A 57671-nucleotide genomic window follows, 5' to 3' on the forward strand; every position below is an offset into this window, starting at 1 on the left:
CGCGTCAGAAATTATAGAAGGAAATAAATTAACGAGCTATGTATTTACCGCTTCTCTTTTATTCCCTTCCATTTCAGGTGTACTATTTTCACTTTACGACGAAATCTCTGATAATAAATTACAACTGATGGAGCTTCCATCGTCCTGCACCGGACAAACTTTTGCCAATTGTAGCTATACTCTTTTAAAGCAAAACATTCTCTTACTAGGTATAAAGCGCGACGAACAATATATGATTAATCCAGTTCATTCCTTTGTTCTCATTGAAAGCGACATACTCATTGTTATTCACCATTAGTAAAATGACGCTCTAATTCTTGCATGAGCACTTTCCCAATATTGATATATTTTCTTTTCACATCTCCATCTGGATCTTTCGGCTCAGCAAATTGATCCATTCCACTTGTTCCAGCTGTTAAAGTATTCACATTATCATCTAGTTCGTCTTGATATACGTGCGAAAGAATATACGGCGTTCCAAGACGAACTATTACGCCTGGTACATCTAGTTCTCCATCAATGGCTGTAAATGGCACTCGTAAAAATTGATACCCATCTTCTTCATCGATTTTGTAATCGAAGCATCCTTTATCATAATCCCAATTACCACCAATGCTATATCCAAGTGGTTTCATAATCTCTTCTAATTTATATAACGCATATGTACGTCCTTCTAAATTTGATTGAATCGGAATCAAGCCCATCCCTCCTAGACTTTTCCTTTAGCATACCCACTTTAGTTTGAATATACTGATGGACTTTTCGATAAAATAATAAAAAGCGACCGGAATCCGGTCGCTTTTTATTATTTTAAACGCTCTTCTAATTCTGCTTTTAATTCTTCAAATCCTGGTTTACCAAGTAAAGCAAACATGTTTTTCTTATATGCTTCTACTCCAGGTTGGTCAAATGGATTCACGCCTAATAAGTAGCCGCTCATCGCACATGCTTTTTCGAAGAAGTATACAAGGTAACCGAATGTGTACTCATTTAATTCAGGAATATTGACGATTAAGTTTGGTACTCCCCCGTCGCTATGTGCAAGTAATGTACCTTCGTATGCTTTTGTGTTTACGAAGTCTACAGTTTCACCAGCAAGGTAGTTTAATCCGTCTAAATCGTTTTCTTCTGATTCGATTGTTAGTTCATGTGTAGATTTACCTACTTTAAGGACTGTTTCAAATAAGTCACGACGACCTTCTTGAACGTATTGACCTAATGAGTGTAAATCAGTTGAGAAGTTTGCTGAAGATGGGAAAATACCTTTTTGATCTTTTCCTTCACTTTCACCAAATAACTGTTTCCACCACTCAGCGAAGTATTGAAGTGCTGGTTCATAGTTAACAAGCATTTCAATTGTTTTTCCTTTATTGTATAAAGCGTTACGAACTACTGCATATTGGTAAGCTGGATTTTCTTCTAGTTCTGATGTTCCGAAGTCATCACGACCAGCAGCTGCACCTTTCATCATCTCTTCAATATTTAAGCCACTTACTGCGATTGGTAATAAACCAACTGGCGTTAATACAGAGAAACGACCTCCAACATCATCTGGAATAACAAATGTTTCGTAACCTTCGTTATCAGCTAATGTTTTTAATGCACCACGCGCTTTATCTGTAGTTGCATAAATACGTTTGCGAGCTTCTTCTTTTCCATACTTTTCTTCTAATAACTTACGGAAGATACGGAATGCTAGTGCTGGCTCTGTTGTTGTACCTGATTTGGAAATAACGTTAATAGAGAAGTCTTTACCTTCTAATACGTCCATTAAATCTTTCATGTAAGTGGAGCTAATGTTTTGTCCAACAAATAGCACTTGTGGAGTTTTACGTTGTTCTTTAGAAAGCGTGTTGTAGAAAGAATGGTTTAACATTTCGATTGCTGCACGTGCTCCTAAGTAAGAACCACCGATACCTACAACAAGTAAAATGTCAGAGTCATTTTTAATTTTTTCTGCGCATTTTTGAATGCGAGCAAATTCTTCTTTGTCATATTGAAGCGGAAGGTCTACCCACCCAAGGAAATCGTTCCCAGCTCCAGTTTTTTCGTGGATTGCGTGATGTGTTACTTTCACTGCATCACGTAAATAAGTGATTTCATGTTCACCGATGAAGGATAACGCTTTAGAATAGTCGAACGTTACATGTGTACTCATCTTTTTCCCTCCAATTATGGATATGTATTTCTGTATTCACTTTAGCGAAACTGAAGTTGTAAATCAAGCGATTCAAACATTGTAAACGTAACCAATATATATTTTTTAGAAAAAGTTCATTTTTTGCATAAAAATTCGCATTTTTCGGTATAGATGTATATACATCTTCTTTCAAACATTTTTTATGTATAAAAACAACATAACTACCCCATTCTATAAAAGAGTTAATTAACTCATCGCTTGCTCATGCTTCACAATTAAGGGGGGCTTTTTCATGAGTACTTTACAACGTATCGCATTAGTCTTTACTGTAATTGGCGCTGTGAACTGGGGACTAATCGGGTTTTTCCAGTTTGACTTAGTAGCAGCCATTTTCGGTGGACAAAATTCAGCTCTTGCACGTATTATTTACGGCATCGTTGGTATATCTGGGCTTATCAACCTTGGTTTACTGTTTAAACCATCTGAAAATCTTGGTACGCACCCAGAAACAAACGAAATTCGATAATCAGTATGTCCTTTCACCTCCGACATACGAATATGATTGCATGCAATCATATTTGCAAATATATATCATAAGATAAAGTAAAAGAGGAACGCTCATATGCGTTCCTCTTTTACTTTGTTAACTCGGACTCTTCAATCCATTCTGCCAACTTTTCTCGCAGCGTATTAAATCCGTTTTCAGATGGGTTCGGTATAAGAATCCTTCCTTGTTTTCTTTTCGCCGCTTTTAACGATAAACTCATTTTTCTGTGCTCTTCATCAATTGAAAGTACCTTTACTTCTACTGTATCGCCGACCTTTAAAAAGTCATGAATATCCTTTACATATCCATTTGTAATTTCAGATATATGCACAAGCCCTTGTGTTTCTGCATCTAACGCTACAAACGCACCGTAATCTTGAATTCCAGTCACTTTCCCTGTTACAACCACTCCTGTTGTATATTGTTCTGACATATGAAACACTCCCATACGTTTACCATTCTCTCTACAATTATAGAGAGCAAAGCAGATATATTTATTTTAAATATCCGATTGGTTAGTACGCATTCTAGATAACGTTATCTAGAATGCGTATACCTTATATTAGTAAATTATACCACTATGACAGAACTCATTCAAAATTCATGAAAAATTTCCCTTAAAGAAGTATAATTATCCAATATTGGGATAGAATACTAACACATGGCTTTCTAGTATTCCCCCCCTTTTATGGACAAAACGTATTACGTTTTGTCCTTTTTTTATTCTCTACAAACCGTTCCATTCTCTTCATTGCTTCCATAAGTTGTTCAAGCGATGTTGCATAAGAACAACGAATAAAACCTTCACCACTTTCGCCAAATACGCTACCAGGGACAACAGCCACTTTTTCTTCCAGCAATAACTGTTCTGCAAATTCCGCTGAAGATAATCCTGTTGAAGATATAGAAGGGAAAACATAAAATGCTCCGCCTGGCACATGACACGTTAAACCCATTTCATTGAAAGATTTCGTCATGAAGTTACGACGCTTCTTATAACTATCTCTCATTCGAATCACTTCATCGTTCCCTGCCCGTAACGCCTCAAGTGCTGCAAACTGAGACATCGTCGGTGCACACATCATTGAATACTGATGGATTTTGAGCATTAATTCTGAAAATTGAACAGGAGCTGCAATCATACCGAGACGCCATCCTGTCATCGCAAACCCTTTTGAAAATCCCGAAATTAAAATCGTATGCTCACGCATATTTTTAATACTCGCGAAACTTGTATATACTTCGTCGTATACAAGCTCTGCATAAATTTCATCAGATAATACAATTAGATTGTACTTCTCAACAATCACTGCTATTTCTTCAAGCTCGGATTTATTTAGCATTGCACCTGTCGGGTTATTTGGTGAACAAAGCAAAATCGCCTTTGTTTTCGCTGTAATAGCTGCTTCAATTTGTTCTGGTAGTACTTTAAACTCATTTTCTAAAGTAGTCGCCACAGGAACTGGAACTCCTCCAGCTAATGTCACAAGTGGTGCATAAGAAACGAAGCTTGGTTCAATAATGAGCACTTCATCATCAGGATTTATAATGGCGCGCATCGCTACATCTAACGCCTGGCTCGCTCCAACTGTAACAATGATTTCATCACTTGGGTCATAAGATACTGCAAATTGTTTTTTTAGATACTTTGCTATTTCTTGACGGAGCTCTAATAATCCTGCATTTGCTGTATATGACGTATACCCTTGTTCCAAAGAACGAATACATGCTTGCCTTACATTCCAAGGGGTAACAAAATCTGGCTCTCCTACCCCGAGGGAAATAACACCTTTCATATTTGCTGCTAAATCAAAAAATTTTCGAATACCAGATGGTTTTAAAGATTCTGCTGATCTAGATAGTTCAAATTGCTTCATGGTGTCACCACAATTCGCTTATCATCATCGTCTTTTTCATAAATAACACCCTCATGTTTATACTTCTTCAAAATGAAATGAGTAGTTGTAGAAACGACAGATTCAATTGTTGCTAATTTCTCAGAAACAAACATCGCTACTTCCCCCATCGTTTTCCCTTCTAATGTAATAGAAAGATCATATGTCCCTGACATTAAATAAACGGATTTCACTTCTGAATAACGATAAATTTGCTCAGCAACCGCATCAAATCCAACGCCGTGCTTTGGCGTAACTTTCACATCGATCATTGCCGTTAAACCTGTATGTTCTTTCACTTTCGTCCAATCGATATGTGTTACATAATCCACAATAATCTTTTCATTTTCTAATCTCGCAACCATCTTCTTTACTTCTTCTACTTCTATATTTAACAGCTTCGCTAATGTATCTACAGATAATCGACTACTCTTTTCAAGACAAGCTAATAATTCTAATTCTTTTTCTGTCACCATATAAATCATCCTTCCTTTTCGTTTGTGTCTAAATTATACAAATACCCTTTCAAGTTTGAAAAGAAGATTTTTCTATTGAATTATGTCAAAATAAAGTGAAACTTTAATCAGCGGAAAAATGCGGGATAAAGCGAAAGGGGATGGAACCGTGAAACCAAAAGTTTATATTGCTGAACCAGTTCCAACATTTGTAGAAAACTATTTATCAGAACACTGTGATTATGAAAAATGGGATCAAAATGAGAAAGTACCTCGTGATATTCTATTAGAGAAAATACAAGATAAAGATGGGTTATTAAATTTCGGATTTGCTATTAATGAAGAATTACTGACAGTAGCTCCTAACTTAAAAGTAGTGAGCAACATTTCTGTCGGTTACGATAATTTTGATTTACAAGCGATGAAAAACCGAAATGTTATCGGAACGAATACACCATACGTATTAGATGATACAGTAGCTGATCTCGTTTTCGCCCTTATGCTATCAGCTGGGCGCCGCGTTTGCGAACTCGATTCTTACGTGAAAAATGGTGAATGGAACGCTGAAATCGGAAAAGAACACTTCGGACTAGATGTACACCATAGCACAATTGGTATTATCGGTATGGGCCGAATTGGAGAAGCCGTTGCAAAACGAGCAAAATTCGGATTTGATATGAATGTTCTTTACTATAACCGCCGTCGTAAAGAAGAAGCTGAACAAAAATTCGATGCTACATATTGTGATTTACAGACGCTACTGAATCAGTCTGATTTTATTGTTCTTCTTACTCCATTAACAGATGAAACATATCACCTTATCGGAGAAAAGGAATTTTCATTAATGAAAGACACAGCAATCTTCATTAATGCTTCTCGCGGCAAAACAGTAGATGAAAAAGCGTTAATCCATGCTTTAACAGAAAAGAAAATCTTTGCAGCAGGTATCGATACATTTACACAAGAGCCGATTCAAAAAGATAATCCACTCTTATCATTACAAAATGTTGTGACTTTACCACATATCGGATCTGCAACATTAAAAACTCGTCAGCAAATGGCCATGACCGCCGCTGAAAATTTAGTTGCAGGGTTACAAGGAAAAACACCGCCTAATATTGTTCGCGGGTAATACTGAATAAACGAAAGGCAAGATGACATCGTCATCTTGCCTTTTTTTGTTAACATATTTTCTTCTTCCTTGGAGATGATATGAACAAAAATCAATGGAGTGACAAAAAATGAATCATAAATATACTTGTCCTTATTTCACTTTTTCCACTCGCGGCACTACTGTTCATTACGAATTGTATGAACATGATAATAAAACAGAACGTCCTACTTTCATACTCGTTCACGGCTTTTTATCTTCCTCATTCAGTTACCGCCGTCTCATTCCTTTACTATCGAAGGAAGGAACAGTCATTGCTCTTGATTTGCCACCGTTCGGAAAAAGTGATAAGTCTCATCTGTTTAAGTATTCTTATCACAATTTAGCAACGATTATTATTGATTTAATTGAACATTTATCTCTCTCAAACATTGTATTAGTTGGGCATTCTATGGGTGGGCAAATTTCTCTCTATGTAAACCGTATACGTCCTGAACTCATTTCAAAGACGATTTTACTATGTAGCTCGAGCTATTTAGCGCGCGCAACCTTACCTTTACTATACTCTTCTTATTTACCGTTCTTTCATTTATACGTAAAGAACTGGATTATAAGGCGCGGCATTGTTCATAACTTAATGAATGTCGTTCATGATCACTCATTAATTGACGATGAAATGAAAAAAGGTTACTCCGCTCCTTTTTATGACGACCGCATATTTCCCGCTTTAACTCGCATGATACGAGACCGTGAAGGTGACTTATCTTCAACTGAATTACAAAAAATCGAAACACCTATCCTACTCATTTGGGGTGAAAAAGACCGCGTCGTCCCTGTACATGTAGGTCATCGTCTACACAAAGATTTACCGAATTCAAAATTTATTTCTTACGAAAATACAGGACATTTACTACCTGAAGAAAAGCCTGAACATGTTTATGAAGAAATTATCGCTTTTTCCGCGCAATAAAATGAAACTTTAATCAGCCTCCACCTAACTTCTTTGCTTCCGCTAAATTTTGAGGTGAAGGTCTTACTACCCAGCAGATAGCGGGATAATATAAAAAAGGCTGTCGGAAATCCCGACAGCCTATAATGAACAGCTTCCGCCTTCTTTTATTACAAGTAATTCCACAGCTAATTTCTCACATTTTTCAAGCGCAGGTACTTCCTCAAAAGACATAAAGTATATATGTTGAATCTTCTTTGCGATGTATTTTGGATCGTCAAACACACTTATGACGCTCACAACATCGCTCGCTTCTGTTTCATAAAACTCCGGTCCCATTTGAAACGGATCCCAATTCTTCACAACCTCTATCATCTTTTCATATGTACCCATTCGCTTCCCGCCTTTTCACTTTTTAATACTTTTCTTTATCCTATCACATCAGCTATTCTATAAGAAGAGAGAGAACTTTCATAACTTATTGGTTTTACAGAAGAAGGGAGCAAACTTATGCAACTATTTCATAAAGCAATCAATCGACGTGGAACGCATAGCACAAAATGGGATACATATAAAAACGAAGAACTTATCCATGCTTGGATTGCTGATATGGATTTTGAAGTACCAAAACCAATTCAAACTGCCTTAAAACAACGAATCGAACATCCGATTTTTGGCTATACACTTCCTCCCGAAAATATTGGAGATATTATTTGTAACTGGACAAAACAACAATACGACTGGGATATTCAAAAAGAATGGATTGTCTTTAGTGCCGGAATCGTTCCAGCTCTTAGTACGAGCATACAGGCTTTCACCAAAGAAAACGAATCTGTTCTCGTACAACCACCTATTTATCCTCCATTTTTCGAAATGGTCACAACAAACAACAGGCAGTTATGCGTGAGTCCATTACAGAAACAAAATGATACATATGTGATAGACTTCAAGCATTTAGAAAAGCAGTTTCAGCAAGGCATCAAACTCTTGCTTCTTTGTAGCCCTCATAACCCAATCGGACGCGTTTGGACGAAAGAGGAACTTGTGCAGCTCGGATCGTTATGTACTAAATATGACGTAATCGTTGTGGCGGATGAAATTCATTCCGATATCATTTATGCAGACCATACACATACACCGTTCGCTTCCTTATCTGAAGAATTAGCAGAGCGCACTATCACTTGCATGGCTCCAAGTAAAACATTTAATATCGCTGGATTACAAGCGTCGATCATTATCATTCCAAACGAAAAGCTCCGTCATGCCTTTACAGCCATCCAGTATAGACAAGGCTTCCACGGGTTAAATATCTTCGCTTATACAGCGATGCAAAGCGCCTATACAGAATGTAATGATTGGCTAAACGAAATTCGATTATATATAGAAGATAATGCTCAATTTGCTTGTGAATATATTAAAACTCACATACCTGCTCTTTCCGTAACGAAGCCAGAAGGTAGCTTTTTATTATGGATTGATTGTTCTCGTCTAAAGCTTTCTCAAAACGAGCGTACCGCACTACTTGAGGAAAAAGGAAAAATCATCGTTGAACCTGGTGAGAAATACGGGTTAGGTGGCGAAGAACATATTCGAATTAACATCGGCTGTCCACGATCTGTTTTAGAAGAAATTTTAAACAGACTGCGTCATACGTTTTCATAATAAGAAAGGAGTCTGTCCCGAATCATTCTTGGGGCAGACTCCTTTGTCATATTTTGTCGGTAAATCGATATATTTCAAGTTACGGTCGATATATTCCAATAATCGCCGATATAATTTGAGTTACAGTCGATATATTCCAATAATCGCTGATATATTTTCAATTACATTTCACAAAGAAAGCTACCATTCACGGTAGCTTTTACTTTTTCTTCATATCCGATGCTTTTTTTACAATTACGCCACAAGCAATTCGATCCCCTGATTTACCTGTCGGTTGTGTCATACCATCATCAGGGTTTTCTGTAATAATAATAGACGCTCCATCTTTTCTATGAATCGTCGTTTTCCCTTCTTCAAGTGTAATGTGAGGTGCATCGATTTCTGCTTTAATCTTTCCAGAACCATCTGCAACTACGTTCGGTAAATCACCGTTTTCTGCACCCTTCGGATTAAGGAGTCCATGCTTTTTATTATCAGGATTAAAATGATTCCCAGATGATTCAAATCGTGGTGCTTTACACTCACCAATTTCGTGCACATGTATGCCGTGCGGGCCTGGCGTGAAACCTTCCCCTTTAATCTTAATTTTCACTCCGCTTGTTTGCTGAGTTACTTTCGCAGTCCCCACTTCATCACCTGAAGCATTATGTAATTTCACGTCAATTTCTTTCGGCTTTCCTTGGTCACAACCTGCCATCAGAAATAGTAAACAACAACTGAAAAAAAGCCGTTTTTTCATTTTATTCCCTCCAAAATATATTCTGCCCTTAGATTGTCCGAGCATAGAAGGAAACATACAAAAATGAGTTACTGTTTCTTTTCAGCTAATAGTTTTTCTTCAACTTTCTGTAATCGGTCTGCTTCTCTTTTTGATATACGAATAAACATGCGCCACGTGGCAATAGCACCGATAATAAATAGAACGCAAACAATCCCCGGAATAATATATTCTGTTTTATCTTCCGGAAAATATAAAGGCATCATATAGAACACTCCTTATTATAGGATTTATAAAACATCAGAATTTTCTGTTATATTATTTTAAATTATAGTGCAACCTACCCATATTCTCAAGGGGCGTTCTGAAAACGAAGGATTTCTTTGACTCCTTCCCTCACTTTCCTTACTATAAACTTGAGGTGAAAAATATGAGAGAAACATTTGAAATTGGTGAAATCGTTACTGGTATTTATAAAACAGGAAAATACATTGGTGAGGTTACAAATAGCCGCCCTGGCAGTTACGTCGTAAAAGTATTAGCTGTTTTAAAACATCCGGTGCAAGGTGACTTACATAACGTAAAACAAGCTGACGTACCATTTTTCCACGAAAGACGTGCTTTAGCTTTTCGTGAGCAAACGAACATTCCAGAACAAATGGTGAAGAAATATGAAGGAGAAATTCCGGATTATACAGATTCACTAAAATTAGCATTAGAAACTCAAATGAATTCATTTTCTGAAGATGATTCACCTTTTGCAGAGCGTAGTCTAGAAACATTAGAACAGTTAAAGAAAGACTACAAACTCTAAAAAACAAAACGACCAAATTACATAATGTGCAATTTGGTCGTTACTGTGTGCTCACTTTCTTTAACACTTTTGAAAAATCAACAAGTTCTCCTAATGTTGGAGGTGCTGGTTTTACTAAATACTCTTTATCTTTTTCTACTAGTTTAAAAATGTTGTACGTCGTCATTGCATCATCAAGCGCACAATGATGCTTCCCTGTCCCTACTTTTCCATACGCCTCAATTGCTTTCCATAATCCTGTTTGATTTCTTTCTCCAAAAAACTTCTTATACTCAAGCGATAAATCACGACACTGTCCGAAGAATGGAAAAGCTATCCCTGCCATTTCACAATTATGCTTCAGCACTTTCATATCCATATTTCCCCACGTTACAATTGTCGGTTTACATTTCGTTTCGTATTCTGAAAGCTTCTTAACGAGTTCAGGAAATGAAATCCCTTTATCCACGACTTCTTGTTTTATTCCTAAAAACTTCTTACATCGATCCGTTAAAGAGGGAAATGTTTTCGGCCTAACATGTGATGAATACGTATCTTCTACCTTACAGCCAGCAACTGAAACGAGTCCTACCTCAATAATCTCTGGAAAAAATCCTTTCGGTTTCTTTCTATGCTGGGGCATCGTAAACTCAAAGTCTAAAAATAAAAATCGTTGTTCATCCATACGATCCCTTCCTTATCATTTTTGTCATTCCTTTCTATTTGACACTCCTACACGAACAAGCTCGAATGCTAATTCCATTTTAAATATTCAGATTGGATGTATCTTATATATATGTCAAATGCCCACAAATATTTTAAAAAATAAGAAAAAATGACCTATGCAGAAAATATGACAAAATCTCTCCTTTCATTTACATCCGCCATTTTCCTACTTTATAATGACGTTATGTGTGTTTCTTCTAGAGCATTTTTGACACACTAAGAAAAAGTGAATGAAAGGAGATGAGATTTTTGCACGAAACAACGCAAGAACTCGCTAACTGGCAGTATTATTTTGCTATCGCAGTCTTTTTAATTACATATGCCATTATTATTTCTGAAAAAATTAATCGCGCTGTCATCGCACTTCTTGGTGCAGCACTCATGGTAATTGTGGGGGTCGTCGATTTACATAACGCCTTTACGAAACATATTGAATGGGGAACGATTACGCTACTCATCGGTATGATGATTTTGGTGAACATTACGAGTAAATCAGGTGTCTTCCAATACGTTGCCATTAAAGCAGCAAAAGGGGCACAAGGAAATCCAATTAAAATTTTAATTTCACTTTCCTTACTTACCGCGCTTGGCTCCGCATTTTTAGATAACGTTACAACTGTACTTCTTGTTGTTCCAGTTACTTTATCTATTACGCGCATACTGCAAGTAAATCCTGTTCCTTATTTACTTTCTGAAATTATTTTTTCAAACATTGGAGGAACAGCAACATTAATTGGTGATCCACCTAACATTATGATTGGTTCTGCAAATAAGCATTTAGACTTCAATGCTTTCCTATTGAATCTAGCACCAATTGTAATTATTATTATTGCAGTTACAGCGATAATACTTTACTTCATGTATCGCAAACAATTAATTGCCGATCCTGTACAAGTTAAAAAATTAATGAGCTTAGATGAAAAACAGTACATTAAAGACCCAGTATTAATGAAAAAATCTTTAACGGTACTTGGACTTACGATTGTAGGTTTCATGACTCATTCTATTTTCCATATCGATGCCGCTATTATCGCCTTAACTGGTGCTACTGTACTTATGTTAATTGGTGTGAAAGAACATGAAATTGAAGAAGTATTTGCAAGCGTAGAGTGGGTAACAATCTTCTTCTTCGCAGGGTTATTCGTACTTGTTGGAGGACTTATCGATATCGGTCTTATCAAAATGTTAGCTCAAAAAGTAATTGGTATAACAGGCGGAGATATTTCTTACGCATCCATCCTTATTTTATGGGTATCTGGTATCGCCTCTGCAACAATTGATAACATCCCATTCGTCGCAACAATGATTCCACTTATTAACGATATGGCAGTTGGGCTAGGCTTATCACCATCTGACGCACAAATCGATGTATTATGGTGGGCATTAGCACTAGGTGCTTGTCTGGGCGGAAACGGAACATTAATCGGAGCTTCTGCTAACGTAATCGTTGCAGGTATCGCGAGCCGCGAAGGACATAAATTTAGTTACATGGACTTCCTAAAAGTCGGTTTCCCAATTATGATCGTTTCATTAATCATTTCTCACATTTATATTTATTTACGCTACCTTATGTAGTAGAAAAAGCGCTCTGATAATCAGAGCGCTTTTTTACTTATATCTACTTATCAACAAAAATGAAAAATCTACTCTTTATATCTCACCGGTTCATTTCGAATAATAAATAAGTGAATCGGTAAGAACACCGAAAATGTGATTACATGAATAATCGTAAATAATATAGAGTTCGTTCCGTATCTGTCTAAAATAGCGTAGATAAGATAAATGGACAATACAATCGATACAGCTGTTGCTAGTAAACTTATAATTGGTACGAAATTAAAAATGAAACATGCAACATATATGCCGAATACTTTCCACCCTGCTTCTTCCTTCAAAAAATCTGGTAATTTATCTTTCGCTAAGTCCCCCCACGTCTTACTATTCAAAAACGGAATAAACGCAAGCACCCCGTCCGTTGCACCATCATTTTTCGCCATCGAATAAAGTGCAAAAGCCGTTAACAAATATGAAATAATTGCCCAAATCAATATAACAAGAATAAACGCAAAACTAAGAGCAAAGAAACCTGCTAGTACGCCTTGATCCTCCATCTTATCCTCTCCTCTCTACTTTCAACATATTTCATTACATTGCAAGTTATGTTTTAAAATTTATCCAAACTCTTTGTATAATAAGAGAAGAAAGAGAATAAGAGAGGAGAAACACGTATGCATCCATTTGTAAAAGCATTACAAGAGCATTTTACAGCTCATCAAAATCTTGAAAAAGCAGAACCTATGGCTCGTTATATGAAAAATCACTTCCCATTTCTAGGTATTCAAACACCGGAAAGACGCCAATTATTAAAAGACATCATTCAAATACATACTCTCCCAGATAAAAGAGACTTCCAAATTATCGTACTTGAACTTTGGGACTTACCAGAACGTGAATTCCAAGCGGCTGCACTTGATATTATGCAAAAATATAAAAAGCATATAAACGAAACACATATCCCCTTCTTAGAAGAATTGATTGTAACAAAATCTTGGTGGGACACTGTCGATAGCATCGTACCTACATTTTTAGGTAATATCTTTTTACAACATCCAGAATTGATTTCTGCCTATATCCCAAAATGGATTGCATCAGATAACATTTGGTTACAACGTGCCACTATTTTATTCCAACTCAAATATAAACAAAAGATGGATGAAGAACTTCTTTTCTGGATTATTGGACAACTACATTCTTCAAAAGAATTTTTCATTCAAAAAGCAATTGGCTGGGTCCTTCGTGAATATGCAAAAACAAATCAGGATGTAGTTTGGGAATACGTGCAAAGCAATGAGCTCGCTCCATTAAGTAAGCGTGAAGCAATTAAGCATATTAAGCAAAATTACGGAATAAATAATGAAAAAATAGGCGAGACTCTATCATAGATAGACGCGTTCCTCTATTGAGATTTAAAAAAGAACGTGTTAGAATATGTTCATTATTATTAATATAAGTAGCGATGACGGACTTATAAGTACTTGCATAAAAAGCGATTCAGGGATAGTGAAAGCCTGAAGACGCAAGGAAACGGCAGTCTCGAGCAATACATGATAAAGTGGATGCACCTTTTGTGTATCAACTAGGGTGGAACCGCGGGCAAACGCTCGTCCCTAGGCAAATAAGCCTTGGGATGAGCGTTTTTTTATGTTCTTTTTAACATATACTGCCCGTTTCCAAAGTATCAGAGTATGTCATCGCCAATACGTTAACTTTCAAAAGGAGGATTTTCTTATGTATTCAATGGAACAAGTTGTAAACTTAGCGAAACATCGCGGTTTTGTTTTCCCTGGTTCTGAAATTTACGGTGGTCTTGCAAACACTTGGGATTACGGTCCACTTGGAATCGAATTAAAAAATAATGTTAAAAAAGCTTGGTGGAAAAAATTCATTCAAGAATCTCCACACAACGTTGGTTTAGACGCAGCTATTTTAATGAACCCTAAAACTTGGATCGCTTCTGGTCACGTTGGTAACTTCAACGATCCAATGATCGACTGTAAAAAATGTAAAGCTCGTCACCGTGCTGACAAATTAATTGAGGATGCTTTAGATGCAAAAGGCATTGAAATGGTTGTTGACGGTCTTACTTTCGACCAAATGGCTGACTTAATGAAAGAACATGAAGTAAAATGTCCTGATTGCGGTAGTGAAGAATTTACTGAAATCCGTCAGTTCAACTTAATGTTCAAAACATTCCAAGGTGTTACAGAGTCTAGCACAAACGAAATCTTCCTTCGTCCTGAAACAGCACAAGGTATTTTCGTAAACTTCAAAAACGTTCAACGCTCTATGCGTAAAAAGCTTCCATTTGGTATCGGCCAAATCGGTAAGAGTTTCCGTAACGAAATCACACCTGGTAACTTCACATTCCGTACACGTGAATTTGAACAAATGGAACTTGAATTCTTCTGTAAGCCTGGTGAAGATTTAGAGTGGTTCGCATTCTGGCGTGAAACTTGTAAAAACTGGTTACTTTCACTTGGTATGTCTGAAGAGAGCATGCGTCTTCGTGACCACGGTGAAGAAGAGTTATCTCACTACAGTAATGCAACAACTGACATTGAATTCAAATTCCCATTCGGTTGGGGCGAACTTTGGGGCGTTGCATCTCGTACAGACTTCGACTTAAAACGTCACATGGAACACTCAAACGAAGACTTTAACTATATCGATCCACAAACGAATGAGCGTTACGTACCATACTGCATCGAGCCATCTTTAGGCGCAGACCGCGTAACATTAGCATTCTTATGTGATGCATATGAAGAAGAGCAATTAGAAAACGATTCTCGTACAGTTCTTCGTTTCCACCCTGCTTTAGCACCATACAAAGCAGCTATCTTACCATTATCTAAAAAGCTATCTGAAGGTGCTACTGAAGTATTCGCAGAATTAGCTAAAGACTTCATGGTAGACTTTGATGAAACTGGTTCTATCGGTAAACGTTACCGTCGTCAAGACGAAATCGGTACACCATTCTGTATCACATACGACTTCGACTCAGTTGAAGACAAAGCTGTTACAGTACGTGACCGTGACACAATGGAACAAGTTCGTATGCCAATTAGCGAACTAAAAGGTTTCTTAGAGAAGAAAATCCAGTTCTAATTATAAGAAAAAGAGGCTGCTCATAAGAGCGCCTCTTTTTTATTTTTCACGTTTTTCTTTAATTGCTACTGTACATCTTGATATACATAGTAAATCATCATTTTCATCAATAATGCGAACATCCCAAACCATTGTCGATTGTCCTCTATGTATTGGTGTTCCAATCGCTGTTACAATTCCATCTTTCTTTGAGCGAATGTGGTTCGCATTAATTTCTAATCCGAAACAAATACATTTTTCTTGATCAATTAAATTATATGAACCAACACTTGCCACTGTTTCTGCTAATGCAACCGATGCACCACCATGTAAAAATCCAAATGGCTGATGCGTACGCTCATCAACAGGCATCGTAGCAACCACCTTATCTTCTGTCATCTCTAACAACTCAATTCCAAGTGAATCCATTAAAGTTTTTGCCATATCGCTTCCCCCTTCTCTTACTTTAATTAAATGTATAATTTTACCTATTTATTTTCAAACTACTTATAACACTTATATAAGGAGGCTTCACCTAAATGAAACAGAAATTTTGTATATTACTGCTTATGTTCTCCTTGCTGACTATTGTACCAAATTGTGCAATAACAGCCAAAGCATCTAACCTGACAATCGATGTTAAGACTGTAACGCAAAAAGGTAAGAAACCTTATATAGAATATCAAATAAACAGGCCTTCTTTTCAAAAATTTTCTGACTCTAAATTTCAAAATAAACTCAATTTATACTACAAAAAATCCACTGACAAATTTAAAACCAAATTAGAAAAAGAAGCAAAAAAATATTATAAAGAGACAGAAGGATCTAGTACACCATTTCATCCGTACGTAGCAAATGTTGATTATAAAGTCTCTTTAAACAAACCACCTTTTCTTAGCCTATATGTGAATTACTATCAATATACTGGCGGAGCACACGGTCTTTATACGTGGAAGGCAAATACATTCGATTTAAACGAAAAAAAGGTACTGCACTTAGACGATTTATTTGAACAAAAGGATAAATATAAAGATGTAATCCGTGCGGAGATTGTACGACAAATTAAACAAAATGAAAGCATTTATTTTCCTGATGCAACTGAAAAAGTAATGAGTATGAAAAAATTCCACTTCTTTTTAGAGCCAGACAATCTCGTCATTTATTTCCCTTTATATGAGATTGCTCCCTATTCAAGTGGAATTCCGCAATTTCGTATTCCATATACGTTGCTAAGAGACTATTTAAAGCCTTCTTATCAAAATATTTTGATTGACAACAAGTAAATATTTTCGCTACGATAATGTTAACCTAAAAACAACAGGAGGTTAACATTATGAGAAGATTTCATGTTTTAGATTTAGCATTAGCTGCCATGTTCGTTGCTCTTATGGCAATCGGTGCAAATATTGTATCTTGGGCACCATTCCTTCAAGTAGCAGGCATCCCATTATCTATGCAACCATTTTTCGCAATTTTAGCAGGTCTTCTTCTTGGAAGTAGACTTGGTGCCTTATCCATGACTGTATATATGCTCGTTGGCGTAGCCGGCGCACCAATCTTCGCTAACTTCAAAGCTGGATTTGGAGCACTTTTAGATCCTACTGGTGGTTTTATTATCGCATTTATTATCGTTGCTTACGTATCCGGAAAACTAGTAGAACAAAAAGAAAGACCAACATTCATTACATTTGCAATTGCCTCTTTCACAGGAATTATTTTAACTTATATAATCGGTACTACTTACATGTACGGGGCAGTCAATCTCTTTATGGGCGGTAATATGAGCTATAAAGCTGCTTGGATGATTATGATGTGGTTTGCAGTAAAAGATATTGCATTTACAATTATCGGTGCTATTATCGCACCTCGCATATATTATGCTGTGCGTCGTTCTGCTTATCAGCATTCTCATTCGACGATTTCATAATAAAAAAATGAGTTATTTCAGTATACTGAAATAACTCATTTTTTATTATGACTCTTGATTCGCTTGTTCTTCTAAAATTTTCTTCATCATCGCAACCATGTCATCACGTAATTCTGGGTGTTGCAGAGCCATTTCGATTGTCGTTTGAACGAATCCTAGCTTTTCACCTACGTCGTAGCGCTTTCCTTCGAAATCGTAGGCAAATACACGTTGGATTTCATTTAAGCTTTGGATTGCATCTGTTAACTGAATTTCACCACCAGCACCGACATGTTGCTGTTCTAAGAACATAAAGATTTCAGGCGTTAAAATGTAGCGCCCCATAATCGCTAAGTTTGAAGGAGCTGTACCTTGTGCTGGTTTCTCAACGAAATTGCGAACTTGGTAACGACGACCTTCTTGTTCTAATGGATCGATAATTCCATAGCGATGTGTTTCCGACTCTGGAACAGTTTGTACACCAATAACAGAAGAAAGTGTTTTTTCATACTCATCCATTAATTGACGTAAACACGGTTTCTCAGCTTGGACAATATCATCACCTAGTAACACTGCAAATGGCTCATCACCAATGAATTTACGTGCACACCAAACAGCATGTCCTAGTCCCTTCGGCTCTTTTTGACGGATGTAATGAATATCTACCATTTTTGAAGAAGCTTGTACTTTTTCAAGCAACTCATATTTTTTCTTCTCTAATAAGTTTTGTTCTAGTTCAAATGCGTTATCAAAATGATCTTCGATAGAGCGCTTTGTTTTACCAGTAACAATAATAATATCTTCGATTCCAGATTTCACTGCTTCTTCTACAATGTATTGGATCGTTGGTTTATCTACTATCGGTAACATTTCTTTCGGCATTGCTTTCGTTGCTGGTAAAAAACGTGTTCCTAATCCAGCTGCTGGGATTATCGCTTTTCTTACTTTTTTCATCACAAAATACCCTCTCTCCTGTCGGAATCAATAGCAAGCATTTCCTACATAAAACAAAAGGGAGATTTCGCTCCCTTTTGTTCCTTACTACTTAAAATTACTTTGTATTATAAACGATTCATAATGTCTTCTTTAATAGTAAGTAACTTTTGTTCACTATTTTGTAAAGAACTATCTTTTACACCAAAGTAAAACTTAATCTTCGGCTCAGTTCCAGATGGGCGTAGGCAGAACCATGAACCATCCTCTAATTGATATTTTAACACATTTGATTTCGGTAAGTGAATCTCTTCTTTATGTCCATCTTGTAAAGATGTAACAACGCTCGCTTTATAGTCTTCAACTGCTACGACTGTTAAGCCCGCCACTTCTTTCGGAGGATTCTCACGGAACGTTGCCATCATCTCTTGGATTTTTTCCGCTCCATCTTTTCCTTTTAACGTTAACGATACAAGGTCTTCACGGAAGAAGCCGTACTTCTCAAATACTTCTAATAGACCGTCATATAACGTTTTCCCTTGTGATTTGTAGTATGCAGCTACTTCACATGCAAATAGAACAGATTGTACTGCATCTTTATCACGGCAGAATGGGCGGATTAAATAACCATAGCTTTCCTCATAACCGAATTGGAATTCATATTGTCCGCTTTCTTCATACTGTCTAATTTTCTCACCGATAAATTTAAATCCAGTTAGCGTATCAACTGTATCTAAACCGTATGCTTTTGCAATTGTACGACCAATTTCAGACGTTACGATTGTTTTTAATACGACACCGTTCTCTGGAAGCGTTCCGTTTTCTTTCTTTTGAGATAGTAAGTAATCAAGCATTAATGCACCTGTTTGGTTTCCTGTTAATACTTGGAACTCACCATTATGATTACGCACTGCTACACCAAGGCGGTCTGCGTCAGGATCAGTTGCGATTAATACATCTGCGCCTACCTTTTCACCGTCACGAATTGCATACTCAAACGCTGCGTGCTCTTCTGGGTTCGGTGATTTTACTGTAGAGAAGTTTGGATCTGGTAACTCTTGTTCTTTTACAACTGTTACATCTGTAAATCCAACTTCTTTTAAACCACGGCGTACAGAAATATTTGATGTTCCGTGTAATGGTGTAAAGACGATTTTTAAGTCTTTACCAACCTTTTCCACCATTTCTTTATTAATGATGACATTGTTCAATTCTGCAGCATATGCATCATCTACTTCTTGTCCAATAATATGTAATAAACCGTCAGCTTTTAATTGCTCTACATCAGCGACTTCAACTGTTAATTCATCTTCTACTGCATTTACGTAGCTAATTAACTCATCTGCCTCTTTTGGAGGTAACTGTCCACCATCTTCACCGTATACTTTGTATCCGTTATATTCAGGCGGATTATGGCTTGCCGTAAGAACGATTCCACTTACTGTATGTAAATGACGAACTGCGAAAGAAAGTACTGGCGTTGGACGTAAGCTTTCAAACACATATGTTGTGATACCACGTGCACCAAGTGTAGCAGCAACTTCCATTGCAAACTCAGGTGATTTATGACGAGAATCATAGGCTACAACAACACCGCGTTTTTTCGCTTCCTCACCTAACTTTTCGATAAAGCTTGCTAATCCTTTTGTTGCTTTACGAACTGTATATACATTTAAACGGTTCGTACCAGCACCAAGTTCACCACGCATACCACCTGTGCCAAACTCTAGATTTTTATAAAAACTATCCTCGATTTTCTTCTCATCTTGCTTCATATTTTCTAGCTGTTCTTTTAATTCTGCATCTAATTGTGCGTAAGAAAGCCAGCGACTAAATTCTTGTTTCCAATTCATTCTTCTCTCTCCTCTCGCTCGTCATACCTTTATTATATGAAAAAAACATGCTGTATCTCAATATTTTATAAAATCTAACAGGATTTTACTAGGAATATTTGTATACACTATTGTTAAATACTCCACTAAAGGGAATGAGGATTATGCACGAATGGGGCTTGTCAGAAGAGCTCAAAATACAAACAAAGCAAATGATTGAAATTGCTGAAAAAGAACTATCGATTATGAGGAACGCAATCGATAAAGAAGACGAATGTATTTTATGCAAAATGGAAGATATTCATCATATGTTAGCAAATGTACAAACATTGGCAGCTACATACTATATTCAGGCATATTTATCACCTTATACGGAAAGTTCATCTTTTATTACGACAGCTATCCAACATTTAAGCGCCAGAAAACATGGTGCTCTTATCGTCGTGGAACGAAACGAGACGCTTGAAGCTCTCATTCAAACTGGAACGACATTAAACGCTCATTTAACTGCGCCATTACTCGAATCAATATTTTATCCAGGTAACCCTCTTCATGACGGTGCCGTTCTCGTAAAAAATAATCATATTGTCTCAGCTGCTAATATTCTTCCTTTAACGAAAAGTACAGAAGTTGATCCTGAGCTAGGAACACGTCACAGAGCTGCAATTGGCTTATCAGAAAAGAGTGATGCACTTATATTAGTTGTCTCTGAAGAAACGGGCCGTACTTCTTTTGCTTTAAATGGGGTTTTGTATACGATTTCTTTATAAAGTGAAACTTTAATCAGCCCTCACCAATCGAGCGTTTACCGGCAATCCGACCTAACTGCTTTCCTTTCGCTGAATTTTGAATTATGGGTCTTACTACCCGGCAAATAGTGGGATAAACAAACCTATAAAAAAGAAGACTGTTCCAAAATATCGGAACAGTCTTCACTTATACTCTTATTCTTCTCCAAAACGCTCTACAAGTGTTGCAAGTGTACGTACCATTGCACCAGTTGCTCCAGCTGGACCTAAGTCGTGCGCGCCTTTTGTTTCTGATGTTCCAGCGATATCTAAGTGTACCCATGGTGTATCTTCAGCGAATTCGCCTAGGAATGTACCTGCCATAACCGCATGTCCTTCACGGCCTGGTGAGTTATTTAAATCAGCAAACTTACTGTTTCTCACACGTTCTTTATCACGATCAAAAATCGGTAGTTGCCAAATTGGCTCATCTGTTTCCATAGAAGCCTCTAGCACTTGCTCAAATAACTCTTCATTATTTGTCATTGCGCCTGTCGTATAGTTTCCAAGTGCAACAATTACACCGCCTGTTAATGTGGCAACATCAACAAGGTAGTTTGCACCAAGTTTTTTCGCATACGTAATACCGTCAGCTAAAGCTAGACGACCTTCTGCATCCGTATTTAATACTTCAATTGTTTTTCCGCTCATAGATGTGATTACATCGTCTGGCTTAAATGCCGTACCACTTACAACGTTATCAGTTGAAGGAATAACAGCGATCACATTTTGTTCTGGGCGAAGTTCACCGATAATTTCCATCGCACCTAATACAGCAGCTGCACCGCCCATATCACCTTTCATACCAACCATGCCTTCACGTGGCTTTAAAGAATAACCACCTGTATCGTATGTAATACCTTTTCCAACGAATCCAATGACATCTGTCCACTCTTCTTTTCCTTTATAAATAAGAGCGATCATTTTTGGTGGCTCTACACTACCTTGGTTTACTGCAAGTAACGCACCCATACCAAGGTCTTCCATCTCTTCTTTCTCAAGAACTTTATAGTCCATATCATATTTCTCCGCTAATTCAACAGCATACTCAGCAAGCTTTGTCGCTGTTAATACGTTTGGCGGCATATTTACAAGTGTACGAGCTGAATTTGTTGCACGTCCATGTACGTAGCCAACTGTTAATGCTGCTTCAATTTCTTGTGCATCTTCCGCTGTAATAGCCGTGAACTTCTCTAACTCTACACGATCCTTTTTATCTGATTTATACGTTTGTAACTCATATGTACCAAGGCCTTGTACCTCTGCCGCAATATGAGCGACATCAATCGCGTCTAATTTCTCTGTTACGAAAGAATCAAGTAAGATTGCTGCATCTTGTACTTTTGCTGCTTGCAGTGTTTTAAACGCCTTACCAAGAGCCGCACGTAACGTTTCTGTCGTGTAAGATTCTTTCTTTCCTAAACCAACAAAGTAATAACGTTTCACATTTGTTTTCCCTAAGCTATGTACTTTCGAAATGGCCTTTTTCTTCGTAGATAATTCTTTCTCTTCTAGTAAAACTTGTAATTGCCCTTCAAACGCTTTGTCCAGTTCTTGTACAAAACTACTCATTTTCTCTTCTTCAAATAAAGCAACAATTACCGCTTCATGACCTGCTAATTCTTTTTGTACTTGAAACATGTTCAGACCCCCTAAATTTCTCTACCACCATTATAACTTTATTTTCGATAAAATGCGATAATTCTAACTACAGTTATATGGCGTGTAAAATCGCAGATCCAAAATCTCCTCTATCATGAAATAAGCCAAGAAAAAAAGTCTAGCGTAATTACGACTAGACTATCTTTGTTTTAAATATTGACCACGAAACACTTGCATCGTTTCGTCTTGATTTAACATCGTTAACTCTTCTTCTGTAAACTTACCATTTCCTACTTTTACTACGTACACATTTACTTTTTTCTTACCCCATTGGCTATAAACATCTTTCACCGTATCATAATATAAATCAAGACGGTTTCCTTTTATTGCACCGCCCTTATCAGCTACTACACCATATCCATAACCTGGTACGAATAGAATCGTTCCAATCGGAAATACGCGTAAGTCCGCAGCGATTGTGGAATATAAATCCCTTTTCACTTTGACACCTGAATATGTAATGCCATACTCTGGATGCCCTGGCCTCTTACCAGTTGACTCAATCCCCGATGTATAACCTGTTGCAGTCATTTCAATTGAACGATATTTAGACCAGTCGTTTGCCTGCTCTAAAGCATTTATCACTTCTTTACTCGGAGCAACATTTCTCTTAACTTCTGCTGCATGTACTTCTTTTGCACTCATTCCTTCATATATCTTTACAATCTCTAATAAAGAAACTCCTGTGAAAGCATTCCATGTTACGCATAATGCAATTGCAAGTAAACAAGTCATCATAATGCGAATACAATATCGTTTTAACATTTTTATATTCCACACTCCTTCATCGTTAATCATTCCCTATACGATGAAGGAATATGCAAAAAAAATAATCTCCAACTTAATTGGAGATTAAAACATTTGATATCCGCTTTTCCGAAGTTTCTTGATTACGACTCCTGCTAAAGCAGCCCCTACTAATCCAGTAGATAGAATAAATACGTCTGCTTGTCCTAAGTGCGATACACTTGTCCCAAATGAAGAAAATGTTTCTTTCGGTTTTGAAAAATAATCCCACATACTCGCTTTATTAATAATAAGCATACAAACAATCGGATACACAATAACCATTACCCAAGTAGCTCGCAAAATCATATTGAGTAAAAATCCAATTCCAAAGAACAAAATAAAGAATAACATCATTGAAATAAGTAGTACCGGTATACTCACTCTTTTCCCCTCTCCTCCGCACGTGCCGTAAATACGTGATAAGCTGTATAACCAAATGGTTCACCTGGATTTAATGTTTTGTCCACTTCAAGATGTAGTTCTGATCTTCCTTCTAACAAATATTTAATAAGCACAGACGTATTCGGATCGTCTACAATCTTATCCGGATGTAAGAACGCCACTTCAGACAATTCTTTCTCCTGTACAATAATATTTTCTCCTTCAGGTTCCAAAAGGAAAATAATCATATTATCACTAATCTCATTACGAATAACACCCGATCGAACACCAATAATTCCCTTCACATGAGCGACAATGCCTGTCTCTTCTAACACTTCGCGTTTCACAGCTTCATCAACCGTCTCACCTTCATTTACAAAACCAGCCGGTAAAGACCATTTCCCTTTTAATCCACTGTATTTCTTCTTAACAAATAGCCACCTACCATCTTTTGTAGCTACTAAACCACTAACAGCTAGCCATACCTTCCCTCGTTTCTCCATGATGTAATAACCTCCTCCATCAGAACGGACAGAATATTCTTTCTTTTTTATATATTATACTATATTTTTAATATGAAAAAAGCAGAAACAGCTCTTAGCCGTTTCTGCTTTTTCTACTATATATTAAAAGAACTTTAATTTACCTTTTTTAAGAACTAATAAAGGTCCACCTAATAAGAATAGGTAACGGTTATCGATTACTTTCTTCATGAAGGAAGCTTTCCAACCTGTTAACTTTTTACCCATAACAACGCCCATTGCATCGTCATGACCTAAAGAACATACAGATCCTTTATTATCGAATGCGAATTTCTTCATTTCGCCCTTGCCACGAACTAATACAGTTAAGTTGTGTGCAATATTGTAACCTTGTTGAATTGCAATTTGTGCTGTTGGTGGGTAAGGACGGTTAATTTCTTCATTAATGATTAACGCTGCGTCACCAACCATGAATACATCTTCGTATCCTGGAGCGTGCATGTACTCATCAACTTTTACACGTCCGCGCATTGCTTCAAAGCCAGACTCTTCCACAATACCATTACCACGAACACCTGCAGCCCAAACTACTGTTTCAGACTTAATTAATTCAGTGTCATCGCCATTCGCAACGATAATACCTTCTTCAGTTGCTTCTTTAATTGCTGTACCGATGCGGAATTCTACACCTTTTTTCTCAAGCTGTTTTACAGCGTATTCTACTAACGCTGGATCGAAACCTGGAAGTGCTGTTGGAGCAGCTTCTACACAGATGATACGTGCTTTTTCACGTGGTACATTATACTCTTTGCAAAGTTCAGGAACACGGTTTGCAAGCTCACCTACGTACTCGATACCAGTAAATCCAGCACCACCAACAACGATTGTTACTAACTCATCGCGTTGTTCAGTTGCATATTTAGAGAAACTAGCTTCCATATGCTCACGAATTTCACGAGTTGCATTAATGTTAGCGATTGAGAATGCATGCTCTTTTAATCCTGTAATTCCGAATGTTTCTGATTCGAAACCAAGACCAATTACTAAGTAATCATACTCTAACTCGCCATCTTTTAAGATAATGCGTTTTTCAGCAGCTTTAATTTCTACTACTGTGTCTTGTACAAAGTTCACTTTATTTGTATCAATAACGTCTTGAATATCTAGACAGATTTTTTCATCTTGTAATGTACCAGCTGCGCTCTCATGTAACCAAGTCGCTTGGTAGTGATAGCTGTTGTTGTTTACTAGCGTAATTTCAGCTTCATTTACAGATAATGCTTTTTGCAGACGAACAGTCGTAATCATCCCGCCATAACCTGCACCTAAAACTACGATTTTTGGAGTCTTCACCAAATCACAACCCTTTTCTTTATATAATAGTAATGAAAAATAATACCAAGTACTAAAAACTCTATTTGTCAAGAATGTGGAATTTATCACATTCTATATCATAACAAAACGCAGTCAAAAAATCGTACGAATTTTGTCATAGAAATTTAACATAATACTTCCCTATATTAGTCGGTTTTATTCCAGAATTCAAGCGTCTGGAGAATTATCAATATTTTAAAATAACATAGCGTTTTCAAGGGTTTTTTAGCCTTTTTTTCATGTATTTTCCTTTCTGTATATTTTATACAATAAAAAAGAACCTATGCGAAAACTTACACACAATTCAGTCGTTTTCAGAAGTATTATGAACTCAAATATGCTATCATTTATTTGAAAGTGTCATCATTTGCAGGATTTTCGTGTACATATGAACAATATATGAAATCAATATCAAAATTCCATCTATAGGGGGAATGAAAGTGGCAGAAAATCAAAAAGTTTACGACATAACAATTATTGGTGGTGGTCCAACGGGACTGTTCACAGCATTTTATGGCGGTATGAGACAAGCAAGTGTAAAAATCATTGAAAGCTTACCTCAACTTGGCGGACAATTATCCGCACTCTACCCTGAAAAATACATTTATGATGTGGCTGGATTTCCAAAAGTACGCGCACAAGAATTAGTTGATAACTTAAAAGAGCAAATGAAGAAATTTGACCCAACTGTTTGTTTAGAAGAAGCTGTCGATACGCTTGAGAAACAAGCTGACGGTATATTTAAACTTGTTACGAATAAGCAAACTCACTATTCTAAATCAGTTATCATTACTGCTGGCAATGGTGCTTTCCAACCACGCCGCTTAGAATTAGAAGGTACAGCGAAATACGAAAAGAAAAACTTACATTATTTCGTTGATGATATGAATAAATTTGCTGGTAAGCGCGTCGTAGTATTTGGCGGTGGCGACTCAGCAGTAGACTGGACAATGATGTTAGAACCGATTGCTGAAAAAGTTACAATCGTTCATCGTCGTGATAAATTCCGTGCGCATGAACATAGCGTAGAAAGCTTAATGAATTCTCGTGCAGAAGTAAGTACACCATACGTTCCAGTAGAACTCATTGGTGATGACAAGATTGAACAAGTCGTTCTTCAACATGTAAAAACGGAGGAAAAAATTATCATCGATGTTGATGACGTAATCGTAAACTACGGCTTCGTTTCTTCTCTTGGCCCAATTAAAAACTGGGGCTTAGATATACAAAAAAATAGCATCCTTGTAAATTCAAAAATGGAAACAAATATTCCTGGCATTTACGCTGCTGGTGACATTTGTACATATGAAGGAAAAGTAAAACTTATCGCTTGTGGATTTGGCGAAGCACCGACAGCAGTAAACAATGCAAAAGCTTACTTCGATCCAAATGCAAAACTTCAACCGATGCATAGCTCAAGTATGTTTTAATATGCAAAAATAAAGCTCCTTCCATACGTGGAAGGAGCTTTCCTTTTATATAACATAAAAGCACACTGAGTCCAATAAACTATCGAACTCAGTGTGCTTTTCGTCTAAAAAATTATTGTTTTCTTCTTCTACCTAATACGAATAATACTCCGCCAACTAAGAATGAAATTCCCGCACCAACTGACATCATCCATGAATGTGCTGCCCCTGTTTTCGGTAATTCTTTTTCTACTTTTGCTTGCGGTTCTTTAATTAACTTTTCCAGTCTTACTTCCGGTTTCACTTCTGGTTTCTTCAGATCTTTCGGTTCCTCCGGTTTCACTTCTGGTTCCTTCAGCTCTTTCGGTTCCTCCGGTTTCACTTCTGGTTCCCTCGGCTCCTTCGGATCCTCTGGTTTCACTTCTGGTTCTTTTGGTTCTTTCGGATCCTCCGGTTTCACTTCTGGTTCTTTTGGTTCTTTCGGATCCTCCGGTTTCACTTCTGGTTCCTTCGGCTCTTTCGGTTCCTCCGGTTTCACTTCTGGTTCTTTTGGTTCTTTCGGATCCTCCGGTTTCACTTCTGGTTCTTTTGGTTCTTTCGGATCCTCCGGTTTCACTTCTGGTTCTTTTGGTTCTTTCGGATCCTCCGGTTTCACTTCTGGTTCCTTCGGTTCTTTCGGTTCCTCTGGTTTCACTTCTGGTTCTTTTGGTTCTTTCGGATCCTCCGGTTTCACTTCTGGTTCTTTTGGTTCTTTCGGCTCTTCCGGTTTCACTTCTGGTTCTTTCGGTTCTTCCGGTTTCACTTCTGGTTCTTTTGGTTCTTTCGGCTCTTCCGGTTTCACTTCTGGTTCTTTCGGTTCTTCCGGTTTCACTTCTGGTTCTTTCGGATCTTCTGGCTTCACTTCTGGTTCTTTTGGTTCTTTCGGATCCTCCGGTTTCACTTCTGGTTCTTTTGGTTCTTTCGGATCCTCCGGTTTCACTTCTGGTTCTTTTGGTTCTTTCGGATCCTCCGGTTTCACTTCTGGTTCCTTCGGTTCTTTCGGCTCTTCCGGCTTCACTTCTGGTTCCTTCGGTTCTTTCGGCTCTTCCGGCTTCACTTCTGGTTCTTTCGGCTCTTCTGGTATCTTAAGATCTTCTTTTGTTTTCGGTAAAATTGTAACTGTAGGCTCAAGTGGTGGATTTATTTTATCGTCCACTACCGCTCTATTTGTTATCCCTTTACTTGGTGCTGCTTTTACCTTCACTTTAAAAATAATACTACGTTCTTTCGTATCTGTAATTTCTAGATACTTTGCTATTACTTTTCCAAACTCCATTTTTAACTCTATTGGATTTGGTTCAGCCCCTTCAAATCTAATGCTATCTTGCACGTACTCTAAACCGGCTGGAATTTCATCTTCTACCTTTACCTCTGCTAGTTTGCCGTTTTCTACCGTATTTTTGAAACTAATTCGGTATTCTACTTCTTCTCCTAGCTTCGGTTCTTTATTATTTACTGTCTTCGTCGCTTTTAACTTACCATCTTTATATTCTGGCTTTATTGTCGCTGTCGGTTCCATAACTGGATGATCTGGATCATCTACATGAATGATCGCTTTATTTGTTATTTCCTCTCCAACTTTTACTGATTCTTTTACCTTTACTTTAAAGATGATACTTCTTTCTTTCGTATCCGTAATTTCTGGATACTTCACTGTTACTTTTCCATTCTCGACTTTAAGTTCTGTTGGCACAGGCTTATCACCTACGGCCTCCAGACTTTCTTTCACATACTCTAAACCAGACGGAATTTCATCTTCAATCTTTACATCAACTAACTTCCCGCCATCTACTGTGCCGTTAAAAGTAATTCGATATTCGATTTCTTCCCCTAGCTTTGGTTCATGGTTACTTACTTCTTTCCTTGCCTCTAGTTTCCCATCTTTATATTGAGGTGTAATTGGTATAAGTGACTCAACTGGTGGATTTGTCGGATTATTATCATCCACAACCGCCTTGTTTATAATTTCTTTTCCTACTTGTACCGTTTCTTGTACTTTCACTTTAAAGATGATACTTCTTTTTTTCGTATCCGTAATTTCTGGATACTTTGCTGTTACTTTTCCATTCTCAACTTTAAGTTCTACTGGATTTGGTTCCGGCCCATCAGACTTTATACTATCCTGTACGTATTCTAAACCAGCTGGAATTTCGTCCTCTACTTTCACCTCAGTTAGTTTGCCGTTTTCTACCGTATTTTCAAAACTAATTCGATATTCTACTTCTTCTCCTAACTTCGGTTCATGGTTACTCACTGTCTTTTCAGCTTGTAATACACCCTCTTTATGTTGAGGTTGTATCGCGACATTCGGTTTCTCTGGTGGATTTATAGTATCTTCCACAACCGCCGTATTCACAATCGCTTCGCCAATTTTAGCTTTTTCTTTCACTTTTGCTTTAAAGACGATACTTCTTTCTTTCGTATCCGTAATTTCTGGATATTCTGCGAGTACTATGCCGTTTTTCACTTTTACATACAACGGTTTTGGATTATCCCCCTCAGCTCTTTCGCTACCTTCTACAAACTCTAAACTGTTTGGTAATTCATCCTTAATTTTCACCTTCGCTAATTTTCCGTGCTCAACTACGTTACGGAACGTAATTCGATACTCTACTTCTTCTCCTAATTTTGGAGCTGGGTTATTTACTGTTTTCTCAGCTTTTATTTTTCCATTCTTATACTCCGGTGTAATAATCGCTTCTGGTTTTTGCGGAGGATTCTTCGGATTATCATCATCCACAATTGCCGTATTCACGATTTTCTTCCCGACTTTTACTGCTTCTGTTACTTTTACCTTAAATATAATGCTACGCTCAGCTGTATCAGTAATATTTTCATACTTCGCTGTAATTTTTCCAGCTTCTTCTTTTAACTCTACCGGATTTGGTTCATTACCTTCTGCTTTTAAACTATCCTTCACATACTCTAATCCATTTGGTAGTTGATCCTCAATTTTCACTTCTGCTAGTTTTCCATTTTCTACCGTATTTTTAAAACTAATTCGGTACTCTACTTCTTCTCCTAGCTTTGGATCTTTTTTACTTACCTTTTTATTAGCTTTAAATTTACCATCTTTATGCTGCGGTGTAATATCTACTTCTGGTCGCTCTGGTGGATTTTTTGTATCATCAACAATTGCTTTATTTACAATTGCCTTGTCCACTTCAACAGAATCTTTCACCTTCACTTTAAAGATAATGCTTCTTTCTTTCATGTCAGTGATATTTTCATACTTCGCACTAACCTTACCAGCTTCTTCTTTCAACTCTACTGGGGCCGGCTTATCACCTTCTGCTTTTAGACTATCTTTCACATACTCTAAACCAAACGGAATTTCATCCTCAATTTTAACCTCTGCCAGTTTTCCATCTTTCACCGTATTATTAAATGAAATTCGATATTCGATTTCTTCACCTAGCTTCGGTTTATGATTATTCACCTTTTTATGAGCAGCAATTTTACCATCTTTATATTGTGGTGTAATTTTTGCTGTCGGATCAATTACTGGATGGTTCGGATCATCAACATGGATAATCGCTTTATTTGTAATGTCCTTCCCTATTGTAACCGAATCTTTTACCTTCACTTTAAAGACAATACTTCTTTCTTGCGTATCCATAATCTCTGAATACTTTGCCATTACCTTACCATTTTCTACTTTCAACTCCACTGGTTTTGGCTCTTCACCTTCAGCTTTTTCGCTTCCTTCTACAAACTCTAATCCAGCTGGAATTTTATCTTCTATTTTTACCTCTGCTAGTTTTCCATCTTTCACCGTGTTATTAAAAATAATTCGATATTCGATTTCCTCACCTAACTTCGGTTCATGGTTACTTACTTCTTTTCTTGCCTCAATTTTCCCATCTTTATATTGTGGTGTAATCGGTACATAAGGCTCTTCTGGCAGATTCTTTGTATCATCTACAATTGCCTCATTTACGATTTCTTCTCCCACTTTTACGCTTTCTTTTACCTTCGCTTTAAAGACAATGCTTCTTTCCTCTGTATCTGTAATTTCTGGATACTTTGCCATTACCTTATTATTTTTCACATGTAGCTCTACTGGTTTCGGTTTAGAACCTTCTGCCGTGATACTGCCTTCCACATACTCTAAACCATTTGGTAATACATCCTTTATATTTACCTCTGCTAGTTTTCCGTTTTCTACCGTGTTTTTAAAACTAATTCGGTATTCTACTTCTTCTCCTAGTTTCGGTTTATGATTATTCGCCACTTTCTGCGCAGCAATTTTACCATCTTTATATTGCGGAGTAATTTCCACATGAGGCTCTTCGGGCTCATTTTTTGTATCTACTACGATTGCTTTATTAACAATCTCCTTGCCTATTTCTGCCTCTTCTTTTACTCTCACTTTAAAGATAATACTTCTTTCTTTTGTATCCGTAATTTCTAGATACTTTGCCATTACCTTACCGTTTTCAAATTTCAATTCTACCGGACTAGGCTTAGATCCTTCTGCTTGTAAACTGTTTTCTACATACTCTAATCCAGCTGGAATTTCATCTTCTACTTTAACCTCTACTAGTTTTCCGTTTTCTACCGTATTTTTAAAACTAATTCGGTATTCTATTTCTTCTCCTAATTTCGGTTTTTTATTGTTTACAAATTTCTCTGCTTTAAGCTTACCGTCTTTATATTCTGGCATAATTGTTACTTCTGAAGTTGTTGGATCTTTTGTATCATCAACAACTACTTTATTGACAAGGCCTTCACCAACTTTAAATTCTTCTTTTACTTTCGCTTTAAAGACGATACTTCTTTCTTCTGTATCCGTAATCTCTGGATATTTGGCGATTACTTTTCCATCTTTCACTTTCAGTTCTACTGGATCCGGCTTAGTACCTTCCGCTCGTAAACTATCTTTCACATACTCTAATCCATTTGGTAAATTATCTTCTATTTTTACCTCTGCTAGCTTTCCGTTTTCTACCGTGTTTTTAAAACTAATTCGGTATTCTACTTCTTCTCCTAACTTCGGCGTTTCATTATTTACCGTCTTCTTCGCTTCCACTTTTCCGTCTTTATGCTGCGGAGTAATTTCTGCCGTCGGTGTTTCTGGTTCATTTTTCGTATCATCAACAATTGCTTTGTTAACGATTTTTTTACCGACTTTCACTTCTTCCTTTACTTTCACTTTAAAAGTGATACTTCTTTCTTCTGTGTCCGTAATCTCTGGATACTTCGCCATTACCTTACCATTTTCCATTTTCAATTCTACTGGATCCGGCTTAGTACCTTCTGCTTTCACACTGTTTTCTACATACTCTAAACCTTCTGGTAAAGTATCTTCTATTTTTACCTCTGCTAGTTTTCCGTCTTCTACCGTGTTTTTAAAACTAATTCGGTATTCTACTTCTTCTCCTAACTTCGGCGTTTCATTATTTACCGTCTTCTTCGCCTTCACTTTTCCGTCTTTATGTTGCGGAATAATTTCTGCTGTCGGTGTTTCTGGCGGATGTTTCGTATCGCTCACAATCGCTTCATTAACAATTGAATCGCTCACTTTACCTTTTACTTTCACTTTAAAGGTAATACTTCTCTCTTTTGTATCTGTAATCTCAGGATACTTTGCCATTACCTTACCGTTTTCAAATTTTAATTCCACTGGATCTGGCTTAGAACCTTCTACTTTTAAACTATCTTTCACATACTCTAATCCATTTGGTAAATCATCTTCTATTTTTACCTCTGTTAGCTTTCCATTTTCTACCGTATTTTTAAAGCTAATTCGGTATTCCACTTCTTCTCCTAACTTCGGCGTTTCATTATTTACTATCTTTTTTGCTTCAAGTTTTCCATCTTTATACTGAGGAGTAATTTCCGCTGTCGGATTAACTGGCTTATTTTGCGAATCATCAATAGTTGCTTTATTAATGATTTTTTTACCGACTTTTACTTCTTCTTTTACTTTCACTTTAAAAACGATACTTCTTTCTTCTGTATCCGTAATTTCTGGATATTTTGCCATTACTTTACCGTTTTCAAATTTCAGCTCTACTGAATCTATTCCGGCACCTTCTGCTTTCAAACTATTTTCTACATACTCTAAACCTTCTGGTAAAGTATCCTCTACTGTCACGTCTGTTAGCTTTCCGTTCTTTACCGTATTTTTCATACTAATTCGGTATTCTACTTCTTCTCCTAACTTCGGTGTTTCATTATTTACGATTTTCTTCGCTTTAATTTTTCCATCTTTGTGTAATGGTGTAATTTTCGCTTCTGGTTCTTTCGGATCTTTCATATCATCAACAATTGCCTTATTGATGATTTCCTTCCCCACTTCCGCTTCTTCCTTCACCTTTACCTTAAAGACAATACTTCTTTCTTTCATATCCGTAATATTGTCGTATTCAGCAATAACTTTTCCATCTTTCACACTTAACTTTAATGGAGCTGGTTTATCACCTTCAGCCTTTTCACTGCCTTTTACATACTCTAAACCGTTAGGAATTGTATCCTCTATTATTACCTTTTCTAGTTTTCCGTTTTCTACCGTGTTCTTAAAGCTAATTCGGTATTCTACTTCTTCTCCTAGTTTTGGTGATGGATTATCTACTGTCTTCTTCGAATCAATTATTCCATCCTTATGTTGCGGAGTAATTCTTTCCTCCGGTTCAATCGGTGGATTTTTCGTATCATCAACAATTGCTTTATTGACAATCTCTTTATCTACTTTTACTTCTTCCTTCACCTTTACTTTAAAGACGATACTTCTTTCTTTCATATCCATAATATCGATATACTTAGCTTTGACTATCCCATTTTCAACAGCTAATTCTACTGGTCCAGGTGCTTCTCCTTCGGCCTTGATGCTATTTTCTACATATTCAAGACCTTTTGGAATTGTATCTTCCACTCGCACCGTTTCTAGTTTTCCGTTCTCAACCGTATTATGAAAACTAATGCGGTACTCGATTTCTTCACCTAACTTCGGCTTCTTATTATTAACTACCTTTGTAGCAGCAATTTCACCTTTTTTACTTTGCGGTGTAATAACAACCTTCGATTCAACAGGCTCATTTTTCGGATCTTTTGCAATTGCTTTATTTACAATTGCCTCCCCTACCTTTGCCGAATCTTTTACTTTCACTTTAAAAACAATACTTCTTTTTTCTGTATCCATAATCTCTGGATACTTTGCCATTACTTTGCCATCTTCCACTTTTAGTTCTACTGGCTCTGGTTTTATACCTTCAGCTTTCAAACTATCTTTCACGTATTCAACACCTTTAGGTAGTGTATCTTCTACTAACACCGTTTCTAGTTTTCCGTTTTCTACCGTATTATAAAATGTAATTCGGTATTCCACTTCTTCTCCTAGTTTTGGTGTTTGATTCGTTACGTTTTTTTCTACATCCACTTTACCGTATTTATAATCCGGCGTAATCTTTTCTTCTGGATGCTCAGACTGTCCATTTGGCTCACTCACAACCGCTTTATTAACAATCGTTTCTCCCGCTTTTGCCTCTTCTTTTACTTTCACTTTAAAGGCGATGCTTCGCTCTTTTGTATCCGTAATTTCTGGATATTTTGCGATTACCTTACCATTCTCTACTTTTAACTCTACTGGATTTGGTTCAGTACCTTCAGCTCTCTCACTGCCTTGAACAAATTCTAAGTTAGCTGGAATTTCATCTTCTATTGTAATTGCATCTAGTTTTCCGTTTTCCACCGTATTTTTAAAGCTAATTTGATATTCAAATTCTTCTCCTAGCTTCGGCTTCTTATTTGTTGCTTTTTTCTTTGCATCAATTTTACCGGCCTTATGCTGTGGTGTAATCTTCTCTTCTAGATCCTTTGGTGGATTTGTTTTATCACTAACGGTTGCTTTGTTAACAATTTCTTCACCAATTTTTGCAGTTTCTTTTACTTTTGTTTTAAAGACGATACTTCTTTCTTCCATATCCATAATTTCTGGATACTTTGCAATTACTTTGCCATTTTCAAACTTCAGCTCTACTGGCTCTGGTTTTACACCTTCGGCTTTCAAACTATCTTTCACGTATTCAAGACTACTTGGTAATTCGTCTTCAATCGTCAATACATCTAGACGTCCATCTTTTATCTTATTTTTAAATGTAATACGATACTCTACCTCATCACCTAACTTCGGTGTTTTATTAGAAGCTATTTTTCTCGCCTCTATTTCCCCTGGAACTTCTTTTGGGCTAGTAACCGTAACATTTGCATCGTCCTCAGTTTCATACTTTATCTCGGCACTATCTTGTCCCTTTACAACAACGACATTTTTTACTGTTGTATCTGATTGTACAGAATCTTTCACTTTTACTTTGAATGTAATAACGGTACTTTCACCCGGCTTTAAAACACCACCGTTTTTAGCATCTGCACCCTCACCAACACGGAAATCAATTTGATTATTTACAAACTCTGCTTCATCATCGCTTGCATTATCTGTTTTATTTCCTTTATTACTTCCAGAAACATATTGAATAGACCCTGGAACATACTCTAAACGATCATCTAATTTATCAAAACCTTTTACATTTGATACCGGCGCTTGGTTATTTTTCGTATCATTTTTCACTTCAATTTGATACGTAAACTCTTCACCAGCTTTAACGTCCTTAATTTCTTTTCCGGCACTATCTAATGCCTTTTTATCAACTTGTAAGTTTGGAGCATTATGTTCTGTAACGAATGTAGCGTTATTTAATACGTAAATATCACCGCCACCACCATATGCTCTAAAACGCATTTTTGCTTCTTTTAAATCATTTTTCACTTGAGTGGGTCCTTCAAGGTGATACGTATGAATATCTGTACTGAAAGAATTTGTCCAATCTGGATTATATCCTGGGTATTTTTTCGTAACAAATTCGTTAGTACCATCTACTTGTACTTCTGTCATAGATGAGTCATTAACATCATTATCTTTACCTTTAATATTTTTAAACTTTTGATACCCTAACCCAAAATCATACTCTCCATAATCATAGGCATATCCATCATTATCAGCTGGATCACCTTGCGATGAAAAATAACTAAATTTCGCCTTAAAAGCGCCTTCTTTTGGTGTGTTTATTTTATTAACACTAATATCTGTCCAGGCTGTACTTTTTTGAGAGACTAGCCCTTCCCAAATCTTCATGTCCTTTACTGTTTCTTTATAGTTTTCATAAACTAATATAAGATTCCAGTTACCCCAGTAATAGCCACTACCTTTTTCAAATTTAATTTGTGGCACATTTGCAACTGTCACCGTTTGAGAAATACCTTGCTGTGCAATTACATTTGTTACATCTGCATACGCTACGTACCCTGCACCACTGCCATAGTGATTTGCAATATACGGTAAATAATCCGCTTTTCGTATACTATCAGCACTTATTTCAGCGTATTGCTTATTTCCCATCTTCATTTTAACGGGTTCTCTTACATCTTCATCGCTAACTCTATAATCTGTCCTTGCATCACTTGGAGTCCCCATAGCTGCTGTCCAAAATAAATATGCCTTTTTCACTTTACTTCCAGCAGGAATGTTAGGAAATGCACCTGTTGATGAATTAAATGTAGTATCATCATTATCAACATCTACAGCTTTTTTATTGGTTTTGCCACCAACACTTTGCCTAGTATAATGATTATCTGTCAAACCAAGCGTCACATTACCAGTCTGTACTAAATTACCAGGAGCAATTGTAGAATACAACGGGTCTCCAAATCCTTGTTTATCTCCTGTTTGGATTTGAACCTTCGAAGCATTTTCTGATGCAGCTTGTACTTCTGCATCACTCTGCTTTACTGCTAAAGGTGATTGCTTTTTCTCTTTTTCTAGTTGCTTCTCAGCCTCAGGTTGTTTTATCTTCTCTATTTCTGTTTTTTGTGCAGATGTATTTTTATCTTCTACAGATACTTTTAATTTTCCATCCACTTCTTTAGTTTTTGAATCAGTTGTTGATCCGATAGCTTTCTTACTACTGTCAGCCTCATCATCGGTATTAGCTTCTAACTTCTCTTCAGAAGGAAGCCCTTCAACATCTACAGACATGTTTCCTATTTGTAGTTGATCCTTTTGCACACTAATTTTTTGCTTATACTCTTTATTAAAATGTTGCGCACGACGAGCTTTTATTAATACAGTCATTTTTTCATGTGATTTTAAATCTTGAATTTTAAGATTAGAAGAAAGAACCTTTCCTCCATTATCTTTTTCCTCTACATAGAAATCCGCTACCTTATTTTCAAGTAACTTCTCTCCGTTTACTTTCACAGATTGCGAAAGAAACTCAATTCCATTGTCATTATTTTGTTTAATTACTAATTCTCGGATTGGTGTATCTCCCGTATTTTCAATCTTATATTGAAATACGTGCTCCCTCTCCGCTACTTCTCCCTTATACATTTCAGCATTCACTTGATCTGCCTTAATTTTCACATCATTTCCTTGTAACTCATCCCAGCTTTTTTTATTTATCTCTGTAGCAAAAGCACTGGGCGAAGGCAATATGATGGATAGAAGAAGTGTGATCATTGTTACGACATTAAAACACTTCAATACTTGCTTCATATTTTCTACCTTTCTCCTTTCTATATACTTGCTATCCGCCTACTTCATTTCAGTAACCCTTTCATTTAGTAGCCGAATACATAGCAATATATATCCACTCGCAACAATCCGACCTACGAAAATGTATCGTTGAAATCCCAATGTCAACAATATAAATCTCATAGAATATTACTATTTTAATTTATCAAAAATAGCATATATATCGGACACTTATACAAACCTTTACCATACTTTTAATATAGTAAAAACACCGTGCTGTATAGGTTTATATAACAGTTAAAGGATACTTAAAAATTTTAACATACTCCTCATCCTATTTATACATACAATAGAAAATTTACCATTTTTTAGTTATTTTCAGTTTGTTTTTTATGATTAAAATTTTCTAAAAATAACAACCGTTACATGTAAAAATATGTTATATTAAAACAAGAACAAACGTTCTTTTTTTTAAAAAAGGAGGAATTTTTTATGCTACACGAACCTATTATCGTAAAAAAAGAAGCTTTCCACGCAATCGGCGTTTCGGTTACGACGACTAATGAAAAAGAGGCATCTACTGAAGGAAACATTCCACAACTTTGGAACCGATACTTTCAAGAACAAATGATGCATCACATCCCAAATCAACAAACGAAAGAAACATTCGCTTTCTACTCAAACTACGAATCAGATGAAACCGGTACATATCAATTTACAATCGGTATGCCTGTTTCTTCATTAGAAGACGTTCCTGAAAATATGACAACTTTAACAATACCTGCCGCTACATATGCGGTATTTACAACAAGAAAAGGACCAGTTGCTGAAGTCGTTTGTGAAGCTTGGGAATATATTTGGAAATGGTCGAAAGAAAATAAACGTGCCTTCACAACAGACTTTGAGCTTTACGATGAAAGAGCGTTAGATCCAAACAACGTCCAATTGGATATTTATATTGCGTTAGCCTAAAAAAAGATGCCCATTCGGCATCTTTTTTTGTCGTTAAATAGCTACTGGGCAAATTCATTATTATTGTCTACAATGAGAAAGTGCAGTATAGAAATATTAGAAACTGTATAAAACGATTGTTAATAAGTTTTTTAGTTTAAATTCGTCACATAGAAAGGAAGCAATATGGAGGAACTACAACAAAATAAAACTGCTTTAGAAGGAAGCGGAAAACCGTTATTAAAAAATACGAATTTCCTTTTTCTTTGGGCAGCTACTCTTTTTTCAAGCTTTGCTTTAGCCTTTTTTACTTTTTCACAAACGTGGTACATAGCAAAAACATTAAACCTTGAAGCTTCACTCGGTGTTGTTTTCGTAGCTCTTAGTGTTCCAAGGCTTATTTTTATGATTGTCGGCGGCGCTGTAGCTGATAAATTCCCGAAAAAAAACATTATGTTTTACTCCAATATCATTCGAGCGATTCTTGTCGCAACCATTCTCACATGGTTCATTGTCGGTGATGTAACACTATATACATTTGCTTTATTCGCTTTATTCTTTGGACTTGCTGATGCTTTCTTCTGGTCAGCAGATGGATCTATCTTACCGGAATTGGTAGAAAAAAGCCGGTTAACACAAGCAAATTCCCTTACACAAATGACGAACCAAGCATCGGTCATCTTAGGCCCTGTACTTGGTGGTATTCTCATTAAATTTACGAACTATGAGACAATCTTTTCCATTACGATTTTATTACTGATTGTCGCTGCCATACTCGTTCAAAAAATACAATTTACGATGCCAGAACAAAAAGATACAGATAAAGGTATGTTCACTTCCATTAAAGAAGGAATCTTATATGTAAAGGAATCGCCATTCCTTTCAACTTTCCTTATTTGTAGCGCTTTTTTAAACTTATTTTTAATCGGCCCGATGCAAGTTGGTTTCCCGCTTTTTGTTAAAAACGTTCTGCATGGTGATTCGCTCCATTTTAGTTACTTAGAAGCATCTGTAGGTGGCGGAATGGCAATCGGTGCTGTCATTGTCGGTTTAAAAAATATTAATCGTAGACGCGGTCTATTTTGTATTATCATGATGCTATTGTCTGGTGTATTCTTCTTAGCCATCAACTTTAGCACCGTACTTTGGCAAGCACTATTAGCCGGCATGTTTTATGGTATTACAATCGCAATGGCGATTGTACCGCTTATGGCAATGATTCAATCGACAGTAAAAGAAGAAATGATGGGACGCGTAATGAGTTTACTTATGCTATCATCAATGGGCTTTATCCCGCTCTCTTATGCATTCACATCACTTGCACTTGCAATGGGAATTCCAATCGTAACCGTTATGAAAAGTGGTGCAATAGCTGTTATCGTCTTCGTACTATTTGTAGCGATTCGTGTTCCAGTTGTAAGGAAGTTCGATTAGCCACTTAGAGTCATGTATTATACGCATGGCTCTTTTTTGAATGGATCAAATAGTGATATTCCCTTACTTCTCCTTAATGCTGCTCCCCATTCTAATCCAACCTCTAAAAATAAATCTCGCACTGTACTGTATAAAAGTGCCCCAATGTCTTTACGAATTTCCCCATATTTATATGCCCTTACAACACTTTTCACGCGCCAAATTAAATTTCCATACACTTCTTCGTCAGCTAATATTTGCTCTAGTAAAACACCTTGTTCTAGTAACCCACTCTTTTTATACGCAAGCTCGACCTTACTCCAAAATATATTAATTTTCTTCGGATTACTCGTCATCGGCACCAGTGCGTATATAAAAGGCTTCGGTATATCATGACGGCAATACGTCTCATCAAGCTCATACGTTCCTTTTCTGTTCTCTTTTATTTGTGAAATGTTTTTAGAAAGAATTGTTTCCCCAGCAATTTTTTGCTCATTTTTACTACAGCCAGTTGCATTATCCTCAGTTTTACAAGCGGACATTTTCATACGGTCATCCATGCGGTCAATCGCAGATGTAAGAAATACATATAAGTTCGCACTATACCCGCCGCGTTTATGCCTTTCTTTTGTTGCAACACGCTTTATAATTCCTAGTTCCTCTAACTTTGCAATTGAACGGCGTACTGTACGAATACTCTTTCCAACATTCGTCGCAATCGTCCCCATTAATGGACAAGCGACTCCTACTGTTTTTTGTTTCTCATTCACCGCATATTTTCCTAAAAAATGAATAATGATAGAATCAGTTTTATTCAATTGAAATCGGTAGCACTTCAAAACTTGTTTTTGATATGTATTAAACTCTTCTTTACTTCGAAATTCACTATATGGTTTCATTAAATTATATAAGCTTCCCATTTATATCACCTCATTTATAAGTAAGAGGCAGGAAGCGAAATTGGCGTGATAGTTAATATTTTTTAATGGAGATGAAAATATGATCGTAATTAGCGCTTGTTTAGGTGGGATTGCTTGCCGTTATGACGGGAATGACAATCTTGTATCAAAAATAGAGGAGCTTCTGCAAAAAGAAGATACAGTCCTCATTTGCCCTGAAGTATTAGGAGGACTACCAACACCTCGTCCTTCCGCTGAAATTATTGGCGGGAATGGCGACGACGTTTTAGACGGAAAAGCGAAAGTGATAACAAAAAATGGTGAAGATGTCACAGCAGCTTTCGTAAATGGTGCTTATAAAGCATTAGAACAAATTAAAGATTTACACCCAGAATATATTATTTTAAAAGAACGCAGCCCATCTTGTGGTAGTTCTACGATTTACACTGGAGAATTTAACGGTAATAAGCAAACTGGTTTCGGAGTGACAACTGCTTTATTTAAAAGACACGGATTTAAAGTCATTTCAGAAGAAGAATTTGAAAACAAAAAAAGGAATTGACCCTGTTCGTCAATTCCTTTTTATCTGTCTTATTTCACACTTAGTTTTTCTTTCACTTTCGCTGGAAGCTCGTCTTTTTTCACTTCTTCCCAAGCTGTTACACCTTTTTTATCTGAGTGGTATACGCGTAGGAATGCTTCTTTACGAAGATTTTTTTGAGCTATGAATTCTAATTCTTTCTCTTTACCGTCTTTATCAAAGCCAGTCAGTTTATATTCATAATCTTTAAATTTCTGCCCATTACTATCTTTACTATCAAATTCTTTTCCATCTACTGTAATTTGAACATAATACTCATCTTTACCCATACGGTTTAAATCACAACCAACTAACAAACTTGCAAATACAACTAAAATACTAAATAGTGCAATGTATCTTTTCATTTCCTTCACCTCATATGTTTTTTCTTATATTCTTATCTTAAAGCCCGGAGCTTAAAGAAGAAATTCAAAAACATGACATGAACATTACACTTTTGTAAGATAATAATTATTTCTTCACTTTAGAAATTGTCATTCCATTAAGCTTCTGTATAACGTTTTTGTTTCTCACGCTCATCAGCTACACTACCGCCAATAACGTCTTTCACGCCAATTTCGCCACTTATCACGTAATTTCCTTATACCGTTTATTACGCCTTCTATTATGCCCTCAATTATAATCTCTATTACAAGATATCTCACTAAACTAATAATAGGTTTAATTACGTATCTCCCTATAAATTCAAGAATATCCTCCATCATATTTTCCTCCTTCTTTTAAAAGGAAGCCGCTACTCCTCCACGTCCTTTTACGTCCAGTTACAATTGCTGCCCTACTGCGGTATATATCAACAAAGATAATACGACAACAACATCCACGATAACGCTATTGAATTTGGAAGAAACTTCGGTAAATACTAATACTGTAGTTAACATGGCTAAGAGAATTATTTTTTCACCTATATTCGGAGATGCTCCCAAAAACTTTATAAAATCAAAGACAACTTTACTACAATTCTTCCTGTAACTAATTTATTATCGTGGTAAACCGTCTTCCACTACATCCGTAACAGTTCCATTCGGTTCAAAGATTACACGTAATGATCCTTCTCCACCATAACCAGTATAGTCATATACTGAATATGATTTATATTTCTCAATTACATGTGGCTGTCCAATTGCAGCTTTTACCTGATTCGCGGCCATACCTTTTTTGATTTTCAAATAATGATTGTAACTTACTGCTGCCGAATTGTTATTTATATCTTTATACCACGGTACACGATCGTTTTTTTCTTCATATTCCTTTACAGGCTCTTCACTACGTTTCGTAAATACCTGATTCTCTTTATCTGTATCTTTATCTTCATCCTTTATAGCAGTACGTTCAATATTTACAACATAACCATATGTATTTAATTCAACCATAATTTCATATGTACCATCCGTATCTTTTTCAGTATAAAATACGCGTTTTTCATGGTTATTATAATGTTTTATGTTCTCACCACCATAGTCAATCGTATTAAGAATATCCGTATACGTCATACCTTCCTCAATCTTTTGAGATTCATCATGAGAAATATAACGCTTTTGTGATGATGGTGCATCCTCATTTTTAATACTTTCACGTTTGCTCGTAGTCATAGGTGTTTTCTTCTGATCTTTTAGTACTTCACCTTCCGCCTTCGCTGGTTGCTTTGCTCCTGCTTTTGTTAATACGTCTGTATCGCTAGAACAAGCTCCCAAAATCGATACTGTAGTCAACGCCATCCCTACTATAAGTACTCTCTTAAATGACTTCACTCTAATCCCCCCGGTGTTTTTTATATCTAATAATCAACGTATTTTAATTAATACGGAACTATTCAGTTCTATACAATTTGCTATAGCCTTCTCGCTCATGCACCTTTTTTGTATAAAGTGAAACTTTAATCAGCCCTCGCCAATCATCTTCGTTACAAATATTAACATTAAATATAACTAATAAATAGTATATTTTTGCTAATCATTTACATTTTTTCTACATAATCTTATCTTAAAATGAACAATATGAATCTCGAATTCACAGCATTAATCATATATACCATATATAATAACATTTAAATTAAGATCTAAAGTAACTTTACATACATTTCCTGTTTTAACGCAAAAAGAAAAGACCTTTCTAACGATTTTATTCTATCGCTAAAAAGGTCTTTCTCTATTTCTGCTAAAAACTTAGCACTCTTCTGGCTTACCAGCATTCGATGCTGTACGGAAAGATGATCCACATCCGCATGATGCGATTGCGTTTGGATTGTCGATTGTGAATCCGCCGCCAAGCATAGATTGTTTATAGTCAATTTTTACTCCTTTAACAATTGGAGCACTTTCTGTATCGATAACAAATTCAACACCGAAAAACTCAAGCACTGTGTCGTCTTCTTTTGGTTCTACTTCAAATCCTAAGCCGTAAGAAAGACCGCTACATCCGCCGCCGTGTACAGCAAGGCGCACATACTTCTCTCCATCTTCAGCATCTTTTAACATATCTTTAATTTGAAAAGCTGCTTGTTCTGTTACTTCAATCATGAAATACACCTTCCTTTCTGTTCTTAGTCCATTATACATCTTTACGCTTCTATCTTGTACTCATACACTCCGCGGCAAATTACTTCCGCAGGTCCTTTCATCAACACGTTTCCTTCTTCAGTCCACGCAATCATTAAATCGCCGCCAGCTAAATGGACTGTAATTTCCTTACCACGTTCCATCTTTCCATTTAAAATAGCAGCTACAACTGCAGCGCACGCTCCTGTTCCGCAAGCTTGCGTTACACCAGATCCACGTTCCCAAACGCGGAAGTTCATCTCGTCATTATTCAAAATTTCGATAAACTCAACATTTACTCGCTCTGGGAACATTTCATGTGTCTCGAGAACTGGTCCAAGTGTTGTAAGAGGTGCTTTTTCTACATCATCAACAAAAATAACCGCATGCGGATTTCCCATTGAAACAGCTGTAAATGCATAACGATGATTATTGTATAAGAAGTTTTCACGAATAAATGGTGTTTCACCTTCACCAAGCATCGGTATTTCTGCACGTGTTAGACGAGGTGCTCCCATATCGATTTTTGCTAATGTCACGACACCATCTTCTACTGTTACTTCAGCCGTTACAATACCAGCTAACGTTTCAATTGTGAAAACTGTTTCTTCTACTAGTTTATGCTCATACGCATATTTCGCTACGCAGCGTAAACCGTTACCACAGCTCTTTCCTTCAGAACCATCATTATTAAACATACGCATCTTCACCGGAGCTACGTCTGAAGGGCAAATTAAAATCATCCCGTCTGCTCCAATACCAGTATTAATATTTGAAACCTTTTCGGCCACAAGGGCTAAATCTTCTTCAGGAATTTGCTCTTCAAACATATTTACATATATATAACTATTGCCAAGACCATGCATTTTTGTAAAAGAAAATTGGCTCATTTATATTCACTCCAAAAATAATTTGTTATGTTAAGTATAAAATGCATGCTTTTAGAACACAATATGAATGTCCCCCGTTTCTCATATTTGACAACGTTTGGCGATGAGCCACTCTTACACAATTTGTGTAAGAAAAAAGCCCTTCTAAAAAGGGCCTTTTTTTATTTATCCTACTATTTTCGATTGGGGAAGACTAATACTCAGTATTAGTCTTCCCCACGAAATAAAGTTTTATCTAATGAAAAAGGTGCTACTAATTCGCAACACCTTAAAACATTGGATTTTCATCCAAATACTCATATACATTATTAACAAGCTCTTCTACTGTTGCACCTTGTACAACTTCACCATTTACAAGTGCAAATGGTCCTTCAAAACAAATGCCACAATATCCTAAACAACCATACTCCATTACATCTAAATTCGGATCTTTTTCTAATTTTTCTAGAGCTGCTTGTGAACCACTTGCAAGGTTACCTACACAAAATTCAATTAATGGTTTAATCAAAATTCTCCCCCCTGTACTACAAAACAAATTACCTTTTCACTTTATCTATAAGAAGAAAACTAAGCTGTTTCTTGTTGTTTTCGTTACACAGTCTAAACTATTTAGTTACTTCATTACTTCACTTCAAAGTAGATGATTTCTTCTATATAACATGCTACTTACAATGAAAGAGTAACTTAAAAAGAAAAACAGTTTACTTTTCTTCTTATTGTACAACAGAGTATTCATTCATGCATTGTTATTTGTTCACAAATTCGATATAATTTGATTGAGTAAAGTCAAAATATTTTATTAATATAAAATTTTATGATTAGGGGATATTTCAACAGAAAAGGGGTAATCCATCATGAAACACCTCGTAATACTAGGTGGCGGCTACGGTGGAATGAGAATTCTGCAAAGGCTACTTCCAAGCAACCAACTTCCAGATGATGTACAAGTGACATTAATCGACAAAGTACCATATCATTGCTTCAAAACTGAATATTATGCATTAGTTGCGGGTACTATTTCAGAAACGCATATTCGTATACCGTTTCCTGAACACCCACGCCTCAATATTCAATACGGCACAGTAACAAATATTGACCTCGAAGAAAAAGCTGTTCATCTTGATGGCGGCGAAGCGATCCAATATGATGATTTAATTATCGGACTTGGCTGTGAAGATAAATATCATAACGTTCCTGGAGCTAGAGAATATACACATAGTCTACAATCAATTGAACAAACACGTAAGACATATGAACAATTAAATAGTCTAGAACCAAATGCAACAGTAGCTGTCGTTGGTGCTGGCTTAAGTGGCGTTGAAGTAGCAAGTGAACTTCGTGAAAGCCGTTCTGATTTAAAAATCTATTTATTTGATCGAAAAGATAGAATTTTATTCCCATATCCAGAGAAATTAAGTAGATACGTAGAAGAATGGTTTGTAAAGCATAAAGTTAACATTATACGAAACTCTAACATTACAAAAGTAGAACCAAATATTGTGTACAACCACGATGAACCACTTGAATGTGATGCAATCGTTTGGACAGCTGGTATTCAAGCAAATGAAGTTGTTCGAAACCTTCCAGTTGAACAAGATGGTAGCGGACGGGTTGTCTTAACTAAATATCATAATATTCCAAATAACGATCATGTTTACGTTGTAGGAGATTGCGCAGCACTTCCACATGCACCATCTGCCCAACTGGCTGAAGGTCAAGGAGAACAAATTGTCCAAATATTATTAAAACGTTGGAATAATGAACCACTCCCGGATGAACTACCTGTAATTAAATTAAAAGGTGTTCTCGGTTCTCTTGGTAAGAAGCACGGCTTTGGTTTACTAGCAAACCAACCATTAATGGGACGTGTACCGAGATTATTAAAATCTGGTCTTCTTTGGATGTACAAATATCATAAAGGTTAATACCTTACAGGCTGTCTACTATGTAGGCAGCCTCTTTGCATCAGTTTTTAAAAATTATCAGACACATCTTTCTCAATATTTATAATGATTTATTTTTCATTTTTATATTAAAAAATATTGATAAACATTGTATGCTATTTGTAAGTTGTTTTATTCTTTCCTTTAAGACCGAATTCATTCGGTCTTATTTTTTATGTGATAAATACTTTTGTAGGAGGCATTACATTCCACTTATGAACTTATCGAAACTAAACAATCGAATAGAAGCGAAAAAGAAAGAGTTAATCTATCTCGTTGAACGATACGGATTCACTCATGATAAAGTGATTTCTTTCAGCCAAGAATTAGATCGTTTACTTAACTTATTAATAAAACTCAAGACGAAGAAAAAACGTTGTTCGTTATAACCATTTTCCCCTCTTTTTTTGATACGATATAACTAGAATCAGAAAGGAGCGATTTATGTTTATATTAAAAGACGTTATATATAAAGATATACTACACATTCCTTATTTACAGATTCAAAAAGAAAAGATTACTTGTATTATCGGTGAAAGCGGAAGCGGAAAAAGCACATTACTTCGCATGTTAAACGATTTACAATCCCCAACATCCGGTACAATTGAATATAACGGAAAGTTAATTTCTGATTATTACCCTATTCAATTACGTCGTGACGTAGTTATGCTTGGGCAAACTCCACCTATTTTTGATGGAACCGTTAAAGACAACCTATTAATGGGACTTCGTCTTTCTGAAAAACCATTTCCAAATGATGATGCCCTGCGGAGTGCATTACAAACCGTTAGCTTAGACAAGCAATTAGAAGATAGCACCTCCTCATTATCCGGCGGTGAAAAACAAAGACTTGCCTTTGCACGTATCGTACTTATGGATCCGCCTGTCTATTTATTAGATGAACCCACTTCAGCATTAGACAGTGATACAGAACGCCGCGTTATGAAACAATTTACTGAACTAGCACGAAAAAAGAAAAAAACAGTTATCTTCATCACACACTCGCAACAACTTCCAGAAGAAATTGCAGATGATATTATTGAAATTAGCAAAACAAAGGGTGCAACTAGAAAGGAAGTGCTCTCAGTTGAAGGGCGTTATTGAACTCCAAATTTGGCAACTTGCAGCTGCCTATATTTTCATTCTTATTTTAATTGGACTTGTAAAATTAAAAGGAATACCTCGCGAAAAACAAATCGCGCTCGCAACATTCCGTATGACCATTCAGCTCGTACTTGTTGCATATGTCCTTACATACGTATTTGAAAACAGTAATCCATTTTATACAATCGCTCTCATCACTTCTATTACTACCTTTGCAATTTTTAATATTTATAAACGAGTTAACATCCCAATGTCTAAAGAATTAAAACGAGTAGCCGCCCTTTCCATGGTCGCCGGATCAATTGGGCCACTTCTACTATTTATCTTTGTTATTATCGGTCATGACCCTTGGTATGCTCCGCAATATATCGTCCCTATTACAGGAATGTTAGTTGGGAATGCCATGACTGGTGTTTCTCTTGGTGCAAATACGTTCTTAAATAATATGAAATCGCAAAGAGGTCAAATTGAAGGTGCACTTATGCTCGGCGCAACACCGAAAGAAGCTGCTGCTCCGCTCATTCGAGACGCTTTTGACTCTGCTATTTTACCAACAATTAATTCTATGGTCGGAATGGGAATTATAAGCTTACCAGGCATGATGACTGGTCAAATATTATCCGGTATATCACCATTCACAGCCATTCAATATCAAATCGCCATCATACTCGGTATTTCTGGAAGTACTGCCTTTGCTGTCATTATCTTTTTACAGCTTGGATATAAAACGTTCTTTAATAAGCGATGTCAATTGAAAGAGGTTGACTATGATGCGAGGTAAATGATGCATCGTTCTCGGTGAGTGAAATTATATTAACGATTTTTTCAATATATCTATCATAACTTGCAATATATCAACGATTTTTCAAATATATCTATCATAACTCAGAATATATCAACGATTTTGTACGAAATATCGATTTACCGACAAAAAGTGACATAATAAAAAGAGGAGGCTATTCGCCTCCTCTTCTATTTACTTACGCCTTCTTAACGAACTGTGATTTTAACTTCATAGCTCCGAAACCGTCGATTTTGCAATCGATATCGTGATCGCCATCAACTAGACGGATACTCTTTACTTTCGTACCGATCTTCACAACTGAAGAAGTTCCTTTTACTTTTAAATCTTTAATAACAGTAACAGCATCGCCGTCTTGCAGAACGTTTCCGTTCGCATCTTTTACAACTTTTGCACCATCATTATTTTCAGCTTCTGCTTCTTGGCCCCACTCATGAGCACACTCTGGACATACGAAAAGAACGCCATCCTCATACGTATATTCTGAATTACATTTTGGACAATTTGGTAAAGTAGCCATAAATTCATTTCCTCCGTTCATTATTTATACGTAAAAATCAAAATTGATGTTTACATCTCGATAAATAAAATTTGTACAGCATTTCTTTATAGTGCCATAGTCTTACGTTATTGACAAGCCTACCTCAAATTCTCATTTTTTATTGTATTTTACAAAATTTCAATTTGTATGCCGTTTTTCTATTTGCTCTTCTACTAATTTTAAAAATCTTCGTTGTGCATTTTTATTTTTTACAAGCAATCGAACTCTTAGCTTACTTTGTAAATATGAGCGAACTTTGTAGTTCGTAATAAATAACTTTCGATACTTTTCGTCTTCATATATCATTCGAAACCATTCATACTGCTGCAAGTAACGTATGTTAACATCAATCTTTTTCGTGTGTAAACCCGTACTTAAACTAATAGATCCTATTAGAGCTTCTATTACTGCTGAAATCATTTCTCTCCCCCTAATAAACAAAAGAAGAACCTTCGCAAGATTCTTCTTTTCAAAATGAACGAGTTCCCTCTAGAACCCCCAATTATTTTCTTCAATGTAAATTTGATATTCTTCTAATTCTTCTTCACTTAACTTCTTATTATTTTCATATATCTCTTGCCACTCGAAATAATCTTCATCGAAATAAACAGCAAATGTAATTTTCACGTTTTTCTTCTCTGTATAATCATAACCAGTAAACTCTACTACGTCATAATCTTTTTCTTTCTTCACAAACTTCCAAGTTGGATTATCAGTCATAATCTCTAACGTAACCCCTTCACCACTTGAACGAACAACGTTTTTAATATTCGGTTCAGTTGGTAAAAAGGACAGCCCGAACGCAGCTAACCCAAACACAATCCCGACTATAACTTGTAAACCAATCATACCAGCAATACTCACGCCACCCTTTGATTGTAAGAAATACGCCTTCTCATGATCAGACGCATCTTCTCCCTTACGAAAAACACGAACAGCATGCTTGTAATATAAACGGTTTCCTTGCCATCCAGTAAATATCATCATTCCTAATTGAAGAGCTAAATTAAATGTTACATAAATCCCATCTGGAATATCTATAAAAGGGGGTATAACTATACTAGGTATAGCCAATAACGCAAATATAATAAATAACTTATACATTTTTCGATAAGCTAACCAAAAAGTTGGGAAGAAAAAGGCTACCCAATTCCATGTATTCCCTTGCGCTGGATTTTCTACTTTACCCCACTTAAAGTCATAATAAGCTGTATTCTTTTGAACAACTTTATGTAATTCTTGTGGAGAAATCGTTTCTTGTAAAACAGTGTCCTTCACGTACATCATCCTTTTCTTATTTCTATATACATTTATTGTATATGCACAAAATGAAGGAATCTAACAAAAAGTAAACATATTTCATAAAAATGAACGGAAATCGAATATATTCCGACAATTATCCGTTTCTTATTTCATTTTACTTTTAAATATATTAAAATAATCATGTATCATATCTTTAATACACTAAGTTAATTATTTTATATATTCACTAAAAAGGATGCATCAAAATCATTTTTATACATCCTTTTTAGTGAATATATACTACTATTTTAAAACAAACATCTCGACTTAAGAGCGCTCACAAATTAGCCTTCTACTATTTCAAACATATTTCCACTTACACAACTAATGAATAGTCCATTATTACCTTCCTCAATTGATACAATAAAATCTATTACAACAACATTTTTAGGAAGTTTAATTATATTTTTTACTTCGCCACATTCAGCATCAAGTATTATCAATTCTAAATTTGAAGTTGCAATGTAAATTTCTCCATCTTTATATAACAGAACCTCTGTAATATCATGTAGAGTAGTATTGTTCCAAAGCACTTTACCTGTTTGAATATTAATACCACAAATTCTGCCTTCTCCTAAGGACAATACCATCATCTCTCCGATAAGAAATGGAGGCAATTCAATTTCAAAAGACATATTTACTTCATATAACTTTTGACCGCTCTTATGATCATAACATTGTATTTGTCTACTTACCCCTTCATATCCATACTCAGTTCTTGTTAATAGTATTTTCGCTTCCTTTGATTCAATGCAAGAGTACCATACCTCATCAAAAGCTTTTTCAAAAATTAAGTTACAGCCTTCTTTTCCATATTCCCACTTTTGTAATGAATCTATTGCTACACATATAAAATGTTCATTAGTTAAAGTAACTGGTTCATTTGGATTACAATCTTCCATCATTTGTTTCCATCGTGTAGAAGCATCTAATAATTGAATGGAAATTGCAACATTACTATATGCATCAACTTCCCCATCTTCATCAAAAGGATTCCCTGCTAATACATAGTAATCTGGGCCAAGATGGCACTGCAATTTTTCTCCTCCGACTCGAACATTCTTTTCCCATACTTTTACTCCACTTTCAAGCTCTAATAAAACATTGTAGCCTTCTTGTGTAATAACTAGTAAACGTGGTAACTCTTCTCCCGTAGTTTTTACATCTTGTATAATATGCCCTTCTATTTCTAAATCCCATAGAAGCTCTCCACAACTTGATGAAATAGCATACAATTTCGCCATACTTTCTCCAAATCTATTTGCATGCCAAATAATTACGACACCATTCACAGTAATGCAATTACAATCTTCTACTATTGGAATACGGCACTGCCAAATCTCTTCTTTCGTTTCACTATCGAGTTTACGAATTCTGTGGTTATTTTCCTCTACATAAAAGATACTCTTCTTATCATGAGATAGTACCGGAGTAAATATCGGTTCAACCTCTCTCCCTTTTAAATACTTCCATTTTAATTCATACTTGTCACTTGTAGAATGATAAGTTCGATACATAATTTCGTCATTTCCATTTACAAGTTTAGGAACAAATGGATCAATTTCTAACATTCTATGGTAAGCATCTTTGATTCGAAAAGAATCAACTCCACTCATGTAAATCTGCCCTATCTCCTTTTTAAGAAACGAAAAGAGTACTCGTAAAAATTGCTCGCTATCAACACTAGCTAACTTCTTGCCTCTCTGATTAATAATGAGAAACTCCCCATCTTTCTTCTTAAATTCCATCTTTTTTTCATATTCATTTAAGAAAATTGTAGCGTCATCATATCTAAAAACCTCGATACAAGCATCAAACAACTGACAAATCGGTCCTATTATGTCTGTTTTTTCTTGAAACACAATACTCTCATCTATACTAAGTACTATTTCTCCGGCATTTTCTGTCGGCAGTTTATTTAGTTCGATTTGAAACTTTTTCATTATTTTCTCCCTCTATTGCGTGTTATCTAAACTAACTATAATATATGACATAAGATTCTTAAAACTATTATTTGAGGTGACCGAATATGAAGAGTACAATTTGGGCAGACGATGACTATTTAAAACTAGCACCCATTAACGATGAACTAATCAAAAAAGCAGAAGAAGTACTGAACGTAAAACTTCCAGAATCATATATAAACCTTCTAAAAGAACAAAATGGGGGAACTCTTCGTCTCGATGTTCACCCTACTTCAAAGCCAAATTCTTGGGCAGACGATCACGTTAATGTATCTGGTTTATATGGTATTTCTTTTGATGAAAATGAATCTAGTATTTTAGAGAGCCGCTATTTAATTCGAGAATGGGAAATGCCTGAGAATATCATACTTTTATCTGGTGATGGACATACATGGATTGCATTAGACTATCGAAATGTAGCTGAAAATCCTCCAGTTATATTTATCGATAATGAATTTGAGGAAATTATTGAATTAGCACCTAACTTTGAAAGGTTCTTACAAAACTTAACTACTTATGAATATGACGAAGAATAAGCCTGGCTCTAAAAAGGAGCAAGATTTTATTACAAATTTACACGCCACTTTAAAACCACTCGGCTTTAAGAAAAAAAGACATACATTTTTCAAAGCTGAAAACGGATTTTATAAGCTCATTAACATACAAAAAAGCCAGTTTGGAGATGATTTTTATATAAATATAGGAGTTCACCCTATCGGTCTCCCGCAGCTTATTACGAACCAATTACAAATAAAAGAAAACATTTCAATATTCGCTTGCATTCTACAAACAAGAATAGAGCCTATACATATCAAACAGAACCAGCTATTGCACAATGTTTCACATGAAACTATCAACATTCCGAATTACCTTTCTACTATTTTCGACTGATTTCAAACGTGGGCATCTTATGAAAATTTAGTGGAAATACATATACATTCCATTACTCCGGTACTAGCTGTCGTTCCAATATTAGAAGAAAAAGCGTTTCTACTTCTTACCTGTTTTTCTTTCTACAAATTAAAACAGTACGAACAAGCTAATCGCTACTTACAGCAATATTTACATTGCACCGTGCATCTGAATACCGAGGAAAAAGAGCCCATATTCTTTCACGAAATTGATATGTATATGAAAAAACTAGTAGAAAGTACAATGTAATTTCACATTGTACTTTCTACTAGTGCTTTATATTCTTCTTGTAACTTTTTAAATCGTTCTTCATACTTTTGCATCTTCACAGTATCCGTTTTTGAATTAAGGACTGGCCTTCTTCTCCCAGTCACCATTATATTTTTCCCATCTATTGCATCGTTCATATATACGTAAGGTTTAAAAGACTCACATACCGTATATGGCAATGCTACAGAGAGTTTTGCATACTCTTCCACTTTAAATTGATTAGATAAGCTTAACTCCTTTAAATTTTTCAATTGCATTAACGGTTCTAATGAATCATCTTTAACCTTTAAATTCATCAAAGTAAGCTTTTGCAACTGCTGTAATTCAGCGAGTGGTTTTAAAGTTTGTACTTTCATCGCTGTATTTATTCCACCACCCATATAGAAGGTATTGAGTTGTGTGCACTTACTTAAAGCACTTAAATCTTCTAACTTAGAAAAATCATCAATTAGTAAGGATTTGAGTTTTTTATTATAATCAATATCCCATAACGTCTTCGCTTTTGTATTCCAGCACATATACAACTGTTGTAAATTGGACAATTTCTGAAGGCTACTTAAATCCTCGACCCTCATTTTGTAAACGTATAATATATCGGGACAAACATACGTAAGAATATGATCAAACTGCTTTTGATTTACTGTGAACACCCATAATTTTTTAACTTTCAAAGATGCTAGTCGTTCTATATTTTTTGTTTTCCCCTCAATCGCTACTTCTTCTAAATCACCAGCTATACTTGCTAAGTCTTTCATAATCTTCGGCTGATCACCAATCGGAAACATGTTATCCCCCCTACAACTCCCAAGTAATATTCATTTCTGCAAATGACTCCTTGCTAGCTTCCAATCCTTCGCTATTTTCCGTTCCAATCATTTCTACTTCTTCTTTAGACAACTTAATTTCCTCATTTGGCCTTTGGATTTTTTTCTCATACACGAGTTGTAAAAGCTCTATTTGTTCCTCTGTCAGTTCATACTCTTCTTCCAGTCTTTCCATTGCTGATTCTGTATCAAGTAATGGAATTTCTAATAAGAATCCACCGTGCTCTTCCATCTCTTCAAATGAATCAATTGAATACGCACCACTATCCTCAATCCAAAATGCAGTTGTAATAAAAGGAACTGTTTCGCCTTCTACTTCTTCTAATACGTATTGAAGTGCTTCTTCTTTCGCAATATCTATTACTTCCGAAGGTGCCCCTTCAAAATAACTTTTCGCATCAATCCACTCATCCATTCTCTCACTATTCACATCTTGAAGACATACAATCGTGTAATTCGGATGAAACGTAATTGCCCCTTGTCCGCCTTGGCTATCTTGCATACTATAGTTAAATCCATCCCATGAACTTTCATATGAGAAATCTGGACAATGCGCTACATTAATTGCATGGGCAATCGAATTTAAAACGCAGCCTTTCCATAATTGTTCTCTATCTATATGTAATTTATATTTACTCATCATCTTCCCCCATGCACATATTTTTTTCTATTATCTTTCCTCTACACAATACTTGTAAATACTTTTCTATCTACTACAAAATAAAAAAGACGTCTTTTTATAGTTGAAAATTTACTAATAAATAAAACGAATTATTTAATAAATGAATCCCAATTGGAACGAGTAAATTCTTCGTTTTCTTATATGTGTATGCCAAACATATGCCCATACCAAAAATATATAAAATACTCCCTACTGTAAGGGGGTGCCCTAAAGTAAATATGAAAGCACTTATAGCAGCACTACTAAGTGTAGAGAAGCGCTGAGATAATTTCATAAAAAACATACCTCGAAATACAATTTCCTCCCAAATAGGCGCAAAAGTTGTGAGCACAACTACGTATAGAATGATTTCACTTGTAGTAGGTTCTATTACTATATTAGATTCATCCACACCAAGCCCATGTGGTAAAACTACATTTAATACCGCAAGATACATAAGCATTACAATCGTTGTTATTACTATCGTTACATAATGTTTAAGATTATTGAATTGTAATGATTTTATTAAATGTAAGCAGCAATTTCTTGCCGGTGCATACATTACGATAATCATACAAAACGTGAAAGGTGGAATAAGATGATCTACATACCATGGGTATAAGGAATAATCATATAAAAGGTTCAAAAAACCAATTCCATGCATGACCCCAAAAATAATTAATAGAATGCTAATTACTTGGCGCATGCTCATTTGTTCATTCTTTTCTTCATATGTAGCTAATTCCGTTTCCATTATATCCCCTCCAGTATAATTAAACCTTTTTAACCATTATATACCAAATAAAACATAAAAAAAGACAATACCTCAACTGTATTGTCCATTTTCTTCCCTACCATTTCTCTCTACACATCTCAATTAAATGCAGTAAGTACCTCTTCGTCATATCTGCCCTTCTCCACCTTGAGAGCATTCGCTTTTCTTTTGGGTTCTGCCGTATTCTCGCTACTTCTTTTAATAAAAGCTCCCATTCTTCCGCTGAACGTTCTGACAAGTATTGCAAGCCTCTATCTTTTGAAACGATTGTTTTATGATCTAGTGTATATAAAATACGTCCCATCGTAACGACAGCTGATTCTACCCACTCTTCTATAAAAAATAAATATGGCTTCTTCGCCTTTTCACTCCAGTACTGTTCTACGTTGTATTTCATCGTATTTACTACATCATTCCATTGTATTTGCAGCGGAAGATCTTCTGCTTCTTTTCCGGTAACTGTAATGCCTTGATTTTTCAACGTCCACCATGTGACCGCATTAATGTCCCAATGACCAACATTAGCTTTACCATCTGCACAATACACGTACTCGTTCATTTCATCATTGTATTTCCCTAAGTCAGCAAGCGGAATATACATACCGTCCATTCTTTTACCTAGCATATTATCACTAAGTTTCTTATGTAGTTCCACAAGCTGCTGTTTTTCAGCTTCATTCACGGAATCATTTATCACTGTAACAAAATCAACATCGCTCGTTTCCTTATGAAATGCACCTAGTGCGATGGATCCGTAAATATATACCCCGACTATTTTTTCATCCAAAAAAATTTCTTTTAATTCTACTGTGTACCGCTCCATTAACTGCTCTACTTCCGTTGGTAACGCATGCTTCACTCCATTTTTCATATCTATCCCTCCAATAAAAAAAGCCTTTGCAAATTCGCAAAGACTTCTTGTTTTATAAATATTTCTCGATTTCTTCGTAAACATCCTTCAAACGAGGATTTCCTTCTCCAACAATTTCTCCATTTACAAGAACGACCGGATAAAATAAATCTTCTTCCACTACGCGCTCTGCGAATGCTTTTTTATCCGCATCTTCTTGTTCTTCCTGGAAATCAATATACTCGAAATTAAATTTATTTTCTTGTCCTTCATATTTACGACCAATTGCCGCTTGTAACCATTCAAACGTTTCTGTTGAAGATGGCATTCCAACGCAGCTCGCACAAATTACTTTCGTCCCATACACTTGAACATTAACCATTTCTTCTCCCCCACTTCTTGTCCCAACAGTATATTCAGATGTCTTATTACATAAGCACATCATTTTACAAACTTATTCCATACCCCTATACTGAAAAAACACGATACAAAATTTCGACAATAAAACAAGAAGAGAAAAAATAGATTTTCCCCTCTATCTTGATTATAATAAAACTGATGAAAGGAGTCGATAAAAATGGAAAACCCACATATGCAAGAACAAGTATTAGAAGTATTAGATAAATTACGTCCATTCTTACTTCGCGATGGCGGAGACGTTGAATTAGT

At 36.1% G+C, this 57671-nt stretch carries 56 protein-coding genes and 2 pseudogenes (2 of these 58 only partly in view); 23 read left to right on the plus strand and 35 right to left on the minus strand.

Annotated elements, in window-relative coordinates:
• Window positions 1-298 carry the 3' end of a potassium channel family protein gene (locus BHV55_RS24455; protein WP_016110869.1) on the plus strand. Its footprint begins 698 nt before the window's first position, so only the last 298 of its 996 coding nucleotides appear in the window; its start codon lies beyond the left edge, outside the window; it ends in the stop codon at window positions 296-298.
• Here BHV55_RS24455 and BHV55_RS24460 read toward each other — a convergent pair.
• On the minus strand, window positions 285-698 hold the full coding sequence (locus tag BHV55_RS24460) for a YugN-like family protein (protein ID WP_000612334.1): 414 nt from the start codon (window positions 696-698) through the stop codon (window positions 285-287). The genes BHV55_RS24455 and BHV55_RS24460 overlap by 14 nt on opposite strands.
• Before the next feature lie 107 nt (window positions 699-805).
• Window positions 806-2158 (minus strand): glucose-6-phosphate isomerase, encoded by a 1353-nt coding sequence (locus BHV55_RS24465; protein ID WP_000103658.1) that lies wholly within the window; start codon window positions 2156-2158, stop codon window positions 806-808.
• 274 nt (window positions 2159-2432) lie between these two features.
• On the opposite strand from BHV55_RS24465, the gene BHV55_RS24470 reads away from it, so the two are divergent.
• Entirely contained in the window at window positions 2433-2666 is a 234-nt protein-coding gene (locus tag BHV55_RS24470; RefSeq protein WP_000105788.1) for a DUF378 domain-containing protein, read from the plus strand.
• A gap of 109 nt (window positions 2667-2775) precedes the next feature.
• On the opposite strand, the gene yugI is transcribed toward BHV55_RS24470, so the two are convergent.
• The 3 genes from yugI to BHV55_RS24485 all read right to left on the minus strand — a co-directional run bounded on the left by yugI (window position 2776) and on the right by BHV55_RS24485 (window position 5058).
• On the minus strand, window positions 2776-3120 hold the full coding sequence (gene yugI / locus BHV55_RS24475; protein ID WP_000003764.1) for a S1 domain-containing post-transcriptional regulator GSP13: 345 nt from the start codon (window positions 3118-3120) through the stop codon (window positions 2776-2778).
• Between the two features lie 253 nt (window positions 3121-3373).
• Entirely contained in the window at window positions 3374-4564 is a 1191-nt protein-coding gene (locus BHV55_RS24480; RefSeq protein WP_048568252.1) for an aminotransferase, read from the minus strand.
• Window positions 4561-5058, minus strand: coding sequence for an Lrp/AsnC family transcriptional regulator (locus BHV55_RS24485; protein WP_000255696.1), 498 nt, complete (start codon window positions 5056-5058; stop codon window positions 4561-4563). The genes BHV55_RS24480 and BHV55_RS24485 overlap by 4 nt, the downstream gene beginning before the upstream one ends.
• Before the next feature lie 118 nt (window positions 5059-5176).
• Here BHV55_RS24485 and BHV55_RS24490 point away from each other — a divergent pair, with 118 nt between their 5' ends.
• Window positions 5177-6169 carry a 2-hydroxyacid dehydrogenase gene (locus tag BHV55_RS24490; protein ID WP_070757790.1) on the plus strand — a complete coding sequence of 331 codons (993 nt, stop codon included), beginning with the start codon at window positions 5177-5179 and terminating at the stop codon, window positions 6167-6169.
• Between the two features lie 109 nt (window positions 6170-6278).
• Window positions 6279-7118, plus strand: a complete 840-nt coding sequence (locus BHV55_RS24495) for an alpha/beta fold hydrolase (protein ID WP_001015858.1) — start codon at window positions 6279-6281, stop codon at window positions 7116-7118.
• 120 nt (window positions 7119-7238) lie between these two features.
• On the opposite strand, the gene BHV55_RS24500 is transcribed toward BHV55_RS24495, so the two are convergent.
• A complete protein-coding gene (locus tag BHV55_RS24500; protein WP_000537645.1) occupies window positions 7239-7490 on the minus strand; it encodes a YugE family protein in 252 nt (83 codons plus the stop codon).
• 117 nt (window positions 7491-7607) lie between these two features.
• Between BHV55_RS24500 and BHV55_RS24505 the strand changes: the two genes are divergently transcribed.
• Window positions 7608-8759, plus strand: coding sequence for a MalY/PatB family protein (locus BHV55_RS24505; RefSeq protein WP_070757788.1), 1152 nt, complete (start codon window positions 7608-7610; stop codon window positions 8757-8759).
• A gap of 199 nt (window positions 8760-8958) precedes the next feature.
• Here BHV55_RS24505 and sodC read toward each other — a convergent pair whose 3' ends face one another.
• A complete protein-coding gene (gene sodC, locus BHV55_RS24510; protein WP_000746503.1) occupies window positions 8959-9498 on the minus strand; it encodes a superoxide dismutase [Cu-Zn] in 540 nt (179 codons plus the stop codon).
• Window positions 9499-9566: 68 nt separating this feature from the next.
• On the minus strand, window positions 9567-9743 hold the full coding sequence (locus tag BHV55_RS24515; RefSeq protein ID WP_000982755.1) for a hypothetical protein: 177 nt from the start codon (window positions 9741-9743) through the stop codon (window positions 9567-9569).
• A gap of 164 nt (window positions 9744-9907) precedes the next feature.
• Between BHV55_RS24515 and kapB the strand changes: the two genes are divergently transcribed.
• Complete coding sequence (gene kapB / locus BHV55_RS24520) at window positions 9908-10291, plus strand: kinase-associated lipoprotein KapB (RefSeq protein ID WP_001209340.1); 384 nt, start codon at window positions 9908-9910, stop codon at window positions 10289-10291.
• A gap of 40 nt (window positions 10292-10331) precedes the next feature.
• On the opposite strand, the gene kapD is transcribed toward kapB, so the two are convergent.
• Entirely contained in the window at window positions 10332-10955 is a 624-nt protein-coding gene (gene kapD / locus BHV55_RS24525; RefSeq protein WP_000344358.1) for a 3'-5' exonuclease KapD, read from the minus strand.
• 290 nt (window positions 10956-11245) lie between these two features.
• Here kapD and BHV55_RS24530 point away from each other — a divergent pair, with 290 nt between their 5' ends.
• The gene (locus BHV55_RS24530; protein ID WP_000545231.1) at window positions 11246-12571 is read left to right on the plus strand and encodes an ArsB/NhaD family transporter; all 1326 of its coding nucleotides are present in this window, start codon (window positions 11246-11248) and stop codon (window positions 12569-12571) included.
• Window positions 12572-12639: 68 nt separating this feature from the next.
• Here the strand turns inward: BHV55_RS24530 and BHV55_RS24535 are convergent, their stop codons facing one another.
• Window positions 12640-13107: a hypothetical protein gene (locus tag BHV55_RS24535; RefSeq protein WP_000390061.1), complete on the minus strand. Its 468-nt coding sequence runs from the start codon at window positions 13105-13107 to the stop codon at window positions 12640-12642.
• Window positions 13108-13224: 117 nt separating this feature from the next.
• Between BHV55_RS24535 and BHV55_RS24540 the strand changes: the two genes are divergently transcribed.
• Window positions 13225-13938, plus strand: coding sequence for a DNA alkylation repair protein (locus BHV55_RS24540; protein ID WP_048568249.1), 714 nt, complete (start codon window positions 13225-13227; stop codon window positions 13936-13938).
• Window positions 13939-14284: 346 nt separating this feature from the next.
• A complete protein-coding gene (locus tag BHV55_RS24545; protein ID WP_000287147.1) occupies window positions 14285-15661 on the plus strand; it encodes a glycine--tRNA ligase in 1377 nt (458 codons plus the stop codon).
• A gap of 39 nt (window positions 15662-15700) precedes the next feature.
• On the opposite strand, the gene BHV55_RS24550 is transcribed toward BHV55_RS24545, so the two are convergent.
• On the minus strand, window positions 15701-16084 hold the full coding sequence (locus BHV55_RS24550) for a hotdog fold thioesterase (protein ID WP_001140612.1): 384 nt from the start codon (window positions 16082-16084) through the stop codon (window positions 15701-15703).
• 95 nt (window positions 16085-16179) lie between these two features.
• Here BHV55_RS24550 and BHV55_RS24555 point away from each other — a divergent pair, with 95 nt between their 5' ends.
• Together BHV55_RS24555 and BHV55_RS24560 are read left to right on the plus strand one after the other, a co-directional pair.
• Window positions 16180-16923: a DUF3298 and DUF4163 domain-containing protein gene (locus tag BHV55_RS24555; protein WP_048568248.1), complete on the plus strand. Its 744-nt coding sequence runs from the start codon at window positions 16180-16182 to the stop codon at window positions 16921-16923.
• 50 nt (window positions 16924-16973) lie between these two features.
• Entirely contained in the window at window positions 16974-17567 is a 594-nt protein-coding gene (locus tag BHV55_RS24560; RefSeq protein ID WP_001252163.1) for a biotin transporter BioY, read from the plus strand.
• Window positions 17568-17612: 45 nt separating this feature from the next.
• Here the strand turns inward: BHV55_RS24560 and galU are convergent, their stop codons facing one another.
• Both galU and BHV55_RS24570 read right to left on the minus strand, forming a co-directional pair.
• A complete protein-coding gene (galU, locus tag BHV55_RS24565; protein WP_002097988.1) occupies window positions 17613-18500 on the minus strand; it encodes a UTP--glucose-1-phosphate uridylyltransferase GalU in 888 nt (295 codons plus the stop codon).
• 107 nt (window positions 18501-18607) lie between these two features.
• Window positions 18608-20332, minus strand: coding sequence for a phospho-sugar mutase (locus tag BHV55_RS24570; protein ID WP_070757786.1), 1725 nt, complete (start codon window positions 20330-20332; stop codon window positions 18608-18610).
• A 143-nt stretch (window positions 20333-20475) separates the two neighbouring features.
• Between BHV55_RS24570 and cdaS the strand changes: the two genes are divergently transcribed.
• Window positions 20476-21081 (plus strand): sporulation-specific diadenylate cyclase CdaS, encoded by a 606-nt coding sequence (gene cdaS / locus BHV55_RS24575; RefSeq protein WP_000545253.1) that lies wholly within the window; start codon window positions 20476-20478, stop codon window positions 21079-21081.
• 174 nt (window positions 21082-21255) lie between these two features.
• Here cdaS and pepA read toward each other — a convergent pair whose 3' ends face one another.
• The 5 genes from pepA to BHV55_RS24600 form a co-directional block, all read right to left on the minus strand.
• Window positions 21256-22740, minus strand: a complete 1485-nt coding sequence (pepA, locus tag BHV55_RS24580; RefSeq protein WP_000487944.1) for a cytosol aminopeptidase — start codon at window positions 22738-22740, stop codon at window positions 21256-21258.
• A 159-nt stretch (window positions 22741-22899) separates the two neighbouring features.
• Window positions 22900-23526, minus strand: a complete 627-nt coding sequence (locus BHV55_RS24585) for a 3D domain-containing protein (RefSeq protein ID WP_000920098.1) — start codon at window positions 23524-23526, stop codon at window positions 22900-22902.
• Window positions 23527-23613: 87 nt separating this feature from the next.
• Window positions 23614-23931, minus strand: coding sequence for a YuiB family protein (locus tag BHV55_RS24590; protein ID WP_000027016.1), 318 nt, complete (start codon window positions 23929-23931; stop codon window positions 23614-23616).
• Window positions 23928-24434 (minus strand): NUDIX hydrolase, encoded by a 507-nt coding sequence (locus BHV55_RS24595; RefSeq protein ID WP_000415320.1) that lies wholly within the window; start codon window positions 24432-24434, stop codon window positions 23928-23930. The genes BHV55_RS24590 and BHV55_RS24595 overlap by 4 nt, the downstream gene beginning before the upstream one ends.
• Before the next feature lie 123 nt (window positions 24435-24557).
• Entirely contained in the window at window positions 24558-25766 is a 1209-nt protein-coding gene (locus tag BHV55_RS24600; protein WP_000856612.1) for an NAD(P)/FAD-dependent oxidoreductase, read from the minus strand.
• 461 nt (window positions 25767-26227) lie between these two features.
• Between BHV55_RS24600 and BHV55_RS24605 the strand changes: the two genes are divergently transcribed.
• A complete protein-coding gene (locus BHV55_RS24605) occupies window positions 26228-27217 on the plus strand; it encodes an NAD(P)/FAD-dependent oxidoreductase (protein WP_000829788.1) in 990 nt (329 codons plus the stop codon).
• A gap of 112 nt (window positions 27218-27329) precedes the next feature.
• Here BHV55_RS24605 and BHV55_RS24610 read toward each other — a convergent pair whose 3' ends face one another.
• Window positions 27330-37787, minus strand: coding sequence for an isopeptide-forming domain-containing fimbrial protein (locus tag BHV55_RS24610; RefSeq protein ID WP_168369344.1), 10458 nt, complete (start codon window positions 37785-37787; stop codon window positions 27330-27332).
• Between the two features lie 471 nt (window positions 37788-38258).
• On the opposite strand from BHV55_RS24610, the gene BHV55_RS24615 reads away from it, so the two are divergent.
• Window positions 38259-38738: a GyrI-like domain-containing protein gene (locus BHV55_RS24615; protein ID WP_000902159.1), complete on the plus strand. Its 480-nt coding sequence runs from the start codon at window positions 38259-38261 to the stop codon at window positions 38736-38738.
• 165 nt (window positions 38739-38903) lie between these two features.
• On the plus strand, window positions 38904-40151 hold the full coding sequence (locus BHV55_RS24620; protein ID WP_048568464.1) for an MFS transporter: 1248 nt from the start codon (window positions 38904-38906) through the stop codon (window positions 40149-40151).
• A 17-nt stretch (window positions 40152-40168) separates the two neighbouring features.
• Here BHV55_RS24620 and BHV55_RS24625 read toward each other — a convergent pair whose 3' ends face one another.
• Entirely contained in the window at window positions 40169-41050 is an 882-nt protein-coding gene (locus BHV55_RS24625; RefSeq protein ID WP_070757782.1) for a helix-turn-helix domain-containing protein, read from the minus strand.
• A 79-nt stretch (window positions 41051-41129) separates the two neighbouring features.
• On the opposite strand from BHV55_RS24625, the gene BHV55_RS24630 reads away from it, so the two are divergent.
• Complete coding sequence (locus BHV55_RS24630) at window positions 41130-41591, plus strand: 2-thiouracil desulfurase family protein (protein WP_000635484.1); 462 nt, start codon at window positions 41130-41132, stop codon at window positions 41589-41591.
• 29 nt (window positions 41592-41620) lie between these two features.
• On the opposite strand, the gene BHV55_RS24635 is transcribed toward BHV55_RS24630, so the two are convergent.
• The 6 genes and pseudogenes from BHV55_RS24635 to BHV55_RS24655 all read right to left on the minus strand — a co-directional run bounded on the left by BHV55_RS24635 (window position 41621) and on the right by BHV55_RS24655 (window position 45562).
• Window positions 41621-41974, minus strand: coding sequence for a YxeA family protein (locus BHV55_RS24635; RefSeq protein WP_000833146.1), 354 nt, complete (start codon window positions 41972-41974; stop codon window positions 41621-41623).
• Between the two features lie 143 nt (window positions 41975-42117).
• A pseudogene (locus BHV55_RS27610) lies at window positions 42118-42186 on the minus strand (methyltransferase); the annotation flags it as partial.
• Between the two features lie 421 nt (window positions 42187-42607).
• A complete protein-coding gene (locus BHV55_RS24640; RefSeq protein WP_000834602.1) occupies window positions 42608-43378 on the minus strand; it encodes a hypothetical protein in 771 nt (256 codons plus the stop codon).
• Window positions 43379-43792: 414 nt separating this feature from the next.
• Entirely contained in the window at window positions 43793-44146 is a 354-nt protein-coding gene (locus BHV55_RS24645; protein WP_000573825.1) for a HesB/IscA family protein, read from the minus strand.
• 41 nt (window positions 44147-44187) lie between these two features.
• The gene (dapF, locus tag BHV55_RS24650; RefSeq protein ID WP_000077397.1) at window positions 44188-45054 is read right to left on the minus strand and encodes a diaminopimelate epimerase; all 867 of its coding nucleotides are present in this window, start codon (window positions 45052-45054) and stop codon (window positions 44188-44190) included.
• A 268-nt stretch (window positions 45055-45322) separates the two neighbouring features.
• The gene (locus tag BHV55_RS24655) at window positions 45323-45562 is read right to left on the minus strand and encodes a YuzB family protein (protein ID WP_000595026.1); all 240 of its coding nucleotides are present in this window, start codon (window positions 45560-45562) and stop codon (window positions 45323-45325) included.
• Window positions 45563-45908: 346 nt separating this feature from the next.
• On the opposite strand from BHV55_RS24655, the gene BHV55_RS24660 reads away from it, so the two are divergent.
• The 4 genes from BHV55_RS24660 (at window position 45909) to BHV55_RS24675 (ending at window position 48882) form a co-directional block, all read left to right on the plus strand.
• Window positions 45909-46979: an NAD(P)/FAD-dependent oxidoreductase gene (locus BHV55_RS24660; RefSeq protein ID WP_000682077.1), complete on the plus strand. Its 1071-nt coding sequence runs from the start codon at window positions 45909-45911 to the stop codon at window positions 46977-46979.
• Window positions 46980-47212: 233 nt separating this feature from the next.
• On the plus strand, window positions 47213-47386 hold the full coding sequence (locus BHV55_RS24665) for an aspartyl-phosphate phosphatase Spo0E family protein (RefSeq protein ID WP_001054089.1): 174 nt from the start codon (window positions 47213-47215) through the stop codon (window positions 47384-47386).
• Window positions 47387-47441: 55 nt separating this feature from the next.
• Window positions 47442-48101 carry an ABC transporter ATP-binding protein gene (locus tag BHV55_RS24670; protein ID WP_000470265.1) on the plus strand — a complete coding sequence of 220 codons (660 nt, stop codon included), beginning with the start codon at window positions 47442-47444 and terminating at the stop codon, window positions 48099-48101.
• The gene (locus tag BHV55_RS24675; RefSeq protein WP_070757780.1) at window positions 48085-48882 is read left to right on the plus strand and encodes an ABC transporter permease; all 798 of its coding nucleotides are present in this window, start codon (window positions 48085-48087) and stop codon (window positions 48880-48882) included. Before BHV55_RS24670 ends, BHV55_RS24675 begins: the two co-directional genes overlap by 17 nt.
• A gap of 199 nt (window positions 48883-49081) precedes the next feature.
• Here the strand turns inward: BHV55_RS24675 and phnA are convergent, their stop codons facing one another.
• From phnA to BHV55_RS24695, 4 genes are all read right to left on the minus strand, one after another.
• Window positions 49082-49423, minus strand: coding sequence for an alkylphosphonate utilization operon protein PhnA (gene phnA / locus BHV55_RS24680; RefSeq protein ID WP_000212737.1), 342 nt, complete (start codon window positions 49421-49423; stop codon window positions 49082-49084).
• A 159-nt stretch (window positions 49424-49582) separates the two neighbouring features.
• The gene (locus tag BHV55_RS24685) at window positions 49583-49864 is read right to left on the minus strand and encodes a hypothetical protein (RefSeq protein ID WP_070757778.1); all 282 of its coding nucleotides are present in this window, start codon (window positions 49862-49864) and stop codon (window positions 49583-49585) included.
• A 69-nt stretch (window positions 49865-49933) separates the two neighbouring features.
• On the minus strand, window positions 49934-50731 hold the full coding sequence (locus BHV55_RS24690; RefSeq protein ID WP_139147421.1) for a DUF2628 domain-containing protein: 798 nt from the start codon (window positions 50729-50731) through the stop codon (window positions 49934-49936).
• A 299-nt stretch (window positions 50732-51030) separates the two neighbouring features.
• A complete protein-coding gene (locus tag BHV55_RS24695) occupies window positions 51031-52689 on the minus strand; it encodes an outer membrane protein assembly factor BamB family protein (RefSeq protein ID WP_070757774.1) in 1659 nt (552 codons plus the stop codon).
• 86 nt (window positions 52690-52775) lie between these two features.
• On the opposite strand from BHV55_RS24695, the gene BHV55_RS24700 reads away from it, so the two are divergent.
• The gene (locus tag BHV55_RS24700) at window positions 52776-53246 is read left to right on the plus strand and encodes an SMI1/KNR4 family protein (RefSeq protein WP_048568470.1); all 471 of its coding nucleotides are present in this window, start codon (window positions 52776-52778) and stop codon (window positions 53244-53246) included.
• A pseudogene (locus tag BHV55_RS27615) lies at window positions 53233-53871 on the plus strand (DUF4304 domain-containing protein). Before BHV55_RS24700 ends, BHV55_RS27615 begins: the two are co-directional and overlap by 14 nt.
• A 2-nt stretch (window positions 53872-53873) precedes the next feature.
• Here BHV55_RS27615 and BHV55_RS24710 read toward each other — a convergent pair.
• From BHV55_RS24710 to BHV55_RS24730, 5 genes are all read right to left on the minus strand, one after another.
• Complete coding sequence (locus BHV55_RS24710) at window positions 53874-54677, minus strand: leucine-rich repeat domain-containing protein (protein ID WP_000483946.1); 804 nt, start codon at window positions 54675-54677, stop codon at window positions 53874-53876.
• Between the two features lie 10 nt (window positions 54678-54687).
• Window positions 54688-55356 (minus strand): hypothetical protein, encoded by a 669-nt coding sequence (locus BHV55_RS24715; RefSeq protein ID WP_070757772.1) that lies wholly within the window; start codon window positions 55354-55356, stop codon window positions 54688-54690.
• A 97-nt stretch (window positions 55357-55453) separates the two neighbouring features.
• Window positions 55454-56131, minus strand: coding sequence for a CPBP family intramembrane glutamic endopeptidase (locus tag BHV55_RS24720; protein WP_070757770.1), 678 nt, complete (start codon window positions 56129-56131; stop codon window positions 55454-55456).
• Window positions 56132-56228: 97 nt separating this feature from the next.
• A complete protein-coding gene (locus BHV55_RS24725) occupies window positions 56229-57023 on the minus strand; it encodes a nucleotidyltransferase domain-containing protein (protein WP_001986998.1) in 795 nt (264 codons plus the stop codon).
• Between the two features lie 52 nt (window positions 57024-57075).
• The gene (locus BHV55_RS24730) at window positions 57076-57384 is read right to left on the minus strand and encodes a YuzD family protein (RefSeq protein ID WP_000248588.1); all 309 of its coding nucleotides are present in this window, start codon (window positions 57382-57384) and stop codon (window positions 57076-57078) included.
• Window positions 57385-57579: 195 nt separating this feature from the next.
• On the opposite strand from BHV55_RS24730, the gene BHV55_RS24735 reads away from it, so the two are divergent.
• Window positions 57580-57671 carry the beginning of a NifU family protein gene (locus BHV55_RS24735; RefSeq protein WP_000431159.1) on the plus strand. 145 nt of this gene lie beyond the right edge of the window, so 92 of the gene's 237 nt are visible here — the first part of the coding sequence; its start codon is at window positions 57580-57582; its stop codon lies off the right edge, out of view.

It is taken from the genome of Bacillus sp. RZ2MS9, from assembly GCF_001816185.2.
Lineage (GTDB): Bacteria > Bacillota > Bacilli > Bacillales > Bacillaceae_G > Bacillus_A > Bacillus_A cereus.

Bases quoted from the DNA above. Each gene is read 5' to 3' on its own strand.
- BHV55_RS24465 (WP_000103658.1), bottom strand. From the start codon at position 2,158: ATGAGTACACATGTAACGTTCGACTATTCTAAAGCGTTATCCTTCATC.
- BHV55_RS24470 (WP_000105788.1), top strand. From the start codon at position 2,433: ATGAGTACTTTACAACGTATCGCATTAGTCTTTACTGTAATTGGCGCT.
- yugI (WP_000003764.1), bottom strand. From the start codon at position 3,120: ATGTCAGAACAATATACAACAGGAGTGGTTGTAACAGGGAAAGTGACT.
- BHV55_RS24480 (WP_048568252.1), bottom strand. From the start codon at position 4,564: ATGAAGCAATTTGAACTATCTAGATCAGCAGAATCTTTAAAACCATCT.
- BHV55_RS24485 (WP_000255696.1), bottom strand. From the start codon at position 5,058: ATGGTGACAGAAAAAGAATTAGAATTATTAGCTTGTCTTGAAAAGAGT.
- BHV55_RS24490 (WP_070757790.1), top strand. From the start codon at position 5,177: ATGCGGGATAAAGCGAAAGGGGATGGAACCGTGAAACCAAAAGTTTAT.
- BHV55_RS24495 (WP_001015858.1), top strand. From the start codon at position 6,279: ATGAATCATAAATATACTTGTCCTTATTTCACTTTTTCCACTCGCGGC.
- BHV55_RS24500 (WP_000537645.1), bottom strand. From the start codon at position 7,490: ATGGGTACATATGAAAAGATGATAGAGGTTGTGAAGAATTGGGATCCG.
- BHV55_RS24505 (WP_070757788.1), top strand. From the start codon at position 7,608: ATGCAACTATTTCATAAAGCAATCAATCGACGTGGAACGCATAGCACA.
- sodC (WP_000746503.1), bottom strand. From the start codon at position 9,498: ATGAAAAAACGGCTTTTTTTCAGTTGTTGTTTACTATTTCTGATGGCA.
- BHV55_RS24515 (WP_000982755.1), bottom strand. From the start codon at position 9,743: ATGATGCCTTTATATTTTCCGGAAGATAAAACAGAATATATTATTCCG.
- kapB (WP_001209340.1), top strand. From the start codon at position 9,908: ATGAGAGAAACATTTGAAATTGGTGAAATCGTTACTGGTATTTATAAA.
- kapD (WP_000344358.1), bottom strand. From the start codon at position 10,955: ATGGATGAACAACGATTTTTATTTTTAGACTTTGAGTTTACGATGCCC.
- BHV55_RS24535 (WP_000390061.1), bottom strand. From the start codon at position 13,107: ATGGAGGATCAAGGCGTACTAGCAGGTTTCTTTGCTCTTAGTTTTGCG.
- BHV55_RS24540 (WP_048568249.1), top strand. From the start codon at position 13,225: ATGCATCCATTTGTAAAAGCATTACAAGAGCATTTTACAGCTCATCAA.
- BHV55_RS24545 (WP_000287147.1), top strand. From the start codon at position 14,285: ATGTATTCAATGGAACAAGTTGTAAACTTAGCGAAACATCGCGGTTTT.
- BHV55_RS24550 (WP_001140612.1), bottom strand. From the start codon at position 16,084: ATGGCAAAAACTTTAATGGATTCACTTGGAATTGAGTTGTTAGAGATG.
- BHV55_RS24555 (WP_048568248.1), top strand. From the start codon at position 16,180: ATGAAACAGAAATTTTGTATATTACTGCTTATGTTCTCCTTGCTGACT.
- BHV55_RS24560 (WP_001252163.1), top strand. From the start codon at position 16,974: ATGAGAAGATTTCATGTTTTAGATTTAGCATTAGCTGCCATGTTCGTT.
- galU (WP_002097988.1), bottom strand. From the start codon at position 18,500: ATGAAAAAAGTAAGAAAAGCGATAATCCCAGCAGCTGGATTAGGAACA.
- BHV55_RS24570 (WP_070757786.1), bottom strand. From the start codon at position 20,332: ATGAATTGGAAACAAGAATTTAGTCGCTGGCTTTCTTACGCACAATTA.
- cdaS (WP_000545253.1), top strand. From the start codon at position 20,476: ATGCACGAATGGGGCTTGTCAGAAGAGCTCAAAATACAAACAAAGCAA.
- pepA (WP_000487944.1), bottom strand. From the start codon at position 22,740: ATGTTTCAAGTACAAAAAGAATTAGCAGGTCATGAAGCGGTAATTGTT.
- BHV55_RS24585 (WP_000920098.1), bottom strand. From the start codon at position 23,526: ATGTTAAAACGATATTGTATTCGCATTATGATGACTTGTTTACTTGCA.
- BHV55_RS24595 (WP_000415320.1), bottom strand. From the start codon at position 24,434: ATGGAGAAACGAGGGAAGGTATGGCTAGCTGTTAGTGGTTTAGTAGCT.
- BHV55_RS24610 (WP_168369344.1), bottom strand. From the start codon at position 37,787: ATGAAGCAAGTATTGAAGTGTTTTAATGTCGTAACAATGATCACACTT.
- BHV55_RS24615 (WP_000902159.1), top strand. From the start codon at position 38,259: ATGCTACACGAACCTATTATCGTAAAAAAAGAAGCTTTCCACGCAATC.
- BHV55_RS24620 (WP_048568464.1), top strand. From the start codon at position 38,904: ATGGAGGAACTACAACAAAATAAAACTGCTTTAGAAGGAAGCGGAAAA.
- BHV55_RS24625 (WP_070757782.1), bottom strand. From the start codon at position 41,050: ATGGGAAGCTTATATAATTTAATGAAACCATATAGTGAATTTCGAAGT.
- BHV55_RS24630 (WP_000635484.1), top strand. From the start codon at position 41,130: ATGATCGTAATTAGCGCTTGTTTAGGTGGGATTGCTTGCCGTTATGAC.
- BHV55_RS24635 (WP_000833146.1), bottom strand. From the start codon at position 41,974: ATGAAAAGATACATTGCACTATTTAGTATTTTAGTTGTATTTGCAAGT.
- BHV55_RS24645 (WP_000573825.1), bottom strand. From the start codon at position 44,146: ATGATTGAAGTAACAGAACAAGCAGCTTTTCAAATTAAAGATATGTTA.
- dapF (WP_000077397.1), bottom strand. From the start codon at position 45,054: ATGAGCCAATTTTCTTTTACAAAAATGCATGGTCTTGGCAATAGTTAT.
- BHV55_RS24660 (WP_000682077.1), top strand. From the start codon at position 45,909: ATGAAACACCTCGTAATACTAGGTGGCGGCTACGGTGGAATGAGAATT.
- BHV55_RS24665 (WP_001054089.1), top strand. From the start codon at position 47,213: ATGAACTTATCGAAACTAAACAATCGAATAGAAGCGAAAAAGAAAGAG.
- BHV55_RS24670 (WP_000470265.1), top strand. From the start codon at position 47,442: ATGTTTATATTAAAAGACGTTATATATAAAGATATACTACACATTCCT.
- phnA (WP_000212737.1), bottom strand. From the start codon at position 49,423: ATGGCTACTTTACCAAATTGTCCAAAATGTAATTCAGAATATACGTAT.
- BHV55_RS24685 (WP_070757778.1), bottom strand. From the start codon at position 49,864: ATGATTTCAGCAGTAATAGAAGCTCTAATAGGATCTATTAGTTTAAGT.
- BHV55_RS24690 (WP_139147421.1), bottom strand. From the start codon at position 50,731: ATGATGTACGTGAAGGACACTGTTTTACAAGAAACGATTTCTCCACAA.
- BHV55_RS24695 (WP_070757774.1), bottom strand. From the start codon at position 52,689: ATGAAAAAGTTTCAAATCGAACTAAATAAACTGCCGACAGAAAATGCC.
- BHV55_RS24700 (WP_048568470.1), top strand. From the start codon at position 52,776: ATGAAGAGTACAATTTGGGCAGACGATGACTATTTAAAACTAGCACCC.
- BHV55_RS24710 (WP_000483946.1), bottom strand. From the start codon at position 54,677: ATGTTTCCGATTGGTGATCAGCCGAAGATTATGAAAGACTTAGCAAGT.
- BHV55_RS24715 (WP_070757772.1), bottom strand. From the start codon at position 55,356: ATGAGTAAATATAAATTACATATAGATAGAGAACAATTATGGAAAGGC.
- BHV55_RS24720 (WP_070757770.1), bottom strand. From the start codon at position 56,131: ATGGAAACGGAATTAGCTACATATGAAGAAAAGAATGAACAAATGAGC.
- BHV55_RS24725 (WP_001986998.1), bottom strand. From the start codon at position 57,023: ATGAAAAATGGAGTGAAGCATGCGTTACCAACGGAAGTAGAGCAGTTA.
- BHV55_RS24730 (WP_000248588.1), bottom strand. From the start codon at position 57,384: ATGGTTAATGTTCAAGTGTATGGGACGAAAGTAATTTGTGCGAGCTGC.